The organism is Nocardia sp. NPDC049526 (genome assembly GCF_044465765.1).
Taxonomy (GTDB): Bacteria; Actinomycetota; Actinomycetes; order Mycobacteriales; family Mycobacteriaceae; genus Nocardia.
Genome location: NZ_JBITMA010000011.1, coordinates 206,974 through 248,870, shown reverse-complemented (window position 1 = coordinate 248,870; position 41,897 = coordinate 206,974). Strand labels below are relative to the sequence as shown.

The following is a 41,897-nucleotide window of genomic DNA, read 5'->3' as shown; positions in this document are numbered from 1 at the left end:
AATGTCGCCACGTCCGCATGAACACGCACCTAAGATCGGCTGTTACACAAGGGAATTCGACTGTACCCCCGCATTCGTGCCGGTACTGTGGATTCAAGGATGTTTCCGGCCCAACGCACTGAACGAGATTCAGCCGACAGAGTGCCGTTCGAGCCGTAACACTCTTCGGCCGGCCACACGCGAGGACTGGGATACGGTGCGCCACAACCTGAACCGCTCTACACCGCACCCCACCCTGCCCTTAGTGTGACTCTTCTCGCGAACGCTCCTCACCGCCCCCGCACGTAGAAGACGTGCGGTGGACCGGTGGCCGACCGACCGAGCGCGAGTGTCGGAATTCGTCTGTGCGGACTGCCGCTCGATCGTGGTGGCGTTGGCCTTCGTCTGGATTCGATGTCACAGATCACCTGCACAACCAGCCTGTCTCGAAACCAGGGCTTCGAGACACCCTGGCCCGGGTCGTTGCCAGTGGAAGAGATCCCAGGTCGCGGAGTCTCAGAACCTCGCCGAAATCAGGCGCGGAGCACTCGTCTCTAAACGATCGGTTCTCGACATCCCGGCTTTCATCGCTAAGAGGTGATCCATGCCCCTGGGAGGCGCTCGTACCCTATGTTTGGGAACGGATGAGTTTGCGGGAGCCACCGTGTGGGTCGGATACAGCGACCTGTCGACCGGCTCAGCCGACACGGCCCGGGATTTTCAGTGATCTGGCCGGGTTCGCGTCATGCAATTTCTCGCGCGCGATCTGTTGGAGGGGCAATGACCAGAACTGACGCACAGAACTTCACCGCCCTGCTCGATACCATCGCCCAGCGCCACAGCGGCGGCAAAGACATAGGTTCGGCGGATCGGTCCACTCACATCCCTGCGCCTCCCGGGGTCAAGGCGGCGGATATCCCCCAAGAGGTCAAAGATGCCCTCGAGCCCTCCGAAAACGGCACCCTGGACCAGCTCAATCAGGCCAGAGCCAGCGGGGCCTCGGGCGCCCAGCGCTACCTCGCTGGCGACATCGATGACCACGACTTCAACAACGCGATCGACCAACTGGAAACGAACAGTAGAGATGAGTTCAACCAGCTGCAAGACGCGGCCATCGCGAAGCTCAGGAGCATCGGCCAGGAGCACCCCGACTTGCGGCAAATCATCCTCTCTGTATTCACTGAGACCAGTGACCTCCTGCAGGACGTGGGGCAGCAGGAGTTGAAATTCCTGGAATCGCTACGCTCCGACCCCTCCGCGCAGGTGGGTAAGGTTGATGGATTTTTCAACGACCTGACGCGTTACCTCACGAACGGGTGGAGTCAGATCGTGGGGTGATCAACGCCGCCGGGCCCACCCGGCCGCGCCGCAGCAGCAGCGAAGAACCCCGGGCGGCGGGAAGAGCCAGCCCGGCACCTAGGACGGCCCCGGAACACTCCTCCGGGGCCGTCCAACCGTGCTGGAGCAGGCGGTGTGCTGGTAATCGCAGCCTTGCCTTCGGTGACAGGAGCAACCTGTAATCGGTGACAACTGTCGCCTGCAACACTTGCCGAACGCCGCGGTCGGCCGCCACTGCTGGTGACAACTAACGCCTGTCGTCACAGCCGGACAGCACCAACGACCGGTAACGCGAAGTCGCCGCGTGATCGGAGGTTCCGGGCTGGGCGCAGATGCCACTTCTACGCTGTGCCGGTTGATCGGTCGTATCGCTTTCGATGAGAGGCGGTCCACCATGGTCTACCGCGTCACCGTCGGTGGGTTCGCTGTGGCCGGTGTGCTGGGGGCGGCGCTGTGCGCGCCCGCCCAGGCGGCTGGCGACTTCTATGGCGCGGCCCCAGAGTCATAGCAGGGCGGCGCGTCCGACTACATCCTGCCGGCACCGTTCGGCGACTCGTACAACCCGAAGCCGTACGGAGGAGGGGGCGGGTACGGAGGGAACGGGTACGGCGGAGGCAAACCGGGGCCGCCCGGTCCGCAAGGGCCAGCGGGGCCGAACGGGCCGCAGCAGTACGCCCGGTCCGCCAGGTCCGCAGCAGTACGGTCCGGAGGGGCCGCGAGGGCCGCCCGGCGCGAAGGGTTACGGCGGCGGCAACTCCTACGGCCTCCCATCGCCCGGCACCGCTGGCCAATCCCGTGAATCAACTACAGACAGAACATGATTCGGGCGCGCGCCGCCGGTACCTCTGGCCTCGTAGGGTCGGATTTCGGATCCACTGGTACAACACCAGCCGATTCATGCACTGATTCGGTCGCACACCACCTGTCGAGTACGAAGCCGACCACCATGCACACCGCGCCGAACAACCGGCCGGTGACGAATTAACCCAAATCAGGAAGGTTCACCGGTGACTTGGCGAACCCCCGTTATGGCGTGCATGAGGCCACCTCGAGAGCCGACGGTGTTACAGGCTTCGCGCTGTCGGACACCAGTCCGAATCCGCGTCCCCGGCGGAGATCGCCTGTTCTCGCGCCCACGATAGTCGGCCTTGCTCGGCCCGGCGCCCCTTGTCCTCGCTGCCACCACAGGCTCGGCGGGCGGATCACTCGACGTCACCACCAGAACTTCCTGATCTCGCCCCGACTCGCCCCACTAAAACCGACCGGTCACCTGGTTCAATGCGAGTCCGACGACAGAGGGGCCGCGCCACTTTCGGCCGATCACCCACCCATGGCTGCTACGGCCGCCTAATAAATGCATCACATTTAGTTTCGATACCGACCACCCAAACCTAAAGTTTATTTAGGAGCTACAGTCTAGAAGGGTAATATCGTAGTAACACGCGTCGAGTGCCATAAGTACTTCGCTGGTTGCCGAGGCAATAGAACTGATCCGCTCGCATTCACGATTGCCTGTGAGGCTCAGGGACAAATTCTATCTGTCGAGGAGTTCCTATGAGCTCGTCATTTCGTGCTGTATCGGTCATTCCAGGGTCGCCCGGCGGGCCCGGCCCACCGATTCCGGAACTACCACCGCAAGGCCCCGGTGGTCCAGGTGGGCCCAGAGGTGAAGGTGGTCAGAGCGGCCCCGAGACAGCACCGCCTGCGACGTCAGGGCCCCACCGCAGCCCGGCCGGAACCGGAATGACTGAAGCACGAGCGCGCAGTCCAGGACGCAGTTCGCCGGTGTCGTCGAGGCACCTGCGGACAGCGGCGAGCATTCTGCTACTTCTCGCGGCACTGAGTCCGATCGCTCGACTGTGCCCAGGCGAGAACCTGGCCCCGGCCCCCCATGCCGCCGTGACCGCCTTCGGTACCGTGGCTCCTGCCGCGCTCCCGGAATCGCTCCCTGTGGAACTACACATCCCAGCTATCGCCGTGGATGGACCGCTCTCCGAGCTCGGCCTCAATCCTGATCGCACCGTAGAACTTCCGACAGACTTTCAGGTAGCGGGCTGGTACCGATACGGGCCCCCACCGGGAGACATGGGCTCCGCGGTCATCCTGGGACACGTAGACTCCTACACCGGGCCCGCGGTCTTCTACCGACTATCATCACTGCACCCCGGGGACGAGGTCCACGTGACAAGAGCGGACCGATCGGTTGCTCACTTTCTCGTCCAGACAGTAGCCACCTATCTGAAGTCACAGTTCCCAAGCCATGAGGTCTACGACTCGCGCGGATACAGCGCGCTGCAACTGGTGACGTGTGGCGGCGAATTCGACCACACCATAAGAAGCTATCAGTCCAACGTGGTGGTCTACACCGCGCTCGTGGGCATCACCCCGCCGCCCGCTGGCCCACCATAAGAGAGCCGGACACAGCAACCGCCTTGGTCGATGAGGGCGTCTCGACCGCGAATACTGCGCGCCAGGCTGTCGCGGGAGCGGGACACGGTGCTGATCTTCCTGTGGTGGGTCCACCCGGCGCCACGGCCAACCCACCACCACTGCAAAATGGCGATTTGTCGAAATCCCCTACAGGAGTTCGCGCGCCGACACCGCGATAATCGACATGGCTCCGATTGCTGCGGCTATCGGCGGCGCGCTCCAATACCAGCTGGCGATGTTCGAGGCTGAGTTCGCGGACCCGGCAAGAAAATTGGATCCGACACCGGCGTCATCGCCAGCGGTGAGCCGATGTCGAAGCAGTCGCCACGAAACCAGGAACATCAGGAGCATCCACGCGCAATCCCACATAGCGGTGTCGGCTTGGTCAGCGGTAACGGATGCTGACATGCGCTTGAGCGGTGCGCGATGCAGGAGCACGGATTTGGCCGTAGCTGGTTCGGCGGCCTGGCTCAACGGTGCAGATGCATCACCTGGCGCTACGGCCTGATGCGGATCCATAGGCCGACTGGGAACACTCGGTGCGGCGGAAGCCTTCGCACCGGCGGCGGAGCCTGTCCGGGTGGCGAGACTGCGTGCCAGCGCTGAAAACCAGTCCGCGACGAATTGGGTGGGCGTCTGGCCGGTTTCGGTGACGGATTCCCATACATAGGCGCCGTGGCGTGCGACAACGTCCTGATATCTCGCCCACGTTGCGGGTTCGAGGAGCGCGGCGTTGTCTGCGACAGCAAAGGCGACCGCGTCGAACGCTTGCGTCACCAGGTTCCCGGCGGATTCGATCGGCTCCGATGGGAATCGCGGGCCAGTAATCTTTTCTGTAAGAAGGGCGATGCCGTCCAACGGTTGATTTTCGCCCACGCTGAGAATTTCGGCGACTTCGCTCGGTTCGAGTGTCACTCCTACTACGGCGAGCAAAATATTGAGCGTGACTGTAGCCACTTTGAGCAATGCCGCCTGCGCGTCGGGACCGTAAACCGGCACCCGCGGGTCCGAGGCTTCTGCGAGGCGCTGACTGAGCGTCCTTTCGGACGTCAGCGTCAGTGTTTCGACCGTGTTGCCCTCCACGTCATGGCTGACCACGGCGGCGGCGGTCTTCACGGTTGTCGCGACAACGGCTTGAATGATTGAGGACAGTACGGTGAATGGGTCGAGTGGGGATAGCAGTGCCTGGCCGATGATGTTCGTCAACGCGTGCAGTATCGGTGTGCCGGCGGGTGCGTCGCAGGCGAGGTCTTCTGCAACGCATAACGAGGCCACCCGTCCGGTGAGTGCGCCGAAGTCTGCGGCGATGTCTTGTTGTGGTCCGATGCCACCGCCCGCTGGCATCGTCTGCGCAACTGGTGGCAGCCCCGCTAATGCTGTTCGGTCGGTGCCGGGCGCGGGGGCGGGTGTGCGCTGTCCCGGCGCGCCGGGGAACACCGGTGCCCCCAGGTCACGGGTCGGGTCGGCGAAGAGTGCGGCGCCAGCTATCTTGTCCGGTGCCACCACACCGTATCCGAGCCCTACCTCCCGCAGGAACAACGAAACAACGTGCGCCCCTTGTGAATACCCCAGCAAAGCCAGGCTGGTGTTCTCGCATCTATTGCTGATCGCGCGCGCCATGCTGCGCAACTCGTCGAGTCCGGCGAAGACGGATTGTGCGTACGGCGGCGTGGCAGCGCCGGGCACGATCCCGCCGAACGCCGCAGGATAGGGCACGTATGCGCGATCGACCGCTCCGGGCTTCGAAACGCTGGCGAGCAATGGCGCGAAAACGCCCGACAGCATGCCGGTGTCGACAGTGGGCGAGGCGCTGAGAGAGGACTGTCCCGTGCCCTGAACACCGAGGGTGTACAGGGCCGGGCAATCGGTCGGATCGAATTCCGGAGCAGCGGAGGAGGGTTGGGCGACGACGGCGCCGGTCGCTGCGATGACGGCACACACGCCGGTTACGGCGAGTGCACGAGCTATCTTCCTCGACACAACGATCTGACCTCTCACAGACTCGAGCTTTTACTTGGACTTGCCGCACTTCACGTTCATCCCGCTGCGGTTGCCATAACCCCTAGAGCAGGCCGCCGGTCAGAAAGTGGAGGGTGTCTCCCACGACGGCGAGAAGTCCTGTGACGAGGTTGATTACGGGCTGGAGGATCATTCGAACAGCCTCTCGGTCGGTTGATCACCTATCTATGGGGGCGTAGCGAATTGTTCGCGGCCCGGCCCCCGACCGACTGTTTCGAGATGTCGGGGGCCGGACCGCAACCAAACATTCGTGTCAGAGCAGCGAGTGGACCAGAACGCTGACAACACCGGTGAGAAGGTTGCCCACGATCGGCAGCAGACCGCTGATGAGACCGCCCATGTTTGTTTAACCTCTTCCTGTTTGGTGATCGGTGGTGCCCCCAAGGACGGGCCTCGAGGGCGCTTGCGTGGTCGGCCGCCAGAAGAGGGATCGCGCACTGTATTTGCGAACCGCTGATACTTCCGTGGCGAGACTCGACCGTGACACCGATTCAGTAGCAAGCAAACTGACGCGAGCATCGCCCACGCCCCGCTGCATCGGCATCGGCATCGAAAGGTACTTCGTAAGTCGGCCGACCCTGGATGGGTTAATTTCTGGCTTCGACTTATCGACGTGGTCGGGGCGGTTTGGATGCTTCTAGAACAGCGATGGGCAAATCGCGACGGATCGACCCATCCACGCATCCCAGCTGCATCGAAGACAGACAGTGACATTCACACGTGTGCCGTTCAACGGCGAAGGGAAACCAGTGACATTGCCGTCCAACTCGCCCCGGGCGCGTCCGGTCGGACGATTGATCATCGCTGCCGTGACGGTTGTGACCGCCACAGTCCTGTTGATATTCAATGGGATAGCGTCGGCGGCCCAGCCCCCTGTCGGGTTGGGGACAGCCGCGTCCTTCGCGGTATTGGCGGGCCAGACGGTCACCAACACGGGGCCTACGATCATCGCCGGTGATGTGGGGGTCAGCCCGGGGAGTGCGACTACCGGGTTTCCGCCGGGACTTATTACCCCCGGAACGGGAACCTTCCACGCTGCCGACGCGGTGGCGTTGCAAGCGCAAACAGATCTGACTACGGCATATAACGATGCCGCGGGTCGCGGTCCCGCCACCGCCGCTCCCCCTGATCTCGGCGGCCAAACACTGGTCGCGGGGGTGTACAACACGGCGGGCCCCATGGGCCTAACCGGGACAGTCACCCTCGATGGGCAAAACGATCCCAACTCGGTCTGGATCTTCCAAGCGGGATCTACGTTGATCACGGCATCCAACAGCACGGTCGCCCTCATCAACGGGGCCTCACCGTGCAACGTCTTCTGGCAGGTGGGTAGCTCCGCGACACTGGGCACCAACACCACCTTCGTCGGAACCATCATGGCGTTGACCTCGATCTCGGCGCAGACCGGAACCATCGTGGAGGGACGGCTGTTGGCACGGAACGGCTCGGTCACCCTGGACGACAACAGGATCACCCGACCCAACTGCACTGTTCCACCGACGTCCACGACGACAGCACCGCCGACAACGACAACGACAACAGCACCGCCGACAACGACAACGACGACAGCACCGCCGACAACGCCGGTGACAACTATCCCCATCCCCATCCCCCCCGGCGGCGGAGTTATTCCCGGTCTCCCCGGTGGCGGTGGCGGTGGTGGTGTCGGTGGCGGTGTCGGAGTTCTCCCCATCCCCATCCCAATCCCGATTCCCATCCCCATTCCGATTCCCGGTGGCGGTGCTCCCGGTGGCGGTGCTCCGGGTGGACCGGGTGGGGGTGGACCGGGCGAGCAGGGTGGACCAGGTGAGCAAGGACCCGGCGAGCAAGGACCGGGCGAGCAAGGACCCGAGGAGCAGGGACCCGGCGAGCAAGGACCCGGCGAGCAAGGACCCGGCGGTGGCGGGGACGTTCCCGAAGGGTCTCCGGAGACGGGTGGGGGTGGTACTGCCTAGTCTGGGCAATTCGCCGTTTTCCGGCATTGTGGACCGGTAGACAGCGAAAGGTGCTCCAACGAGTGGCCGGGAGGGTTTTCACCTCCCGGCCACCGTATGTGGCAGTGTCCCGTCACACACGGTGGCCATCATCGAGCGTTCACGGTGCCGGGGTTCCCGATCGCCCAGGGCGCGGCCCAGTTCAGTGGCGTCGACACGGTGCGGGTGTTGCTCGACGCCGGGCCGAGGTCTTGGCCCTGTACCAGCGCAGACTCAACCGGCAACGGTAATCGGGAGCCGCTCGAGGCCTCGAGCCCAGATCGTCGGCCGCCAGGTCAGTTCGTCCTCTTCGATCGCCAGGCCGAAATCGCCTAGTCGTGTGAGCAGCGTTTCGAACGCAACCTCGCTCTCCACAATGGCGAACGGTGCGCCCAGGCAGTAGGTGATGCCGCGGCCGAAGTCGAGATGCTCGGCATTGTGCGGCCGATCCAACCGAAACACCCCGGGGTCCGGAAACTTCTCGGGGTCGCGGTTGGCAGCACCGAACAGCGCGACCAGCGACTCGCCTGCGGCCAGGTCCACGTCTCCCAACCGAGTCGCCTTCGCGGTCTGCCGCGGAACATAGGTCACCGGCGAGTCGTACCGAAGCGTCTCGGTGACAACATCGGCGACCCGCCCCGACTCCCGGCGCACCGCCTCGAGTTCTCCGGGATGCCTCAACAACGCAAGCAGTCCATTGCCGACGAGGTTGGTGACATTCTCGTGCCCCGCGATGAGCAGCGTCACCGCAAGGCTGATGAGTTCGCGCTCGCTGAGCCGCTCACCCTGCTCCTCTGCGTTCAGCAGTTCGCTGAGCAGATCCTCACCTCGGTGCCTGCGTCGCAACGAGATCAGGGCGAGAAAGTAGCCCTTGAACAAGGCGGCCGCCTCGATACCCCGCGCCCGAACCTCGTCCGAGAGGACGAAGTCGACGGTCGGAGTGATGTCATTGGTCCATGAGCGCAGCATCTCCCGATCCTCCGGCGGCACCCCGAGAATCTCGCACACCACCTGCAACGGCAGCGGGTAGGCGAATTCCGAGAGGACGTCAATGGTGTGACCGCCCCGGGCCACAGCCTCGTCGAGGAGTTCGGCCGCCAACTCCCGCATCCTCGGTCGCAGCCGCTCGGCTTTCTCGCGCGTGAACGATCCCGCGACCAGACGCCGCAACCGGGTGTGATCGGGTGGGTCGAGCGCGAACATGAACCGGCCCATCACATCGTTCAGGCTGTTCTGTCCGAAATTTCGAGCCAATACATCGGCGAAGTCGCCGCGCACGAAGGTCCGGTGATCGCGCAGCAGCTGATCGATATCAGCAAACCTGGTGAGAAATCGCAGACCGTTGATACCGCGATGAGCCGGATCCAGCGTACGGAGCCGGTCGAACCACGGGTAGGGATCTCTGATCACCTCCGGTCGCGCCGGATCGAACTCATCTAAGCGCGGATCAAAGTCCAACGCCGCCAAAATACCTGTCACAGCAAACCTTTCCCACATATATCTGCGGAGCCAGGCGCACGGATTCCGGTCGAACGACGGCCGATCAGCTCCCCGCAGACCTCGGTAAATGATCCCTCGAGCAGCGCATTCCCGCAGCGCAGCCACATCGGACCGTGCACGATGCTCGTGTAGAAGGCAGCCCGCGGGGCTCATCGATTCGACGAAGAGCTGAGTCTCGTACGAGATACGAGAGATGCCGATCGTTCGGCGCCCGATGGTGGTTACTGGTTAGGCGGTGGTGGCGGCGCGGGCGATGGCCGACTCGGCATCGACGGCCGCACCGCACAACTCGTCAGCGGCCGCTACCTCGACCGGCTCGAACGCCGAAACGGCCACTGACGCATCGCATTACGACGATCCACCGTCGAGATCAGGTGCACCGCCGACGCCAGGGTGCTGCAATCACCATTCTTCACCGACCGGGGCTACCTCCAGGGCACCCGCGACATCACCGACCCGTCCTACCGGACCGTGTCTTGACAGCGCGCAAGCGGCGGCCGACTATGGAAACTATGGAAACCGAAATAGTTTCCTCAGTTTCCGACCGGCGGCGCGCCGAGGTGATCGTCGACGCGGCCGGGCGGCTGTTCCTCGCGCCGGGCACCGGGCGGGTGAGCATGGACGAGCTGGCCCGTGAGCTCGGGATGAGCAAGAAGACGATCTACCGCCACTTCCCGGACAAGCACAGCCTGATGACCGCGGTGCTGGACCGGCAGTTCGCAGCAGTGGAGCGCACGCTCATGGCGGCGGCCGCGGAGACCGAGGGCAAGCCGTTCGATGAGCAGGTACAGCGGTTCCTGTTAGCGGCCTGCAGCGAGCTCGGGCGGATCGGCGCGGCTCAACTGGCGACCGGGCGGGGCGATGCGGTGCTACGCCGACACGTGGAACAGCGGATCGATGCAGTGGTCTACCAGCGGCTCGACGAGTTGTTCCGGGATGGGCACCGGCGGGGACTGCTGTCGGCGCCGCCTCAGCTGCTGGGCGAGATCACCCGCGGCGCGGTGGAGCGGCTGCTGAACTCGCAGTTACCACGCGAACTCGACTGCAGTGCGGCCGATCTGCTGCGGACGACCGTCGACACAGTGCTCTACGGGGCTATCCGCCCCGGGATCGAACAAGAGAAAGGCTCGTGACAGAGGCCGACTTCTACCGAAAGGACATCTCATGAAAATCGCAGTCATCGGCACCGGACTCATCGGCTCCCAGGTGGTACAGAAGCTCACCGCGGCCGGACACGATGCGACCGGGCACTCGCGCTCGACCGGCATCGACCTCCTTACCGGCGACGGGCTCGACGAGGCGCTACGCGGCGCCGAGGTCGTCGTCGACGTGGCCAACTCGCCGACCTTCGACGAGGCATCCCTCGACTTCTTCCGCACCTCGGTGCCCCACCTCTTGACCGCAGCGCAGGCGGCGGGCGTCCGGCACATCGTGACGCTGTCGATCGTCGGCGTCGACCAGGTGCCCGACCTCGTCTACTACCGGGCCAAGACCCTGCAGCAGGACCTGGTCGAGGCCGGTCCGATCCCGTACTCGATCGTGCGCGCGACGCAGTTCATGGAATTCGTGGTGGCGTCGCTGGACTGGACCACCGACGGTGATGTCGTGCGCCTGCCCGCCACTGCGATTCAGCCCATCAGCTCCGCCGAGGTCGCGGCCGCTGTCGCCGAGGTCGCCGCAGGTGCTCCGCTGCGGGGCACGCGCAATATCGGCGGCCCCGAAGTCTTCCCGCTCGACGAGCTGGGCCGCATCACACTGGAGGTGACCGGCGACAACCGCCGCGTCGTCACCGACGAGACCGCCGGCCTGTTCGCCGCGGTCAAAGGCGATGTGCTCACCACACCCGAAGGTGCCCACCTCGCCGCCACGCACTTCCGGGACTGGCTGCGGTCACGCTGACCCACCAGACGAACTCTTCGGAGGCAGACATGACGAACCTTCGACAAGAGGGGAGGATCGCCCTCATCACCGGCGCGAGCAGAGGGATCGGCGCGGCCGTTGCCCGATTGCTCGCATCGCGAGGGATGCGGGTCGTCGTCAACTACCGCAGCAGCCGCGACGAGGCAGATGACGTGGTCGCGTCGATCGTGTCCGCCGGCGGCCAGGCAATGGCAGTGCAGGCCGACGTGCGCGACGAGTCCGCCGTGCGCGACATGGTCGAGCAGATCCGGGCCGCCATCGGCGAGGTCGAGGTCCTGGTCCACAACGCCCTGATCCCGTACGCAGTCAAGTCGTTCGACGAGATCTCGTGGGACGAACTGGGCGGCAAACTCGAACAGGAAATGCGCGCTGCCTTCCTGATGACCAAGGCCGTCGTCCCCGGCATGACCAAGGGCGGCTACGGCCGGATCGTCTACCTCGGCACCGTGCTGAGCCGACGACCGCGTGCGGGCATGATCGCGCTCGGCACCTCGAAGGCAGCCCTGAGCCAGTTCGCCCGCTACGTCGCGCAGGAACTGGGGCCGCAAGGGATCACGGTCAACGTCGTCGCGCCGGGGCCGGTGGGCGAGACCACCATCGTCAACGCCGTCCTCGAGCAGGCACACCAGCAGAACCAGGCAGCCCAGACGGCACTGGGCCGCATCGCCACCCCCGACGACGTGGCCCGGGCCGTCGCTTTCTACGCCGGCGACGACAGCGGATTCATCACCGGCATCACCGCGCCGGTCAACGGCGGAATGGCCATGGACTGACCGGACTTTTCCGAAAGGAGGCCGCGCGTGCGCACCATCGACCTGACCTATGTCGGCCTGGGAATCCACGAGGAGCTGGTCGCCTACGTCGCCGACCAGCAGGACTATTACCAGCAGGAGGGAGTCCACGTCGCGCTACGCGACGGATGCGCCTGGGACGGCGAACGGGTCCGGCGGACCGCCACGATCGGTCTGGGCCGGGCGGTGCTGTCGCGCGTGACCGACGGCATCCCGTGGACGGTACTGTGCGTCAACACCGACCGGCCGCTGTTCTGGCTGCTCGCCCGCGACGCCTACGCGTCGGTCGAGGAGCTGAAGGGCCGCAGGATCGGCATCCACCCGCCGACCACCGCGCCTGGCTGCTTCTCCCGCATCATGCTCAGGAAACACGGGCTGGATCCGGACCACGATGTCCGGTCGGTCGTCATGAGACCGGGTGATTACAGCCGCCACCTGCGCGAGCTCGCCGAGGGCTCGCTGGACGCGGCGTTCGTCGGCAGCACCCTGGCGCCCGAGGTCACGGTCCGCCAGAACGGCCTGCGATTGCTCGCCTTCGTCGGGGACCACTTCCGGATCCCCACGGTGGGCATCGCTGTGGACCGCACTCACATCGCGACGGACGATCCGGCGGTTCGGGCACTGGTGCGGGCCAACCGCCGGGCCTTGCGCACCATCCACGACGAGCCGGATCTCGCTGTCCGGTACGTCAACGGCCTCATCCCGAGCCTCGCCGAGACCGAGGCCCGGCAATACTACGAACGCTACGTCGCACCGTATTTCACCGCTGACGGCCGCCACGATCCGTCCGTCGCGACCCAGGCGATATCGAGCGTGGCGGAGGAACTGGGCGTGGCCACCGTGCCCGAAGTGGCCGATATCTACCACACCGAACCAGCCGAGCAGTCCGCAGCGTAGCCGCTCAACCACCGAGCGGCTGGAACGGCACGGTCACGCACGCTGCTGCTGGCGCTGTCGTCGAGATGGATCACCACCGAATTCGCGTGCTGGTTCGCAGCGATCCCCCAGTACTTGTCTACGGTGCCGGTCGCGTTGCCGTCCGAGTCCGCGGTGGCATCGATCCAGACCTCGTTGGCCTCGTAGCTGTCGGGCGACGGACCATTTCGCAGGCGCTCACCTGCGCTCGAATTATCCTGCTCAACCCTGACGGATGTCGCGGGGGCTGGCGTCGAAGCGCTGACGGAAGGCTGTGCTGAAGGCGCTTGCCGAGCCGAAGCCGAGTCCCAGGGCGATGTCGGCGATGCTCCAGTGCCGGTATGCCGGATTCCGCAGACGCAGATGGGCGAGGCGCAGGCGTTCTTCCTTGATGAGTTCGCGCGGTGTGGTGCCGGCGTGCTGGAGTGCGAGCTGGATTTGACGCAGGGACCAGCCGAGGGCATGGGCGATGGTGATGCCGGTGAGGTTCGGATCCTCGACGTGGGTGCGGACGTATCGGCGGATAGCCGATTCCACGTCGTCGAGATGGTTGGGTGCGGTGGGATAGTCGCCGACGATGTGCATGCACAGCAGCTCGACCAACCGTTCGGCGACGGCGTCGAACTGCGGGCCGGTAAGGGTGGCGCCCTCGGCGAACAATCCGGTAGCGAGATCGCCGACCACCCGGCCCAGTCCTGCGGTGAGGTCCAGCGGCCGGGCCGGTGGCGCCTGGCCGGCGAGGCGATGATCGATCTGTCGCCGCGGGATGGTCATGAGCAGCCCTTGGGCGCCATCGTCCTGCGAGAACGCCAACGGTTGGTCGATGGTCACCAGACCGGCGGCACCGGGTGGCATGCGCGCCTGCTGGTCGTGTTGGGAAAAGACGATCTCTCCGCTGATGGGCAGCAGCAATCGGTAGTCGGCGTCGGAGTCGTTGTGCACGTGTCCGGCGGTCCGGTAGTAGGTCACGGCGTCGGATTCCCATCCGACGAGCTGATAGGTGCCGGTGCGGTGCAGCGTTGTGCGACCGTGGAAGTCACGTCCGCGCTGGAAGGCATATCCCAGACGGCATTGGTAGGAATTGATCAGCTCGGCCCAGTAGTCGGTGCGTTCCTCGGGCGTGACGGCGCGTGTAGTGGCCGACTCGACGAATACGGCTCGGTCATCCACGTATCGCCTCCCTACGTTTGCACCCGCGAACACGCAGCGCACGAGTGGTTGCGCACAGAATAAGGCGTTTCCTGAACACCCGGGCACCGAACTACTCCGGCGAACCTTGCGCGTGGCGGCAATTTTCCTGCGTCCATCGGCAAGTGGGGCACGCGCGCCGCTCCTACCGTGACTAGGTGTTGCCATGGGAGGAAGCACGGCAACGCGTCGAGCGAAAGGTGTGTCAATGCGCAGGGTAGTCATGGGCCACGACGACTCCGGCGAAACTCGGATCCTGTCCGACGAGAACGTCGACCCGATCACCATCGCCTTACTACCCGGGGCGACGGTGCACCGCATGTGGGAATTGGACGAGGTTCCCGCGCTGCCGGTGACCACCGTGCCCACCGCTGTGACCGGTACCTACTTTCCAGGCCCAAGCGGGCTGCGTTTCGGCTATATCACCATCCCCGCGGGGCTGTCCTATGAGCCGCCCGCGGATGTGTCCGCCTCAGCCATGGAAGCGGCCATTGCCGAGGCGGACGCGAAACTGCCCGGGATGATGGCCACCTTCGATGCGACTCGGCCGGGAATGCACACCACCCCGACGGTCGATTTCGTGGTCGTGTTGTCCGGCGAGGGCCGGATGCGAACAGACAATGGGATCGACGTGCGGCTACGCCCTGGTGACTGCGTGGTGCAGAACGGCTCCGCTCACGGCTGGTTCAACGACGGCACGGAGCCGTTCGTCTTCTGTTACACCCTGTGCGGTGCCCGCTGACCGGAACCGTCCGCCGATCGTGAGCGACCGACCATGAGGATTCACACCAGTCGTTGCCGCACATTCCGATACGCACCCACCACGGCGAATGCGTGCGCTGTCGAACTCGCACCGTCGGAGGTCGGGACGACGAGACAGTTCTTCGACTGCCTCGTCTTGACGGTCGGTGTCGAATGCGGCGATCTCGCGCTTGGCGCAGCGGCCACCCAAATCGTCCGGCGGATTGCCACCGAAACCGACGCGGCATACATCGTCATCAACGGATTCGCTCAGTTGACGACCCGCGCCGAACAATCCCGTACGACAACCGGATTGGATCTCCTGTCACATATCGCCGATGTATTGGACTTACTCTCCGAGCTCACCGAACGCCTGGAAGAACTCGGCGAACGGGTCCATCTGATGCCGTTCGGCTGGCACAAGAACTCTCATGCCGAGGTCCGCGATCAGCGTGTCATCCACCTGCTCCACCCGCGGCATGCTGCCGAACGCACCGGTGCGGACAACTTCGACCACCACCGCGCCCGCATCTGTCCCGCACGCGACTCGCCGCGGCAATACAGATTTCGCGGCTCGACCGGTCGGCATACCATGTGAGGACCGGCTCTCGCCGCACACCGTTTTCACTCACCTGCCAGTCGAGCACCGAATGCGTGCCCACCGCTGGGGGACTGCGACCCTCGACGTCCTCGATAGGCTGCCGGTTGTAGTCAGCCAAAAAGCGAGAGGTAGCAATATGATTCGGAAGATTCTGCTTGCGGTCACGGCCGGGGTCCTGATCAGCGCACCGGCGACGGCGTCGGCCGAGGTCACCGCTGCCGACCAGCCTGCTACGGCACAGGAGGTGGCGATCAGCACCGGATCGGGCGTTGCAGACAGCGTCATCAACGGGCTGATCGCCATTATCTTCGGCCCGAACGATCCCTCGACCTGCAAGTTCCCCTACTGCTTCTGAGCTTGCGCCGGCGGACCAGTCGCTGGCAAGTATCTGAAAAACGGGTACCGGGCGCATGGCCCGGTACCCGTCATTGTTCATCGGTTCAGTTGAAACGCACCGCGAGGATCGGCACGTCGGCATTGCGGAGATTGCCCGCGATGCACGCCCCCGCCATTGCCACGGCATTGCCGATCGGACCTTGTTCGACCACCAGTTGGCCACCCCTACCGGGGCCATCGGTGATGGTCACGGTGTTGGACATCGACCTGGCGACACCACCCGGCACATGCCACGGCCCGCTGATCCGGCTGACCACACCGTTGGACCAGTTGACCTTGCCGTCGATCTGACCGTCGGCACCGTTGCAGCTGCCGTTTCCACTGAAGGTGCCGCTGACCGTGGCCTCGGACGCGGGTGCGCCCGTGCAACCGGTGAGATTGCCGATCCATGTGGCCGTGGTCGGTGCGACCGACATCCCGAGCGGGCTTGTGTTGTAACTGAATTGGCCGCCGGAGCAGCCGCCGGCAATCGGATCGGCCGCGGCCTGCTGGGTGCCGACCAATGCGGCGGCGAGTGCGGCGACAGCGACCGAAGCTGTGGCGATCTTCCGAGAAATTGCCATGACGAATACCTTCTCCTTTTGATCGAACTGATCTGATGGAGCAGCTGACGACAAGCAAACGCGAAGATCGTAGACGGCCCGTCCGACGACGGGCTAATCAGCCCACACGCATTCCCCGGGATATGCACGTCGGGCATAGGTATTGGTCGGATTGACGGTGATAACGTCACACGCCCGCACAAGTTCTTCCGGTCGATCGTCCAAATGCGCGAGATTCGGCATGATCACCGCTTCCGCGTCTGTCTTGCGGATGACCTCGCACAATGCCGCGAGAATATGCGTGCCCGCGCCCTCCAGCCGCACGATCTCGGCGAGGTCATATCCGTATCGGGTTGCCAACTTGCGGATCTGGGCAATGTCCCAGTCCATCGCATCGCCCGACAGGTCCTGACGAAGGTATCCGATCGCGGTCGGCGTCGGCCTCATCGACTTGCCTCGTTCCGTCGGGTACCAGAACTTCTAACGCTCGATCCGTACAGGCCGGGAGCAGCTACCGTCGTTGGCGCCCACCACCGCACACTCTCGCAGCAAATACAACGCAACCGTAGCAATTTCCCCCGCCGAATACAACAGGAACGAATGTTCTCGACACCGAAAGTCGTGCGGTCGAACCGATTCCACACAAGTTACAAGATCTGCCACTATGAACCGGTGGAGGTGAGGCGGTAGTGGCGACATCGCGAACCGCGTCGAACCGACCGAAGTGCTGACCGTCGCCGAGATGCTCGGCCACCTGACAATCAGCGACCCCGCCCACTATCCCCCCGAACGCCTCCAAGGCTTCCCCCGCACCCTGGTCCGCCTCGTAATGGGTGTACCTCCCAACGAATAGCCGCAGTCGCAGACCTTCGCATTCGGAGCATGGCGTTTCATGCGGTGAGTCGCTATGCGAGGTCCGCGGACGGTGTGCGAGATGTCAGCGACCGGCGGCCTTGGCAAGGTGTTCCGGATAGCGTGCGCCGGAAAAGGCGGTGGCGGGTGCGGCGGCATCGATACGGGCGAGATCGTCGGCGGTCAGCGCGATCTCGGCGGCGGCGACATTCTCCTCGAGGTAGGCGCGGCGCTTGGTGCCCGGAATCGGAACCACATCGTCGCCACGGCTCTGCACCCAGGCGAGCGCCAATTGTCCTGCGGTAATGCCCTTTTCGGCGGCCAGCTCGCGCAGCGCCGCGACGATGGCGAGGTTGCTGTCGAGGTTGCCCTCGGCGAATCGCGGTAGCCGGCGGCGCAAATCGTCGGCGGGCAGATCTGCGGTGGAGGTGATCGCGCCGGTCAGGAAGCCTCGGCCGAGCGGCGAGAAGGGCACGATGCCGATGCCGAGCTCACGACAGGTCGGCAGCACCTCGGCCTCGATATCCCTTGTCCACAGCGACCATTCACTCTGCAGGGCGGTCACCGGATGGACCGCGTGCGCGCCGCGAATGGTCGCCGCCGACGCCTCCGAGATGCCGAGGTAACGCACCTTGCCCGCCTGCACCAGCTCGGACAGCGCGCCCCAGGTCTCCTCGATCGGGACATTCGGATCGACGCGGTGCTGGTAGTAGAGGTCGATATGGTCGACACCGAGCCGGGCCAGCGAAGCGTCACAGCTCTGCTTGACGTATTCGGCGTCGCCACGGGCGCCCATGCTCCCGTCCTCGCCCCACACGATGCCGAATTTGGTCGCCAGCACCACCTGATCGCGGCGGTCGGCGATGGCCTTGCCGACCAGGCGCTCGTTGGTCTCCGGGCCGTAGACATTCGCGGTGTCGAGCAGCGTCACGCCCAGATCCAGGGCACGGTGGATGGTGGCAATGGATTCGTCGTCGTTATCGCGCACGCCGTAGGCCTGGCTCATGCCCATACAGCCCAGACCCTGTGCACCAACGGTCAACTGGCCGAGCTTCCTGGTCGGAATCATGCGGGGCTCTCCTCCTCGGTCGACGATCTCGTCGTCGACGCTACGACCTGGAGTGCGCTCCAAGTCAAGTGCAAGAGGTTCGGTCAGTTCGCGAATGCACCCATGACGACCGGTGCAACGAACTGCTCCAGCATGACCCGCTCATCGGCCTCGTCACGACCGGGCGCGGTGAGCAGCGACATGATGATACGAGCCAACCAGCGGGCCAGCCGGGAGCCGCCCTGATCGGCCGTCGGCGGCAGCAGCCCGGCCGCTATGGCCTCGATGACCTCGGAGGATTGACCGATTTCATTGGCGAGGCCCGCGTCGCCCGCGGTGAACCACGCGATCAGAGTCGGGTCGGCGCGGACCTCGCGCAGTGATGCGAGCATGACCGCGACGATGCGCTCACCCGGATCGGTGATCCCGCGAGTCCGCTCGGCAACTGCCGCGCCGACCCGACGAGCTTCGCGGTGCACGAACGCGATTCGCAACGCTTGCCGGTTCGGGAAATAGCGATACAGGGTGGCGCGCGAGCAACCCGCAGCCTTCGCGACATCGCCCATCCCGGTGTTCGTGACCCCGCGTTCGACGAACAGCTGCGCGGCCGCATCGAGAATCTGCTCGGCCGCGATATCGGCGCGCTTGGGGCGCAACCAGTCGCCCGGCCCACCCCGCATCGAATCGCCACCCGCTGCCATCATTGGGTCACCCGAAACGGCACACGATCCGGCCAGCGCACATAGCTGCCAGGGGCATAACGCACACGGTCGATATCCACGACGAAATCCGGGCAGCGCGCAAGCAGTTCCTCCAGCGCGACGCACGCGACCATGCGGGCAGCGGCCGCGCCGAGACAGTGATGGTTGCCGTGACTGAAGGTCAGGATCTGCTTGGGCCGCCGCAGCACATCGAGTTCGCTTGCATTGGGACCGAATTCGCGTTCGTCCCGGTTGGCCGAGGCGTACAGCAGCAGCACGCGCCGTCCGGCTGGAATGGTGGCGCCATGAATCTCGATGTCGCGCACCATGGTTCGCGCCAAACCCTGCACCGGCGAGGTGAGCCGCAAGAACTCCTCGACCGCGTCCGGGATGAGCGCCGGATTGTCGATCAGCAGCCGCCGCTGATCCGGATGCTCGGTCAGCAATTGCACCGCACCGCCGAGATTGCCGGTGGTGGTGTCGTTTCCGCCGGTGATCATGGTGAACGCGAAGCCGAGAATCGAGATGATGCCCGCATAGTCGCCATCAGCGCCGAGGCCGGAAGCCACCAGATGCGAGATCGTATCGTCACCGGGTTCGGCGCGGCGGCGTTCGATCAGATGGGTGAAGTACTGCATCAATTCGCCGATGGCCTCTTGGGCATCGAGCGGACTGCCGCCCGCGGAGGCGGTCATGATGAGGTCGGTCCACTCGTCGAATTTCGGCCGATCCGGTTCCGGCACACCGAGATAATGTGCGACCACCATGCTCGGCAGCGGCTTGAAAAGTTCGACGACGATATCGCCCTCCCCCGCCGCCCGCAGCCGCTCCAACCGCTCGACGACGAACGCACGTACCTGCGGTTCGACCGAGCGCACCTGCCGCGGCGTGAAACCCTTGATGACCTGTTTGCGGAAGGTGGTGTGATCCGGCGGATCGGTGAAGACGAACGGCCGCGGTTCGGGCAGCCCGATCTCGCCGAGGTCGCGGTAGTCGACGGTCAGACCACCCGCCGACGAGAAGGTCGCGACGTCCCGCGCCGCCGCGTGCACATCCGAATAGCGGGAAAGGACGTAGTAGTCGCTCGCCGGATCATCCTGGGGCACAACGTGATGCACGGGGTCGTGCGCGCGCAGTTCGGCATACATCTGCCACGGGTCGCACCAAGTCTCCGCGGATCTCAATTCGAAATGCGGGCGGTGAGACAACTCTGTCGTCATGATCCGAGAGTAAGACAGAATGCCAGATCTGTCTAGAACGCGTTCTACATCGGCGCAGAGTTACCACCGGCAACACCGCCACCACGATGAACAGGATTGCCAGCGCCGCTGCCATGGCGATGAAGCCGCATACCTGGATTCGCATCACTCGTAGGTCCTCGTTCACTCGAAGATTGCCAGACTTCCGGGCAGGCCTATCTGGCGTCGTAATTACAAAACCGCCCGCGCCCGTACGTTTTCTCGAGCCGTTGCCATGGCAAGGAGGGCGGTACCGTGGAAGCTGGGCCGAAACGCGGGGAGGCAATGATGGTGCAGTGGGACCGGCCGCCCAGGATGAAGACACCAGATGCGGATGCGCCGTGGAACGAGATCGTGCCACAGCTGTGGATGGGTGGGCATCACTACGGAAATGCCGACGGCGCGCGGGTGCCCGCGATCGTCGGGATCGAATTCGATGTGGTGATCAGCCTGTTCCAGGCCGAGGGGTACGGGCCGGGACCCGATGTCGAACACCATCACCTCGCGATTCCGGACGCCGCGCTGCATGCCGAGCAGCTGGCGGCGGCGCGCGAATTGGCCAGGATCGCCGCCGCGGCGGTTCGCGCCGACCGCAGCGTCATGGTGCGCTGCCAGTACGGATACAACCGTTCGGGATTGGTGGTCGCGCAGACGCTGCTGGATCTCGGGCATTCGGTCGATGACGCCATCGCCCTGATTCGGCAGCGGCGTTCCCGCTATGCGCTGAACAACGAATTCTTCGTGAAGTATCTGACGATGGGTCTCGACCGAACCTGAAATGCCAAGTGCCCCAACCAATGGTCGGGGCACTACGGTTTCGGCAATCGATGCCGATCAACGCGGCGCGTTGGCCGGATCAGCAACGGTCGGATGCACGCCTTCACGATGCGCCCGGCGCACATCCTCGAAGAACTCCCGCGAGAACATTGCCGACAGCACGGCGATACCCGCACGGTGCACCCGGAATTCACTGCGGTTGCTGGTGCCGGTGAGCCGGATGACGCGACCCGCGGCGACCTGCGGCCGCGCGAAATCCTTCACCCGGCCGCGGCCGGTCCAGTGCAGTTCGGTCTGGTCGATGACGGCGTCGTCCGGAACGAGCAGTTTCACCATGGCGTGGTCGAGATCGGCGTGGACAACGATCTCGCCGGTGATCCGCGGCGAACGCAGGTCGATCACCACGCTGCCGTAGCGGGCGGTGATGTCGAAAGTGTCGGCATCGGTCCAGTTGCCGAGGCGCTTGGCGGTCTCGTGGTCGACGTGGATGCGGGCGGCGGTCTTGGCGGTCATTTTTCGATCCTTTCGGGCGGCTTCCGCTGGTGTACCAATAGTGGCATACACACTAGTTTCTTTGCAACTAGTTTGTATGAACCTAGTTGTCGGGACACCACTAGAATGGCGGCATGACGGCATCGACGCAGTTCAAGCGCTCTCCCCTGGCGATGGCGCTGCTCGGCATCCTGCATCTGGAACCGATGCACCCCTATGCGATCCAGCGGCGGATCAAGGAGTGGGGCAAGGACAAGGTCGTCAATGTCACCCAGCGCGCCGCGCTCTACAAGACGATCGGCAGGCTGCAGGAGGCCGGACTGGTCACGGTCCGCGAAACCGGCCGCGATCAGCAATATCCGGAGCGAACCGTCTACGAGATCACCGATGCCGGCCGCGCCGCCTGCGCGACTTGGCTCGCCGAGATGATCGGCGAACCGCGCAACGAGTACCCGGAATTCCCTGCGGCGCTGTCATTCCTGATGCTGCTCGGACCCGAGGGCGCTCGCACGGAATTGCAGCGGCGGGCAAAGTCGGTGCGCGCCAAGCTCGCCGAGATGGATGCCGATGCGAAACAAGCCGCCGCGATGCAGCTGCCCAGGGTGGTGATGCTGGAGGACGAGTACCAGCGCGCGGTCACCGAGGCCGAATTGCGTTGGCTCGATGCCGTTATCGCCGATCTGGCCGCGGGCACCCTCACCTGGTCCAGGGAATCCCTACTGCCGTACCAGCAGCCATAACCCACATCATCGGACAACTTCGGCATACGACGCGCAAGATGGCGCGTTCGGGGCGACGATGTATTGCGTGGCAGGACAATTCGTTCCGGTCCCCGACTGGTTCGCATGGGAGAACCAGGATTGTGGGATCGCGATCGCGGATATCGATGGTGACGGCGCCCTGGATGTCGTCGTACTCATGGTGGACAATCCGGATGGTCAGAACACCGCGTCATATCGGATGGGCATGGGGCTGGCCCCCGACGGCTCGACGAAGAGTTGGGGACCGTGGCTGCCGGTGCCGGATTGGTACGGCTGGGAGAACCAGGGCGCGGGCATCGCAATCGGCGATCTGAGCGGCAACGGCCGACCTGATCTCGTGGTGTTCGTCGTGGACAATCCACCCGGCCAGAACCAGGGCTGCTACCGGATCGGGCGCGATCTGGCCGAGGACGGCACAGTGACCGGCGGCTGGACGCCGTGGATCGCAGTGCCGGATTGGTACGGCTGGGAGAACCAGGGTGCCGATATCTGCCTCACGTCCGTCGATGGGCAGCTCACCCTGGTCGTTTTGGCAGTCGACAATCCGCCGGGCCAGAACAGCGGACAGTTCCGGTTGGCCAAGGGACTGAGCGCGGACGGCACGGTCGGCGAATGGACGCCGTGGGTGGCGGTACCGGACTGGTACGGCTGGGAGAACCAAGGCGCGGGCATCACGGCCGCGGATCTGGACGGCGACGGCAGGCCGGAACTGATCGTCTTCGCGGTGGACAACCCCGAGGGTGTGAATACCGGTGTGTACACCATCGGCTGGGGCCTGGAAGGTTCCGGGCATGCGGTCGACGGCTGGAGCGTGTGGACCGAGACCGAGTGGGGTTTCGCCGAAAACCAAGGCGCGGCATTGGCTTTGCTGCCGCACGACGGCACACCTCCAGAACTGGTGGTCTTCACCATCGACGCACCGGATGGCGTCAATGCCGGTTATGTGCGCGTGCTCGAACTGGAGACCGATCTGACGCACGCACCACATATGGGCTTATGGCGCATTCTCGATTTCGGCACCGAGATCAACCCGGTGCACGCCGCCGTACTGCACACCGGTGACGTGCTGTTCTTCGCCGGTTCCGGTAACGATCCGGACCGCCACGACGCCCACGAATTCCGCACGCGCGTCTGGCATTACCCGCGACCGGGACTGAGCGCACCCGAAACCCCGATCGATCTGTTCTGCGTCGGACACGCGTTCCTACCGGACGGCAGGCTGCTCGCGGCGGGCGGCACCGAACGCTACGACCCGTTCTACGGACTGAAGGACGCACTGATCTTCGATCCGGCGACGCTGACCTGGAATACCAAGCCGGACATGGCTTTCGGACGCTGGTACCCGGCGCTGGCGCCGCTGCCGAGCGGCAATATCGTCGCGGTGTCGGGTCTGGGTGCCGACAACTTCCTATCCGTCATTCCGGAACTCTTCGACGCCGGCACCGAAACCTGGTCCCAGCTGCCGTCTCCCGGTCCGATCCCGATGTACGGGCATCTCGTTCTACTCGCCGACGGCAGGTTGTTCTACACCGGCGGCCAATACGGTGCGAACAACGGCATGCGGCCGTCGATTTGGGATCCGGCGACCGGTGCAACCGTCGAGGTGCCCGGTCTCACCGATCCGGGTTCCCGCAATCAGTCGGCGAGTGTGCTGCTGCCACCCGCCCAGCAACAGCGGGTCATGATTCTCGGTGGCGGCGGATACGACATGCACAGTCCCGCACCGGCTTTGGCCGATACCAGAATCGTCGATCTGACCTCGGCCACACCGGAATACCAGGCGGCGCCGCCGATGGACCATGCCAGGATGCATCTGAGCGCGGTGCTGCTCCCGGACCGAACGGTGCTGGCCACCGGCGGTTCGGGTATGGAGGAGATGGCGCACGACGCGCCGCCGCACGCCGAGATCTTCGATCCGGCGATGGGTACCTGGATGCACACCGCGCCCTGTCGGGTGCCGCGGCTGTACCACTCCGTCGCCCTGCTCACCCCCGACGGCAAGGTGATCACCGCCGGCTCGAATCCGGCACGCAAGACCGAGGAATTGCGCATAGAAACCTATTGGCCGCCTTATCTTTTCCAAGGCGAGCGACCGCAGCTCGCGCTCGCGACGGACACCGTCGCCTACGGCGCGACCGTCACCGCGACTACCACCGCGGCACTGCGCGAGGTGAATCTCGTCCGGCCCGGGGCGTGCACCCACTCCTCCGATAACGAGCAACGCCTGATAGATCTCGAATTCACCAGCACCGCACCGGATTCCGTGACGATCACGCTGCCTTCGAATCCGGCACTCGCGCCGCCGGGCTGGTATCTGGTGTTCGTCGTGACCGACCAGGGCGTGCCGTCGACCGGACAGTGGCTGCACCTGAGCTGATTGTGACCGATCACAGTCCCGGACCGCGACGACGGTGGCGGTGACTGCCCCCTGGTCCGTTGCCGCCATGGGCGACCGGTCGACCCGTAAGGTACCGATCATGGTTCCCACCGAGATATCCGAGCTGGTCGAGTCGGTCGTGGAGTCGTATCTGCTCGACGGACCGCGCCGCTACAACCGGACCCAGGTCGCCGAACAATCCGGGACGACCACCGACCTGACCAAACGGCTGTGGATGGCGCTCGGCTTCCCGGCCGGTCTCGACGATACCGCCGTCGACTACGCCGACGCCGATATCGCCGCGGTGCGCAATTTCCGCGCACTCGATGTGCTCGCCTCGGCGGACTCCCGTCAGCAGGCCGCGACCGCACGCACCCTCGGCCAGGGCATGGCACGACTGGCCGAATGGCAGGTCGATGTGGTGCTCGCCGAAATCAGCGCTCGGATGGCCGCGGCCGCCCCCGGCACCGATCCAGCCGAAATCGCGCGTGCCGCCACCGAGGCGGCCATCTCCACGCTCGAACAGCTCAATACCTACGCGTGGCGCCGCCATCTCGCCGCGGCCCTGGCCCGTTCCCTCGATCCGGGTACCACGGCGGGCGAGGCGGTGCGCGAGCTGGCGGTCGGCTTCGCCGATATGGTCGGCTACACCCGGCTCACCAGGCATCTGCACCCCGACGAACTCTCCATGCTGCTGGAGGCATTCGAATCCACCACCACCGCCGCGATCACCGAGAACGGCGGCTGGGTGATCAAGAATGTCGGCGACGAGGTCATGTTCGCGGCCGAGGATCCAACGGATGCGGCCCGCATCGCGCTGGCCATCCAGGAGAGCACGATGATGGTCGGCGGCACGCCGGAGTTGCGGGTCGCCGTGGCATACGGACCGGTCTTGCAGCGCTTCGGCGATCTGTACGGCTCGGTGGTCAATATCGCCTCCCGGCTCACCGGCGTCGCTCGACCCGGCACCGTTCTCGTCGATGACGAGGCCGCCGCGGCACTGGACGGCAATCCGGAGTTCGATATCCGCAATCTGCGCAGCGTACGCGTCCGCGGCTTCAACCGGCTGCGCCCGCACACCCTGCGCCGCAACGGCAAGTACAGATAGCGCACGACCTGAGGGCGCCGCCTGCGTCTCCATACGTTGCGCCGCGACGGCAAATACCGGTGGCGCACGACCCAAGCTCACCGCCTGCGTCGCCACACGCTGCGCCACAAAAACAAACACCGTGGCCCACGACCCAAGCCCACCGCTCGGGTCGTGACACGCTGCGCCACAAAAACAAACACCGTGGCCCACGACCCAAGCCCACCGCCCGGGTCGCCACACGCTGCGCCACAAAAACAAACACCGTGGCCCACGACCCAAGCCCACCGCCTGCGTCGCCACACGCTGCGCCACAAAGGCAGGCACGGTGGCCCACGACCTAAGCTCGTCCGGTGGAGTTCGAGTGGGCCGAGTTGCGGAAGAGCTGCGTTATCGAGGAGGACGCGGCGGTGCTGGCGCTGAACAAGCCCGCCGGGATTTCGGTAACCGGGGAGCGGCACGACAGCGATATCGTCGAGGCGGCCGCCGCGGTAGGGGAAACGCTGTATCCGGTGCACCGGATCGACAAGGTGACCTCCGGACTGGTGCTGCTGGCCAAGGAGCTGGGTGCGCACGGGCAGCTGACCAGGCAGTTCAATAAGCAGACGGCCGAGAAGGCCTATCTGGCGATCGTCGAGTCGACCGGCCTGCCCGATCACGGCGTCATCGAACTGCCGCTCAGTGTCGGCCGCAAGAACCGCGTGCGAATCGCCGCGCCCCGCGAATCCATTCGCGAGCAGGCCGGTCGCTGGTTCGTCGATGACGCGGATCTCTTGGCCACCAAGAACTATCCGTCGACAACCCAGTTCACAACGGTTCTGTGCACAGCCACCCACACCGTGCTCGCCGTACGCCCGATCACCGGCCGCCGCCACCAGATCCGCGTACACCTGGCCTGGATCGGGCACCCCATCGTCGGCGACCCCCTATTCGACAAATCCGCCCGATACGACCGCACCTACCTCCACTCCTGGCAACTCGCCCTCGCCGCCCCCTGGCGCACGCCCCCGACCCTCACCCTCCAGGCAACCCCAACCCCCGACTTCTGGCACCCTCTCCACCCCACCCCCGATGCCACCGCCCTCCTCCAACACGCCGACAACCTCCTGCGCACCGCCCAATCCCCGCCCCCGCCAACCGAATAGCCCTCGCCCGGCCCAACATCGCGCGCGAATAGAGGGCTATTCCATGCGCGACGGGCCATGTCACGCTCGGCGTATCACCAGACCGGATGTGCCGCAGCGGCGACCCGACCGCAACCTCCGCGGGCAATGCCAGCGCTGCTCACATTCCTTGCGCGCCGCCACGGTTACATCGACGGCCGGCCGGTCGTCGTCATCGCCCATGACCAGACCGTGCACGGCGGTTCGGTCGGCGAGACGTTCGGCCGAAAGGTGACCGCCGCAATCGAATTCGTGCAAGAGAGCGCCTGCCCGGTGGTGTCGATCAACGATTCCGGCGGCGCCCGCATCCAGGAGGCGGTGACCTCGCCGGCCTGGTACACGCTGATGTGCCGACGCCAGGAGGATCTGTCCGGCTTCGCGCGCACGGAGTAACCGGGAACTCAGTGCGCGACAGGGTAAATCGCCTGCGGCAAGCACCGGAGCCCATGCGTCGCAGCTGCCGCGAGTGGGACCTCTGCAGGCCAGAGCAATGCGCAGAGAAGATGCTGCCGGCGAGCACACCTCCGCGCCCGAAATGACCGGAAACGCGATGCGCAGCAAAGTAATTGGCGCACGGTGATCACTCGACAGCGGGCGGATACTACTCAGGCCAAACCGGGGAACGCCCGAGGATGGCGACGATCTCGTCGAGCGCGGACTCACCGGACCAGGTGATGACCGGTCCGAAGGCGGAGCCAGGGGCCAGGCGGGCCGGGCCACCGGGAACAACCTCGGCTACCGATAAAGCGACCGCAAGCAAGTCGTCGTCGAAATGCACTGTGTGGCTGAGGGTTCGGGCGACGTCCCAGGAGTGCACGACGTAATCGATGAAGTGGAAGCTGACCGCCTCGGCTCCGGAGAATTCGAAGGCGCGGGTGAACTCCGGCAGCGGGAAGGTCCGGTCGAGCACGCCGTCCTCGGCGAAGGACGCCAGCACATGTTCAGCGGCAGCGCGGTAGTCCGCGACCGGGTCATCGCCCAGCGGACGCAGCCGCCACAGCGACAGATCACCCTCGCCGCGAGAGGCGGCCGCGAAGCCGTAGTGCTGGGTGATCATGTGCGCCAGCAACCCGTGCAGCGTCCAGCCGGCGCACGGCGTCGGCTTGGCCAAATCGGCGGGAGTCAGCTGGGAAACAACTTCGATGCTGGTGCGCACGGCCTGGGAATTCAGGGCGATCAAATCGACCTGCTTCCCCAGTGATTTGAGGGTCTGCAACTCGGGGGCGGTGTCGGAATCGGTGGTCATCGCTGTCCTCTCGATACATCCAAATTGATAAGCGCATACTTATCGTAAGCTTATGCTTACGATAAGCCAAGCGGTATTTTCTACCCATGCCGGAGAAGCGCCCCGACCTCGCCGCGATGATCGCGCCGCTCGGCCGCGCCCTCGCCATGGCAGAACTGCCCATACTCGAGCGGCACGGCCTGACCATGTGGGGCTATGTGGTCCTGCTCGGACTGGGCGAGGAACCCGTCTACACCCAGGCCGCGCTGGCCAAGAAGATCCGCGCGGACAAGACGCGCATCATCGGCACACTCGACCAACTCCAGCAGCGCGGCCTCATCCGGCGCGACCTCGATCCAGCCGACCGGCGCGCACGCCTGATATCGCTCACCCCGGCCGGTCGGACGACCCGCGACCAGGCACAACGCGATATCCAGGAGCAGGAGAACCGACTGCTGGCCCAGCTCCCCGCCGCCGATCGCAAGTCGTTCCTGCGGTCACTGCAGACGCTGTGGGCATCGGTCGTCGACCCGTCGAGCTGACCCGGTGTGCGTGCGACCACTTCCGACCCCGCGGCCTTCTACCGGTGGTCAGCCTCATGGCGACGCGGAACCCGCAGGTCATCTAGCCTGTAGACGTGCAGGCACACGATGCCGACACACTCTGACGCAATGGAGCGATCCCCCAGAGAAAGCGAACGCCGATGATCCTGGTGGCTCAGGTCAGCGATACCCATTTCGATCTCGGCACCCGCAATGCCGAACGCGTCGAGCGGGTCATGGCCTATCTCGCCGAGCTGCGACACAGGCCCGATGCCATTCTGGTGACCGGCGATATCACCGATTCGGGTAAGCCCGAGCAGTACGCCGAGGCGCGCGTCGCACTCCACGCCGATATCCCCGTCTACGCCCTGCCCGGTAACCACGACGACCGCGCTGCCTTCCGTACGATCCTGCTCGGCGAATCCGCGTCGACCGCGCCGATCAACCACGCACACCGGATCGGCAATTCGACCGTGGTCCTGCTGGATTCGAGCGTCCCTGGCGAATCCGGCGGCCGACTCACCGAGGAAACCTACGACTGGCTGCGCGGCGTACTCGCCGCCGCACCCGCCGACGCGCCCATTCTCCTTGCACTGCACCATCCGCCCGCACATCTGTTCAGTCCGGTCATCGATGAGATCTCGCTGGCGGAGCCCGAGAAACTGGCCGATGTGGTCGCCGCCGACGAACGCATCGTCGGCGTGATCACCGGACATGCGCATTCCGCCGCCACGACCACCTTCGCGGGCCGCCCGCTACTGATCTCCCCGAGCACCGCCTCCGTCCTCGCCGGGGAGTGGGAACTCGAACTTCCCCATCGCGTGATGGACTACGCGCCGGATCCGGCCATCGCCCTGCACATCATCGACGAAAGTCACCGCATCACAACGCATTTCCGCAGCATTGCGATGGGTGGGCGGATCGGCGTGCAGCCGAATTAGCGGCGCACCGCCCGTTCGCGGCGGTAGGCCGCCGGTGTCGCGCCGGTCCAGCGCTTGAAGGCGTAGATGAAGGTGGAGGATTCGGCGTAGCCGAGCCGGATGGCCACATCGCTCACCGAAAGCGGTGTGGCGGTGAGCATTTCCTCGGCGAGCGCGCGGCGCACCTCGTCCAGCAGCGCGCGGTAGCTGGTACCCGCGGCATCGAGGTGGCGGCGCAGGGTGCGGGTGCTCATATTGAGATCGCGTGCGACGGAGTCGATTCCACGCGGTGCGGCGAATCCGTCGGCACCGCCGGGCACCAGGAGTTCGCGCACCTCGGCCGCGATACCGGTGCGGGCTCGGCGGCGATCCACCAGATCCCGGCATTGCGCGAGGCACATGGCCCAGGTGTGCTCATTCGCCTGCGGCAGTGGCTGTTCCAGCATTGCCGGATCGATAGTGAACAGGTTGCGCGGCCGTCCGAAACGCGGCTGCACCTGGGTGACCGCCATGATCCGATCGACGTATGCCGGCTCGGGAAAACGGAATTCGGCCCTGGTGAGCGGCAACTGCTTACCGATCAGATCGCTCATGACCTGATGCATGGCGGTCACATCGCGCTCGACCAAGAACTGGCGCACATCGGGCGGAATCGATTCGTCGTGCACCCAGGCGATGAATTCGCCCTCCCCCCACTCCGCGACGGGCAGGCAGAAGGTGAAGCTCAGCTCCAGATAGCGCAGCGCGAACGAGATCGCCTCACCGAGCGTCGGACTGCTGACGCAGGCGAAGCCGAAAATGCCGAAGGTGGTGATCCGATACCGGCGACCGATCTCGACACCGAGCGCGGGCGTATCGGCGAGTTCGCGGACGAGATTGCGGATGACGGCGAGTTCGGTGCGCGCGTCGATCTGCGCGTCCGGATCGTGCAGCATGGCCTCGGTCAGCCCGGTTCCGACGAGCATGCGCGCGACGGGCACGCCCTGCTCACCGGCATAGCCGACCATGAGTGCCACGCTGGCGATGCCGCGCGGAAAGTTCCAGTCGCGGATGCCCGGATCCTGTACCCGCTCCACAGCGGACATTATGGCCGAAAATCTCGATAGCACCCGTTGCGACTGCTTGCAGGTCGCTCGAAAGGATCAGCCCCCATACACGACCAGCGGTCTTAGAGTGGAACTCATCTACAGTGCTGTGAGGAGTGCCACATATGACAGCCGGCGAACGACCCTCGGTCATCATCATCGGCGCCGGTTTCGGCGGCGTCGGGATGGCAATCGAATTGCGGCGCAACGGTTTCGACGATATCACCATCCTGGAGCGCGGCACGGATATCGGCGGGGTCTGGCGGGAGAACACCTATCCCGGCGCGGCTTGTGATGTGCCGTCGCCGCTGTACTCGTTCTCCTACGAGCCCAAGCCGGACTGGCCGCAGCGGTATTCCGGACAGGCCGCGATCCACGGCTACCTGCGCGGTGTCGCCCAGCGGCACCGTCTGCTGGAGGCGATCCATTTCGGCGCCGAGGTGACCGACGCCGAATTCGACGACAGTTCCGGCCGCTGGACCGTACGGACCAAGGACGGCACGGCCCGAACCGCCGACGTGCTCATCTCCGCAGTCGGCCAATTGTCCCGGCCCGCGCTGCCGAATATTCCCGGCATCGATACCTTCACCGGTCAGGCCTTCCACTCGGCCGAATGGGATCACGGCGTCGAGTTGGCCGGTAAACGCGTCGCCTGCATCGGCACCGGCGCCAGCGCCATCCAGTACATTCCGGAGATCCAGCCGCGGGTCGAACACCTCACCCTGTTCCAGCGCACAGCGGCCTGGGTGCTGCCCAAATTCGATACCGACTACACCCCGGTCCAGCACAAACTCTTCGCCCAGGTGCCCGGTGCGCTGCTGGTCGAACGGTTCGGCTGGTGGGCCATCGCCGAATTCATCGCGCTCGGCCTGGTCGAATTCCCGTGGATCGTAGGACTGGTCGCGAAGATCGCGTCGAAACATCTGGAAGTGCAGGTCCCGGATCCGGAACTGCGCGCCAAACTCACCCCCGACTATCCGATCGGCTGTAAGCGCGGCCTGTTCTCCAACGACTACTACCCGGCTCTGCTCGAACCGAACGTGCAGGTCGAGACCACCGCCATCACCGATATCGTGCCGAACGGCGTGCGCACCGCCGATGGCAAGGTGCACGAGGCGGAGGTAATCGTCTACGGCACCGGATTCAAGGGCACCGAATTCCTCTGGCCCATGAATATTTACGGCCGAGCGGGTCGCAAGCTCTCCGATGCCTGGCAGGGCGGCGCGCACGCCTACTGCGGCATAACCGTGCCCGACTTCCCGAATCTGTTCCTGGTCTACGGACCGAATACCAATCTCGGCGTCGGCTCGATCATCTACATGATCGAATCGCAGGCCCGCTATATCCGCCAGGCCGTCCAACTGCTCGCCGAACGTCCCGGCCACGTGCTCGAGGTGCGTCCCGAGGCGGAGGCGCAATTCAATACCGCGGTTCAGCAGCGCCTCGCGCGCACACCGTGGAACTTCTGCTCCAGCTGGTATCGCACCGCTTCGGGCCGGATCACGAACAACTGGCCGGGTCCCCAGCTCGCCTATCGCCGTCGCGTCCGCAAGCTGAAGGCCGCCGACTACCAGCTGACCAGGGTCGCCTGAAGCTCAAGCTCTCCACAGGAAGACCACACGAACTGTGCACAGGATCCTGGCAGACTTGACCCGTGAGTGATCTGCCCGCCCGCCCCACCGAGCGCGGACCGCTGCGCCCGATCGAATTGGCGGTGGGGGCGGTACTCGGCGGTGCCACCGTCGGCCTGGTCACCGTCGGTGCGCTGATTCCGTTCGCCGCGGCGCTGCAGCTGGTGGCCGCGGTGCCGCTGGCCATGATCGCGCACCGCTATCGGCTGCGCGCCCTGATCACGGCGACCGGTTCGGCCGTACTTGTCTGCTTCGTCGCGGCGGGCATCGTGCCCGCATTCGGCATTCTCAGCTCGGCCACCATCGCGGGCATCATCGGCACCGTCAAACGTCGACGCGGCGGTTTGCCCGCGGTGCTCGGATTATCGGCAATCGCCGGTCTCGGCTTCGCGGCGTTCGCCGTCGGAACGCTGTTCGTGCTGTCCCGGTCACGGAATCTACTGTTCAACACCATCCGCAGCACCGCCGAGGGCTTGGAGCGGACGGCGGCGCGGCAGCCCCAGCTGGAACCCCTCGGACGCGGAGTCGCCGACGCCGCGGATGCCGCGATCCGCTGGTGGTGGGTCCTGGTCGGCGGCGGTGTGCTGGCGGGTTTCATCGCGACGGCGGTGTTCTCCTGGTTCGTACTCGGCTCGGTACTCGATCGGCTGTCCTGGCTGCCCAGTCGGGACCGGCTCGACGCACGACCCGACAACCGGCCCATCGCGCCGCTGCCGGTGCGACTGCGCGAGGTCGGCTTCCGCTATCCGGGCGCGCCGGTGGATGCGCTGTCCGGGATCGATCTCACGGTCGATATCGGCGAATTCGTGGCCATTGTCGGCCACAACGGATCGGGCAAATCGACACTGACCCGGCTGCTGGCCGGACATCCGCCGACCACCGGCAGCGTGGACCGTCCGGGCGCGGCAGGCCTCGGTCACCTGGGTGGCACCGCATTGGTGCTGCAGCGACCGGAGAGCCAGACGCTAGGCGTGCTCGTCGCCGACGATGTGGTGTGGGGTCTGTCCACCGAACTCGCCGCCACGGTCGACATCGATGGCCTGCTGCACGAGGTCGGCCTGGACGGCATGGGCGATCGCGAGACCGCGACGCTTTCGGGCGGTCAGCAGCAGCGGCTGGCGGTGGCCGCGGCATTGGCCCGCCGCCCCGCGCTGCTCATTGCCGACGAGGCCACCTCGATGATCGATCCGGATGGTCGCCGTGATCTCGTCGCACTCCTGGCCGAATTGCCCAAACGCCATCCGATGGCAGTGGTGCTGGTCACCCATCACGAGGCCGATGCCGCCGCCGCCGACCGGGTGGTACATCTGGCCGGTGGCCGGACCGTGGAGCGGCTGCCCGCCTGGCCGCGACCGGCCGGCGAGATCCGGCGTCGGCCGATGGGCGAAACCATCCTGCAGCTGAGCGAAGTCCGCCACACCTATAACCGCGGAACACCGTGGGCCGCACCGGCTCTGCACGGCGTCGACCTGACTGTGCGACGCGGCGAGGCGCTACTCGTGGTGGGCGGCAATGGCTCCGGCAAATCGACGCTGGCCTGGATCATGGCGGGATTGATCGAACCCAGCTCCGGCCGTTGCGAATTGGGCGGTAAGCCGATCGCGAAGCAGATCGGCCGGGTGGAATTGGCGTTCCAGCACTCCCGGCTGCAGCTGCAGAAGCAGACGGTCGGCGACGAAGTAGCGGACTGGGGCGGACGGGCCACCGGATCCGGTGCGGTCGGACGCGCACTGGATGCAGTCGGTCTGGATCGCGCACTGGCCGCGCGCTCCATCGAAGAACTCAGCGGCGGCCAAGCCAAGCGCGTGGTGCTCGCGGCCATTGTGGCCAGCCACGCGCCGGTCGTCGTGCTCGACGAGCCGCTGGCCGGATTGGACCCGCACGGTCGCGCCGAGATCGTGGAACTGCTTGCCCGCCTGCGCGATTCCGGGCTGACCCTGATCGTCATCTCCCATGACGTGCACGATATGGCCGCGGTCTGCGACCGGGCCGTACATCTCGAGGCCGGACGCATTCTGGAGACCGATCCGATCCGCGACACCGCGAATGTGCCCGCGCACCAGCTGGATTCCCGCACGACAATGCCGGGAACGCGTCCAGGCGATCCGGCCTGGCGACTCGGGAACGGAGGTCGGTCATGACCGAGCGCAGCGAGCGAACATTCAACACAGCCACCCTCGTGGTCATGACGGAGCCGAGCGCTAGCGAGGCGCGGTCATGAGCACGGTGCTGTTCCGCGAAGTGCCGGTTTCCAGTCCGGTGCACAGCCTCTGGGCCGGAACCAAGATCATCGGGGCGTTCCTGATCAGTGTGGTGCTGATGTTCCTCCCGTCCTGGCCGGTACTCGGCTTGATGGTCGTATTCCTGATCGCGATCGGCGTGCTCGCCCGACTGCCGCTGAGCACACTGCCGCGTCTGCCGTGGTGGTTCTGGGCGGCGATCGGCATCGGCGCCCTGCTCAATGTGCCGGTGGGCGGTGACGCCGTGCTGCGCTACACCAATGTCACCGTCTTCGGCCTGGTCCTGCTGGCCTCCTCGTTCCTGATCGCCTGGACCACCCCGATGGGCGATATCGCCCCCGCGCTGGCCAAACTGGGCTCCCCACTGCGCAGATTCCGCGTGCCCGTGGACGAATGGGCCGTGGTCATCGCGCTGACATTGCGCGGCCTGCCGCTGCTGATGGACGAGATCCGGGTGCTGCGGGCGGCGCGCCGGCTGCGCCCGAAGGATGGCCTGCTCACTCGCGCCGCCGATAATCCGCTCGTCGATATCCTCACCGCCGCCATGGCGGTATCCAGCCGCCGGGCAACCGAACTGGGTGAGGCCATCACCGCGCGCGGCGGCACCGGCCAGCTCACCGCCCACCCGAGCGCCCCCGGACGCAATGACGCGATCGCGCTGACGATTGTCATCGCGGTCTGCCTCGGCGCGGTCGTCCTCGATCTGCTCACCTGATCGGCGATACTGGCCCCTGTGCCGGACCAAGACGACGATGTGCCTGCCTGGCAACACAAGACGGAGGGTGAATCGCGGTGGGCCGCGACGCTCGCCGTACTGGTGATCGTGGTGTTGCAGGTCGTGCCGAAGGGACTCCGGCAGCAGCCCGCCTGGCTGGTGCTGCCCGTACTCGAGGTCCTGTTGCTCGGTGTGCTGGTGGTGGCGAATCCGTTCCGGCTCAACCGGGAAGAGCGTTGGCTGCGCAACGGCGGCCTCCTGTTGACCGGGTTGCTGAGTCTGGCCACGGCAGTTTCGGCGGGGCAACTGGTGTTCCAACTGATCGATGGGACTTTCACCGCGGCCAGCCAACTGCTCCGCTCGGGCGGTGCGGTCTGGTTGACCAATGTGGTGGTATTCGGACTCTGGTACTGGGAGTTCGATCGAGGCGGCCCCGCAGCCCGCGCGCATGCGCGAAAGCCTTTGCCGGACTTCCTGTTCGTGCAGATGCAGAGTCCGGACCTGGCCGAACCCGACTGGGAGCCACAGTTTCTGGACTATCTGTATCTAGCGTTCACCAATGCGACGGCGTTCAGCCCGACCGATGTGATGCCGATGTCGCGGTGGGCGAAGGCGACGATGATGCTGCAATCGGCGATCTCCTTGGTGCTGGTGATATTGGTGATCGCCCGCGCCATCAATGTTCTGTAGCGGCCCGCGTCCTGACTGAATAGCCAAGAGCTATAAATAGATTCGTCATGTGAGCAACAACTGATACCCCGAAAATCAGTCCTCTAAACCTTTTTTACGGGGTACGGTGTCCTCGGAGTGCGTTATCTAGATCACATCGTGGCTCTGCACAGCGTCGGGGGGAGGATTTTTCGTGTGCGGAGCGTTGCTACGGCTTGCAAAAACTGATGAAGATTGGACCACCTGAATGATTCTCCGCAAGATAACTGCGGCAGCCGTGCCGATCGTCGCCGCTGTCGCGGTCGGCGCGGGCACCTCCTATGCACAGCCGGATGCCGCGCCCGTACCCGACATCGGGTACGAGGCAAAACTGGTGGGCGACAAGATCGTCACCACGCTGACCAACGGGTCCTTCCAGTTGTCCGCGAACACCGTGGATATCAAGGACATCGCGGGCAATACGGTGGTGACGCTGCCGCTGTCGTTCCGGCAGGACGGTCTGGAGTTCGCCATGCCGCACGAGATCAGCGACGCGGGCCGGGTGCTGGAGTTGACCGCGGTCAAGGACTACACGCAGGCGCGGCAGGCGGCCACGCCGATCGCGTCGCCGCGGGAGAATCTGCGCGCGCAGGACAACTTCCTGTCCCAGTTCGGCATTGCCACCGCCATCGGCGGCTTTCTCGGCACGGTGATCGGCGCACTGGTCGGGCTCACCGGCATCATCGGGGGGCCCACCGTCATCGCCAGCGTCATCGCGGGCGCGGGTATCGGCGGCATCATCGGCACCCTCGTGGTCGGCGGACCGGCACTGATCATCGCGGGCATCGATCTGCTCAACACCCTGACCGCCCCGTCCGGCACCACCAAATGGCAGGACGCGCCGGTCAAGTAGGACCGAGAACAAGCACTCCGAACGCGGCGCGCGGCGAATCCTCGTAGCGCGCCGCATCTTTCGTTTATCAGCCGTGGCAGCCGGGAGCCACCGAGACACCCGCGAAGCGATCGGCAAGGAACCCCATCGCACCTGGCGCTTCACCGACGGCGGTCACATTGTGTCCGGGCAGCGCCGAATGCACGGAGGTGAGATCGGCACCCGCTGCGCAGTATCGCCCGACCAGATCGGTGAAGCCCGCGACCGGGATCACATCGTCGGTCGTGCTGTGGTACAGGTACATCGGCATGACCGGTGCACTGCCGCCCAACTCCTGGCGGTCGGTCGCGTCCCGAAAGACCGGATGGAACACCACATCCGGAACCGCCGTGAAATCGTCCACATGCGCATTGAAGTACTTGGCGACCAGATCCGGAGCACAGGCCGAGGCATCCTCGGCGAGGGCAACGCGGCCGCGTTCGTTGAGCAGTTCCGGCACACCGGAATTCGGCTCGTTCTTCGCGATCGCGATCAATGTGAGCATTGCCAGCCCCGCCTGCACGGTGCCATCGACACTATGGGCCATGGCTGTCCAATCCGCGGGCACCCCGCCCGAGGTGATCCCAGCGAACTGGATATCGGGCGCGTACTCCGGTTGTATCTGCGCCGCCCACAGCGTCGCGAAGGCACCGCCCGAATAGCCCCACGCCCCAATCGGGCTCGCCGGACCGACTCCGTCCGGTGCGAACGCGCGGGCCGCCCTGATGCCGTCGAGCACCGCACGACCGGAGTTGACGCCGTCCAGGAATCGGGAGTCCGGCCCCTCGTAATCACTTGCCACGACCGACCAGCCGCGGCGCAGCGCTTCGGCGATGAACGGTGTGTCGATATAGGTATTCGCGCCGCCGAGATCCCAGCCGCCCCGCAGCGCGTACGACGGCGCACACCGGGTGGCGAGGCTGTCCTCCGCGATCTGGTATGAGAGCAGCGGCCGCTGGCCAGGACCGAACCACGGCCAGTTGGGCACCAGAACGGTGGCCATCCCCGCGATCGGCGACCCATTCGCATCGTTGGTCCGGTATTGCACCTGCCAGGCCGAAACCGGAAGCGGAAGACCGTACAACGCGATCGAGCGCGTCCGCAGCACAGCACCGTCGAGCTGCGAAGCCAGATCGGCCGGTGCCGCGTAGAACGGGTCCTGATCCGGCGTCGGCAAGGCCCTGGCAACGGGTACAAATGCGAACGCCACGACCGCGAGAACGATAAGGATCGATATCGCACCGGATCTCCGGTTACCGCCCACGAATGGTGCAGACAAAATTTTCATCGGGGCCTCCAGTGTTCCGACGCGGCGCGACGCACAGTGCGCCGGGAACGCGTCGGCGCCGACTTCGCCCGGCCTCGAATGCCACCACCGTACTGCCTGATCAGAGGCCCAGCAATGGACACTGGCGGGCATCAGCGACGCCGTGCGTGTCCGATTTCCGACATGGCTACAGTTGGGGCGAAGCACGCCGCGGCGCGCTTCGAAAGTGGCTATCGCGCAACCGAATCACCGTCGGGCCGTACCCCGAATGTGATCGGTATCGAACAGGAGTGAGCTGACCATGCGGCATGGCAACGGACTGGACATTCCCGAAGGACTCGCCGATGTGTGTGCGCCGCACCGCATGGCGGTGATCGTCTACGACATGCAGGTCGGTGTGCTGTCCCAACTGCCGGACGGTCCGGAGATCATCGAGCGGGTGGCGCGGGTGGTCGAAGCCGCGCGGCGCGGCGGCTATCCGATCATCTTCCTGCGGCATTTCTTCCTGCCGCGCCGCCTGAGTGGGACCTTCGCGCTGCGAATGGCGATGAGCTGGCAGCAGGTCGACAACGTCGACGACGTGAAGTTCATCCTGCAGCGCGACACCCCGGCCTTCGAACTGGTTCCGGAGCTGCGGCCGACGGCGGACGAGGTGATCTTCGACAAGACATCGATGTCGGCATTCGAGGGCACGCCATTGGCCGCGGTGCTGCGCGATCTCGGCATCGGCGCATACGCGATCGCGGGTGTCGCGCTGGAGATCGGCATCGCGCCGACGGTCACCCATTCGACCGACCTCGGCTTCGTGCCGGTGATCATCGGCGATGCCGTCGGCGGCCGGGATAAGGAGGCAATGGCGCGCGCCTACGACGATTTCGAATTCCAAGGGCACGCGATGGTCACCGACAGCGCGACCATCATTCCGTTGCTCGCCCGCGAACAGAGCTGACCGCGGGGAATGGCGGATCGGTACGCCCGGTCCGCCACGCCGTAGCGACTGCTTGCAGGTCGCTCGAAAGGGTCGGCGACTCAGTTGTCCTTGTGGACGGCCTTCTTGGCGGCATCCTGCGCGGCGTCGACCTGGCTCGCGAATTTGCCGTCGGTCTGCTTGTCGACGAGATCGCCCACCTTATCGATGGCCGTATCCACCTTGTCCGCATTCTGCTGGGCCAGGTCCAGCGCCTTGTTCGCCAGGTTCTTGAAATCCACCGCGCACTCCTCTTTTTCGAGCCGACACAACCGCAAACAAACGATACCGAGCGAACTCCCCGATGACCCGGCAAACCATCAGCGACCGCCGTCACATCTCGCCGAGCCAGGCCGGGTGCCAAAGCCGGCCGGTCTCGGTCCAGTTCATGAAGCGAACGGTTCCGCTGAGCTTTGGGGATACCCACACCGCGTCCTCGCGTTCCTCGGCGGTGAGGTCGTTGTCGAACGGGGTGGTCTTGCGCTCCAACTTGCCGAGCCTTTTGGCCAGGTCCCGCATGACCGGCTCGCTGAACCCGGTGCCGACCCGCCCCACGTAATACAGCCTGCCGTCGTGCGGAATGCCGACCAGTAGCGATTTGAAGTTGCGAGCGTCGCTGCGCCGCCAGCCACCGATCAGGACACGCTGAGTGCGCCAGTTGCGCTGCTTGACCCACGAATGTCCGCGCCTACCGGGCAGATACACCGAATCCTTGCGCTTGGCGACCACACCTTCCAGGCCCTGCTCCTGGCTGTAGCGCAGCGCTTCGGCGCCGGAGCCGTCCAGGCGCGGCGGCACCCGCAGTGACGGCGCGTTGGCGGCGATCGCTTCCAGTACCCGACGCCGATCCGAATACCGTTTGCGGATAAGGGAAGTCCCGTCCAGATACAGCACATCGAAGGCGACGAAGACCGCGCGCGCCGCATCGGCCTGCAGCAGACCGACATTGGCGACGCCGTGATCGTCGAACACCACGGCCTCGCCGTCGAGCACCACATTGTGTCCGGCCAACTCCTCGGCCAGCACCGCCATACCCGGATAGCGTTTGGTCACCACATTGCCCGCTCGACTGCGCAGAGTCAGTGTCCCGGAATCTATTTCGGCGATCAGCCGGAAGCCGTCCCATTTGGTTTCGAAGCACCACTCGACGTCATCGAGATCGGCGACCTCACCATGGGTGGCAAGCATCGGTTGCAGGCCGCGTGGAAAGGACGCGGGCCCGGCCGGTCTCGGCACGATGAACGCCGCCTCGGGGCCGACCGGACCACTGGACACCCGGTCCGCCTCTTCCTCGGCCGGATTCTGATCGCGCATGAGATGCATCAGCCACTGGGTGCCGTTGGTTCGGATCATCGCGTAGCGACCACGCAGCCGTTTGCCGTGGAAGGTGACGGTGACCTCGTCCTCGCGCCATTTCTCGGTGTCGTAGGTGCCGGAATCCCAGATGGTCATCTCCCCCGCACCGTACTGCCCCTTCGGTATCGCGCCGTGGAAGTCCAAGTACTCCAACGGATGATCCTCGGTATGCACGGCGAGCCGGTTCTGATCCGACGAGGTCGGCGGCCCCTTCGGGACGGCCCACGACACGAGGACGCCGTCGCGTTCGAGCCGCACATCCCAATGCAGCCGCCGTGCATGATGTTCCTGGACGACGAACCGATTATTCGCCCCCGGCGTAGGGGTTTCGGACGGCACCGGTTCCGGGGTCGCCGAGGCATCGCGCATCGATCGATATTTCATCAGCGCATCGCTGTTCGAACTGGACGGATCCAAGTCGGCGAGCAGATCGCCGTCATCGCGCCAGCGCGCGAGCACCTCGTCGAAGCGCAAGTGCCGCAGCTTCTTCCGGCTCTCCAGCTCCGCCCAGGTGCGCGGTGCGGCCGCATTCGGCTCGGTGCGGCCGCGCAGTGAATACGGTGCGATGGTGGTCTTGGAGGGATTGTTCTGGCTCCAGTCCAGGAAGACCTTTCCGCCGCGCGCCGATTTCGCCATCGTCGCGGTTACCAGATCCGGGTGCAGCTTTTCGAGATTCGTCGCCACCTGCTTGGCCACGGTGGATGCACCGCCCGGACTCAACTCCCGATCCAGCGGCACATAGATGTGAATTCCCTTGCTACCACTGGTAACCGGGAAGGCGTGCAGCCCGATCCCCTCGACCATCTCGCGCACCGCCAGCGCGACCCGCGCGCACTCGGCCAGCCCCGCACCCGGCCCCGGATCCAGATCGAAGACCAACCGGGTGGCGTAGCCGACCTTGTCACCGTCGAAACGCCATTGCGGCACATGGACTTCCAGCGCCGCCTGCTGTCCGATCCAGGCCAGTCCGGCCTCGGAATCGATGACCGGATAGACGACCTTGCGGCCGGAATGTTCGATGGTGTGGCGCTCCAGCCACGACGGTGCGTGCTCGGCGAGATTCTTTTCGAAGAAGGATGATTCGTCGACCCCGTTGGGCCAGCGCTTCCGGGTGACCGGTCGCCCGGCGATATGCGGAAGCATCGCGGGCGCGATGGCCGAGTAGTAGGCGATGACCTCACCCTTGGTGGTTCCGGTCGCCGGATACAGCACCTTGTCGAGGTTGCTCAGCTCAACCTCGATGCCCGGCCGGCCCGGGCTGCCACCGAATTCCCGGCGGGTCACCATAAATGAAGTTTAGGGGCGGGGACCGACAGATATCGGTCCCCGCCACAGATCAGGCCTGCGGCTGTCCCGGCTCTTCGGGCTCGGGAGCAGGCTTGGGGGCAGGTGGGACGGGCGGCTCCTCCGGCGCGGCCGCCGACGGCTTCGGTGCGGACTTGTCCGACGGCACCGCCTTCTTGGCGGCATCCTGCACCTTGCCGATCTTGTCGGAGTATTTGTGGCCGGTCTTCTCGTCGATGAACCCACCGGCCTTGTCG

The 41,897-nt window shown here is 65.3% G+C and carries 39 protein-coding genes and 1 pseudogene (1 of these 40 running past the window's edge); 25 read left to right on the top strand and 15 right to left on the bottom strand.

Annotated features, from left to right (window positions below; translation table 11 throughout):
- Positions 1 to 759: 759 nt before the first annotated feature.
- The 3 genes from ACIBW7_RS31895 to ACIBW7_RS31885 all read left to right on the top strand — a co-directional run bounded on the left by ACIBW7_RS31895 (position 760) and on the right by ACIBW7_RS31885 (position 3,726).
- Positions 760 to 1,317, top strand: a complete 558-nt coding sequence (locus ACIBW7_RS31895; RefSeq protein ID WP_397052809.1) for a hypothetical protein — start codon at positions 760 to 762, stop codon at positions 1,315 to 1,317.
- A 355-nt stretch (positions 1,318 to 1,672) separates the two neighbouring features.
- Positions 1,673 to 1,825: a hypothetical protein gene (locus ACIBW7_RS31890; protein ID WP_397052807.1), complete on the top strand. Its 153-nt coding sequence runs from the start codon at positions 1,673 to 1,675 to the stop codon at positions 1,823 to 1,825.
- Positions 1,826 to 2,871: 1,046 nt separating this feature from the next.
- Complete coding sequence (locus ACIBW7_RS31885; RefSeq protein ID WP_397052806.1) at positions 2,872 to 3,726, top strand: class F sortase; 855 nt, start codon at positions 2,872 to 2,874, stop codon at positions 3,724 to 3,726.
- Positions 3,727 to 3,894: 168 nt separating this feature from the next.
- On the opposite strand, the gene ACIBW7_RS31880 is transcribed toward ACIBW7_RS31885, so the two are convergent.
- The gene (locus ACIBW7_RS31880) at positions 3,895 to 5,532 is read right to left on the bottom strand and encodes a cutinase family protein (RefSeq protein WP_397052828.1); all 1,638 of its coding nucleotides are present in this window, start codon (positions 5,530 to 5,532) and stop codon (positions 3,895 to 3,897) included.
- A gap of 1,043 nt (positions 5,533 to 6,575) precedes the next feature.
- On the opposite strand from ACIBW7_RS31880, the gene ACIBW7_RS31875 reads away from it, so the two are divergent.
- Positions 6,576 to 7,721, top strand: a complete 1,146-nt coding sequence (locus tag ACIBW7_RS31875; RefSeq protein ID WP_397052804.1) for an ice-binding family protein — start codon at positions 6,576 to 6,578, stop codon at positions 7,719 to 7,721.
- Between the two features lie 252 nt (positions 7,722 to 7,973).
- Here the strand turns inward: ACIBW7_RS31875 and ACIBW7_RS31870 are convergent, their stop codons facing one another.
- The gene (locus tag ACIBW7_RS31870; RefSeq protein ID WP_397052801.1) at positions 7,974 to 9,218 is read right to left on the bottom strand and encodes a cytochrome P450; all 1,245 of its coding nucleotides are present in this window, start codon (positions 9,216 to 9,218) and stop codon (positions 7,974 to 7,976) included.
- Between the two features lie 533 nt (positions 9,219 to 9,751).
- On the opposite strand from ACIBW7_RS31870, the gene ACIBW7_RS31865 reads away from it, so the two are divergent.
- The 4 genes from ACIBW7_RS31865 to ACIBW7_RS31850 are packed head-to-tail and all read left to right on the top strand — an operon-like array spanning position 9,752 to position 12,847.
- Positions 9,752 to 10,372, top strand: coding sequence for a TetR/AcrR family transcriptional regulator (locus tag ACIBW7_RS31865; protein ID WP_397052799.1), 621 nt, complete (start codon positions 9,752 to 9,754; stop codon positions 10,370 to 10,372).
- 31 nt (positions 10,373 to 10,403) lie between these two features.
- Entirely contained in the window at positions 10,404 to 11,138 is a 735-nt protein-coding gene (locus tag ACIBW7_RS31860; RefSeq protein WP_397052796.1) for an SDR family oxidoreductase, read from the top strand.
- A 29-nt stretch (positions 11,139 to 11,167) separates the two neighbouring features.
- Entirely contained in the window at positions 11,168 to 11,932 is a 765-nt protein-coding gene (locus ACIBW7_RS31855; RefSeq protein ID WP_397052794.1) for an SDR family NAD(P)-dependent oxidoreductase, read from the top strand.
- Between the two features lie 27 nt (positions 11,933 to 11,959).
- Entirely contained in the window at positions 11,960 to 12,847 is an 888-nt protein-coding gene (locus tag ACIBW7_RS31850) for an ABC transporter substrate-binding protein (RefSeq protein ID WP_397052792.1), read from the top strand.
- 240 nt (positions 12,848 to 13,087) lie between these two features.
- On the opposite strand, the gene ACIBW7_RS31845 is transcribed toward ACIBW7_RS31850, so the two are convergent.
- On the bottom strand, positions 13,088 to 14,035 hold the full coding sequence (locus ACIBW7_RS31845; RefSeq protein WP_397052789.1) for a helix-turn-helix domain-containing protein: 948 nt from the start codon (positions 14,033 to 14,035) through the stop codon (positions 13,088 to 13,090).
- 226 nt (positions 14,036 to 14,261) lie between these two features.
- Between ACIBW7_RS31845 and ACIBW7_RS31840 the strand changes: the two genes are divergently transcribed.
- From ACIBW7_RS31840 to ACIBW7_RS31830, 3 genes are all read left to right on the top strand, one after another.
- Complete coding sequence (locus ACIBW7_RS31840; protein ID WP_397052787.1) at positions 14,262 to 14,795, top strand: cupin domain-containing protein; 534 nt, start codon at positions 14,262 to 14,264, stop codon at positions 14,793 to 14,795.
- Positions 14,796 to 14,951: 156 nt separating this feature from the next.
- Positions 14,952 to 15,392: a hypothetical protein gene (locus ACIBW7_RS31835; protein ID WP_397052785.1), complete on the top strand. Its 441-nt coding sequence runs from the start codon at positions 14,952 to 14,954 to the stop codon at positions 15,390 to 15,392.
- Between the two features lie 139 nt (positions 15,393 to 15,531).
- Positions 15,532 to 15,750, top strand: coding sequence for a hypothetical protein (locus tag ACIBW7_RS31830; RefSeq protein WP_397052783.1), 219 nt, complete (start codon positions 15,532 to 15,534; stop codon positions 15,748 to 15,750).
- Positions 15,751 to 15,835: 85 nt separating this feature from the next.
- Here ACIBW7_RS31830 and ACIBW7_RS31825 read toward each other — a convergent pair whose 3' ends face one another.
- The 5 genes from ACIBW7_RS31825 to ACIBW7_RS31805 form a co-directional block, all read right to left on the bottom strand.
- Positions 15,836 to 16,354, bottom strand: a complete 519-nt coding sequence (locus ACIBW7_RS31825) for a hypothetical protein (protein WP_397052781.1) — start codon at positions 16,352 to 16,354, stop codon at positions 15,836 to 15,838.
- A gap of 93 nt (positions 16,355 to 16,447) precedes the next feature.
- Complete coding sequence (locus ACIBW7_RS31820) at positions 16,448 to 16,780, bottom strand: hypothetical protein (protein WP_397052779.1); 333 nt, start codon at positions 16,778 to 16,780, stop codon at positions 16,448 to 16,450.
- 490 nt (positions 16,781 to 17,270) lie between these two features.
- Positions 17,271 to 18,254: an aldo/keto reductase gene (locus ACIBW7_RS31815; RefSeq protein WP_397052777.1), complete on the bottom strand. Its 984-nt coding sequence runs from the start codon at positions 18,252 to 18,254 to the stop codon at positions 17,271 to 17,273.
- 83 nt (positions 18,255 to 18,337) lie between these two features.
- Positions 18,338 to 18,937, bottom strand: coding sequence for a TetR/AcrR family transcriptional regulator (locus ACIBW7_RS31810; protein ID WP_397052775.1), 600 nt, complete (start codon positions 18,935 to 18,937; stop codon positions 18,338 to 18,340).
- Positions 18,934 to 20,154: a cytochrome P450 gene (locus tag ACIBW7_RS31805; protein ID WP_397052773.1), complete on the bottom strand. Its 1,221-nt coding sequence runs from the start codon at positions 20,152 to 20,154 to the stop codon at positions 18,934 to 18,936. The genes ACIBW7_RS31810 and ACIBW7_RS31805 overlap by 4 nt, the downstream gene beginning before the upstream one ends.
- Before the next feature lie 273 nt (positions 20,155 to 20,427).
- Between ACIBW7_RS31805 and ACIBW7_RS31800 the strand changes: the two genes are divergently transcribed.
- Positions 20,428 to 20,949: a hypothetical protein gene (locus ACIBW7_RS31800; RefSeq protein ID WP_397052771.1), complete on the top strand. Its 522-nt coding sequence runs from the start codon at positions 20,428 to 20,430 to the stop codon at positions 20,947 to 20,949.
- A 57-nt stretch (positions 20,950 to 21,006) separates the two neighbouring features.
- On the opposite strand, the gene ACIBW7_RS31795 is transcribed toward ACIBW7_RS31800, so the two are convergent.
- Positions 21,007 to 21,462 (bottom strand): hypothetical protein, encoded by a 456-nt coding sequence (locus ACIBW7_RS31795; protein WP_397052769.1) that lies wholly within the window; start codon positions 21,460 to 21,462, stop codon positions 21,007 to 21,009.
- Between the two features lie 113 nt (positions 21,463 to 21,575).
- On the opposite strand from ACIBW7_RS31795, the gene ACIBW7_RS31790 reads away from it, so the two are divergent.
- The 5 genes and pseudogenes from ACIBW7_RS31790 to ACIBW7_RS31770 all read left to right on the top strand — a co-directional run.
- Entirely contained in the window at positions 21,576 to 22,181 is a 606-nt protein-coding gene (locus tag ACIBW7_RS31790) for a PadR family transcriptional regulator (RefSeq protein WP_397052767.1), read from the top strand.
- A 67-nt stretch (positions 22,182 to 22,248) separates the two neighbouring features.
- Complete coding sequence (locus ACIBW7_RS31785; protein ID WP_397052765.1) at positions 22,249 to 24,579, top strand: galactose oxidase-like domain-containing protein; 2,331 nt, start codon at positions 22,249 to 22,251, stop codon at positions 24,577 to 24,579.
- 100 nt (positions 24,580 to 24,679) lie between these two features.
- Positions 24,680 to 25,687, top strand: a complete 1,008-nt coding sequence (locus tag ACIBW7_RS31780; protein ID WP_397052763.1) for an adenylate/guanylate cyclase domain-containing protein — start codon at positions 24,680 to 24,682, stop codon at positions 25,685 to 25,687.
- 332 nt (positions 25,688 to 26,019) lie between these two features.
- Positions 26,020 to 26,811: an RluA family pseudouridine synthase gene (locus tag ACIBW7_RS31775; RefSeq protein ID WP_397052761.1), complete on the top strand. Its 792-nt coding sequence runs from the start codon at positions 26,020 to 26,022 to the stop codon at positions 26,809 to 26,811.
- 159 nt (positions 26,812 to 26,970) lie between these two features.
- A pseudogene (locus ACIBW7_RS31770) lies at positions 26,971 to 27,204 on the top strand (carboxyl transferase domain-containing protein); the annotation flags it as partial.
- 226 nt (positions 27,205 to 27,430) lie between these two features.
- Here the strand turns inward: ACIBW7_RS31770 and ACIBW7_RS31765 are convergent.
- The gene (locus tag ACIBW7_RS31765) at positions 27,431 to 28,075 is read right to left on the bottom strand and encodes a TIGR03086 family metal-binding protein (protein ID WP_397052759.1); all 645 of its coding nucleotides are present in this window, start codon (positions 28,073 to 28,075) and stop codon (positions 27,431 to 27,433) included.
- Between the two features lie 86 nt (positions 28,076 to 28,161).
- On the opposite strand from ACIBW7_RS31765, the gene ACIBW7_RS31760 reads away from it, so the two are divergent.
- Positions 28,162 to 28,596 (top strand): MarR family winged helix-turn-helix transcriptional regulator, encoded by a 435-nt coding sequence (locus tag ACIBW7_RS31760; RefSeq protein ID WP_397052757.1) that lies wholly within the window; start codon positions 28,162 to 28,164, stop codon positions 28,594 to 28,596.
- A 161-nt stretch (positions 28,597 to 28,757) separates the two neighbouring features.
- A complete protein-coding gene (locus ACIBW7_RS31755; protein WP_397052755.1) occupies positions 28,758 to 29,537 on the top strand; it encodes a metallophosphoesterase in 780 nt (259 codons plus the stop codon).
- Here the strand turns inward: ACIBW7_RS31755 and ACIBW7_RS31750 are convergent.
- Complete coding sequence (locus ACIBW7_RS31750) at positions 29,534 to 30,601, bottom strand: AraC family transcriptional regulator (RefSeq protein WP_397052753.1); 1,068 nt, start codon at positions 30,599 to 30,601, stop codon at positions 29,534 to 29,536. The two genes, ACIBW7_RS31755 and ACIBW7_RS31750, sit on opposite strands and share 4 nt — an antisense overlap.
- A 125-nt stretch (positions 30,602 to 30,726) precedes the next feature.
- On the opposite strand from ACIBW7_RS31750, the gene ACIBW7_RS31745 reads away from it, so the two are divergent.
- From ACIBW7_RS31745 to ACIBW7_RS31725, 5 genes are all read left to right on the top strand, one after another.
- Positions 30,727 to 32,193 carry a flavin-containing monooxygenase gene (locus ACIBW7_RS31745; protein WP_397052750.1) on the top strand — a complete coding sequence of 489 codons (1,467 nt, stop codon included), beginning with the start codon at positions 30,727 to 30,729 and terminating at the stop codon, positions 32,191 to 32,193.
- Positions 32,194 to 32,255: 62 nt separating this feature from the next.
- A complete protein-coding gene (locus ACIBW7_RS31740) occupies positions 32,256 to 34,373 on the top strand; it encodes an ATP-binding cassette domain-containing protein (RefSeq protein ID WP_397052748.1) in 2,118 nt (705 codons plus the stop codon).
- 76 nt (positions 34,374 to 34,449) lie between these two features.
- On the top strand, positions 34,450 to 35,187 hold the full coding sequence (locus tag ACIBW7_RS31735) for an energy-coupling factor transporter transmembrane component T family protein (protein WP_397052746.1): 738 nt from the start codon (positions 34,450 to 34,452) through the stop codon (positions 35,185 to 35,187).
- Positions 35,188 to 35,205: 18 nt separating this feature from the next.
- Positions 35,206 to 35,877, top strand: coding sequence for a hypothetical protein (locus ACIBW7_RS31730; protein ID WP_397052744.1), 672 nt, complete (start codon positions 35,206 to 35,208; stop codon positions 35,875 to 35,877).
- Between the two features lie 226 nt (positions 35,878 to 36,103).
- Positions 36,104 to 36,748 carry an ammonium transporter gene (locus ACIBW7_RS31725; protein WP_397052742.1) on the top strand — a complete coding sequence of 215 codons (645 nt, stop codon included), beginning with the start codon at positions 36,104 to 36,106 and terminating at the stop codon, positions 36,746 to 36,748.
- Positions 36,749 to 36,815: 67 nt separating this feature from the next.
- Here the strand turns inward: ACIBW7_RS31725 and ACIBW7_RS31720 are convergent, their stop codons facing one another.
- Positions 36,816 to 37,976, bottom strand: coding sequence for a lipase family protein (locus ACIBW7_RS31720; RefSeq protein ID WP_397052739.1), 1,161 nt, complete (start codon positions 37,974 to 37,976; stop codon positions 36,816 to 36,818).
- 358 nt (positions 37,977 to 38,334) lie between these two features.
- On the opposite strand from ACIBW7_RS31720, the gene ACIBW7_RS31715 reads away from it, so the two are divergent.
- Complete coding sequence (locus ACIBW7_RS31715) at positions 38,335 to 38,982, top strand: cysteine hydrolase family protein (protein ID WP_397052737.1); 648 nt, start codon at positions 38,335 to 38,337, stop codon at positions 38,980 to 38,982.
- Between the two features lie 80 nt (positions 38,983 to 39,062).
- On the opposite strand, the gene ACIBW7_RS31710 is transcribed toward ACIBW7_RS31715, so the two are convergent.
- The 3 genes from ACIBW7_RS31710 to ACIBW7_RS31700 all read right to left on the bottom strand — a co-directional run.
- The gene (locus tag ACIBW7_RS31710; protein ID WP_397052735.1) at positions 39,063 to 39,242 is read right to left on the bottom strand and encodes an antitoxin; all 180 of its coding nucleotides are present in this window, start codon (positions 39,240 to 39,242) and stop codon (positions 39,063 to 39,065) included.
- A gap of 91 nt (positions 39,243 to 39,333) precedes the next feature.
- The gene (locus ACIBW7_RS31705; protein ID WP_397052732.1) at positions 39,334 to 41,643 is read right to left on the bottom strand and encodes an ATP-dependent DNA ligase; all 2,310 of its coding nucleotides are present in this window, start codon (positions 41,641 to 41,643) and stop codon (positions 39,334 to 39,336) included.
- Between the two features lie 49 nt (positions 41,644 to 41,692).
- A protein-coding gene (locus ACIBW7_RS31700) for an antitoxin (RefSeq protein WP_397052730.1) crosses the window boundary here: on the bottom strand, positions 41,693 to 41,897 show its 3' portion. The gene runs 86 nt beyond the window's last position; 205 of the gene's 291 nt are visible here — the last part of the coding sequence; the start codon falls outside the window, past its right edge; its stop codon occupies positions 41,693 to 41,695.

Coding starts and splice junctions, on each gene's coding strand:
- ACIBW7_RS31765 (WP_397052759.1), bottom strand. CDS start 28,075: ATGACCACCGATTCCGACACCGCCCCCGAGTTGCAGACCCTCAAATCA.
- ACIBW7_RS31810 (WP_397052775.1), bottom strand. CDS start 18,937: ATGATGGCAGCGGGTGGCGATTCGATGCGGGGTGGGCCGGGCGACTGG.
- ACIBW7_RS31790 (WP_397052767.1), top strand. CDS start 21,576: ATGACGGCATCGACGCAGTTCAAGCGCTCTCCCCTGGCGATGGCGCTG.
- ACIBW7_RS31750 (WP_397052753.1), bottom strand. CDS start 30,601: ATGTCCGCTGTGGAGCGGGTACAGGATCCGGGCATCCGCGACTGGAAC.
- ACIBW7_RS31735 (WP_397052746.1), top strand. CDS start 34,450: ATGAGCACGGTGCTGTTCCGCGAAGTGCCGGTTTCCAGTCCGGTGCAC.
- ACIBW7_RS31825 (WP_397052781.1), bottom strand. CDS start 16,354: ATGGCAATTTCTCGGAAGATCGCCACAGCTTCGGTCGCTGTCGCCGCA.
- ACIBW7_RS31885 (WP_397052806.1), top strand. CDS start 2,872: ATGAGCTCGTCATTTCGTGCTGTATCGGTCATTCCAGGGTCGCCCGGC.
- ACIBW7_RS31820 (WP_397052779.1), bottom strand. CDS start 16,780: ATGAGGCCGACGCCGACCGCGATCGGATACCTTCGTCAGGACCTGTCG.
- ACIBW7_RS31725 (WP_397052742.1), top strand. CDS start 36,104: ATGATTCTCCGCAAGATAACTGCGGCAGCCGTGCCGATCGTCGCCGCT.
- ACIBW7_RS31895 (WP_397052809.1), top strand. CDS start 760: ATGACCAGAACTGACGCACAGAACTTCACCGCCCTGCTCGATACCATC.
- ACIBW7_RS31840 (WP_397052787.1), top strand. CDS start 14,262: ATGCGCAGGGTAGTCATGGGCCACGACGACTCCGGCGAAACTCGGATC.
- ACIBW7_RS31815 (WP_397052777.1), bottom strand. CDS start 18,254: ATGATTCCGACCAGGAAGCTCGGCCAGTTGACCGTTGGTGCACAGGGT.
- ACIBW7_RS31860 (WP_397052796.1), top strand. CDS start 10,404: ATGAAAATCGCAGTCATCGGCACCGGACTCATCGGCTCCCAGGTGGTA.
- ACIBW7_RS31795 (WP_397052769.1), bottom strand. CDS start 21,462: ATGACCGCCAAGACCGCCGCCCGCATCCACGTCGACCACGAGACCGCC.
- ACIBW7_RS31780 (WP_397052763.1), top strand. CDS start 24,680: ATGGTTCCCACCGAGATATCCGAGCTGGTCGAGTCGGTCGTGGAGTCG.
- ACIBW7_RS31760 (WP_397052757.1), top strand. CDS start 28,162: ATGCCGGAGAAGCGCCCCGACCTCGCCGCGATGATCGCGCCGCTCGGC.
- ACIBW7_RS31805 (WP_397052773.1), bottom strand. CDS start 20,154: ATGACGACAGAGTTGTCTCACCGCCCGCATTTCGAATTGAGATCCGCG.
- ACIBW7_RS31855 (WP_397052794.1), top strand. CDS start 11,168: ATGACGAACCTTCGACAAGAGGGGAGGATCGCCCTCATCACCGGCGCG.
- ACIBW7_RS31865 (WP_397052799.1), top strand. CDS start 9,752: ATGGAAACCGAAATAGTTTCCTCAGTTTCCGACCGGCGGCGCGCCGAG.
- ACIBW7_RS31880 (WP_397052828.1), bottom strand. CDS start 5,532: ATGCTGTCGGGCGTTTTCGCGCCATTGCTCGCCAGCGTTTCGAAGCCC.
- ACIBW7_RS31755 (WP_397052755.1), top strand. CDS start 28,758: ATGATCCTGGTGGCTCAGGTCAGCGATACCCATTTCGATCTCGGCACC.
- ACIBW7_RS31745 (WP_397052750.1), top strand. CDS start 30,727: ATGACAGCCGGCGAACGACCCTCGGTCATCATCATCGGCGCCGGTTTC.
- ACIBW7_RS31705 (WP_397052732.1), bottom strand. CDS start 41,643: ATGGTGACCCGCCGGGAATTCGGTGGCAGCCCGGGCCGGCCGGGCATC.
- ACIBW7_RS31830 (WP_397052783.1), top strand. CDS start 15,532: ATGATTCGGAAGATTCTGCTTGCGGTCACGGCCGGGGTCCTGATCAGC.
- ACIBW7_RS31715 (WP_397052737.1), top strand. CDS start 38,335: ATGCGGCATGGCAACGGACTGGACATTCCCGAAGGACTCGCCGATGTG.